This is a genomic window from Kitasatospora sp. NPDC058492 (genome assembly GCF_042720685.1).
GTDB lineage: Bacteria > Actinomycetota > Actinomycetes > Streptomycetales > Streptomycetaceae > Kitasatospora.
In genome coordinates, this window is the sequence record NZ_JBHXMU010000015.1 from 67,645 (window position 1) to 121,382 (window position 53,738).

Genomic DNA, 53,738 nt, shown 5'->3' on the forward strand with positions numbered 1-53,738 from the left:
CTCGACCCCGCGCGGGGCCGTGTGGCGCCGGTGTCGGGGGTGGGGGGGGGGGGGCGGGCCGGGGGGGCCCCCCCCCCTCCCCGCGTCCCCCTCCTCAACTCCCGGACGGGTGCTCCCGGTTGTCGGGCAGGGCGGGGAAGGCGCGGACCGCGGGGGTGACGGCCACGCCGAGTGCGATCAGCAGGAACGCCGCCGCACAGCTCAGGACGGTGGGCACGGCGTGCACCGTCTCCAGCAGCAGCCCGCACAGCAGCGGGCCGAGCGCCGCGCCGGCGCCCATCGAGACCCCGATCAGGCCGGCCAGCCGGCCGCGCATCTCATCGGGGGTGACCATCATCTGATGACCCGCCACCAGGGCGGTGGCGGTGGGGGCGAGGAACGCGGCCGCGCCCAGCACCAGCCCGGACGGCCAGCCGGTCGGCACCACCGCGAGCAGCGGCACCAGCACGGCGGTGGCCCAGGTCAGCACCATGAGCGCCGTGAACGGCGAGAGCGAGCGGCGCAGCCGCCCGGCCGCCAGCGCACCCGACACGCCGCCCGCGCCGACCAGGGCGCCGATGGCGCCGATCTCGGCACCGGACCGCCCGTCCTGCTGGGCCATCACCACCACGGCGATCAGCAGGCCGCTGAACACCAGGTTGAAGGCGGTGCCGAACAGCACGGTGGCCCGCACCGCCGGGTTGCCGCGCAGCCAGCGCAGCCCCGACGCCATCGCCTGCAACGTCCCCTCGGGCCGGTCCGCACCCTCGCCCTCGCCCTCGGGCGACGACGCCGGTGCGGGCGGCGGCGCCGGCAGCCGCAGGAACAGCAGCGTGACGAAGGCGATCGCCGAGGTCACCGCCTGGGCGACGAACGGCAGCAACCGCTGGACGCCGTACAGGAATCCGCCGATCCCCGGGCCCACGATGGTCGCGAGGTAGTAGCGGGCGGTGTTGCGGGTCACGGCGTCGGCGAGTTGCGAGGACGGCACGACGCTCGGCAGCAGCGCCTGGTCGGCGGTGCCGAACAGCGAGGTGCACACCCCTTCGACCACCGCCACCACCACGATGGCCGCCAGCGGCGCGTGCCCGATCGCCACCAGCAGCGCGAGCACGCCCAGCGCCGCGGCCCGCCCGAACTCCGAGACCAGCATCAGCGTCTTGCGGCTGACCCGGTCGGCCAGCGCCCCCGAGGGCAGCGCCGCGAGCGCCCGCGACCCGGCGATCGCGAACTCGGCCAGCGAGGCCTCGAAGGCGGAGCCGCCGAGCCCGAGCACCAGCAGCGGGTACGCGATCAGCGTGCCCTGCGCCCCCAGCTGGGAGACCATGTTCGCGGTCCACAGCACGTTGTACTCGCGGTTGCGGGACAGCGGCGGAGGGCCCGGCTCCGCGGCCACGGCGGCATCGGCCGTCGTACTGCCCGAGGTCACTGCGGCGGGGTCGGCAGCGCCACCGCGGGCGCCGACGTCCGCTCCACCGGGCGGAGTTCGGACCACGCGTGCGCCCCGGCCATGCTGACGAACAGGTCACGCGGCGGCACGAAGGGGGCCCGCCCGTGCGCCACGCTGATGTTGTCCACGATCAGGACCTCACCGGTGTGCACGTTGACGTCGATCTGCTGCGCCCGGTACGCGGCCTGGAGCTGCCGGACGACCTCGTCCGGGATCTCGCTGCCGTCCGCGTAGAAGGTGTTGGTGGGCATCCCCCACGGGCCGTACTCCTCCAGCAGGAAGTCGGCGACGTCCTCGCGCAGGGTGCGGGCGTGGAAGAAGGTCAGGTGGTTGAACCAGGAGCGGACACCGGTCTCCGGGTGGGTGGCGACGGCCCAGCGGAGCTGACGCGTCCTCAGGTGGTTGCGCTCCAGCCACTCCAGCTCGATGCTGTTGGCGTCGCAGTAGGCCTTGACCTCGTCCGGGTCGCTGGTGCCGAACGCCTCCTGCCAGGAAAGGCCCAGGCCGGGGCGGAAGTTGCGGACGAGCAGGTAGCCCTCGCGCTCGAACCGCTCGGCGGTCTCCCGGGGCAGCCCGGCGTGCAGGGCGCGGCAGTCGGCCAGCAGGCTGGCGCCGCCGTCCGGCGACTCCTGGCGGCAGAAGAAGAACAGGTAGCGCGGGACGTTCAGGTTGTACGACTGCTCGGTGTGGAGGAAGATCTCCTCGGTCGCCGGGTGGTCGGTGGCCGTGAACACCCCGGGGTGCAGCTCGGTGCGCGGCGAGGAGCGCTCGGTGTAGTCGAGCGGCCGGCCGACGACGGCGTTGACGAAGGTGTCCAGCTCCGGCCACTCCTGCCAGTCGAAGCCGCTGAGCACGACCGCGCCGTGCTCGGTGATCCGCCGGCGGATGAACTCCCCCTGCTCCTTGCCGAGGTCGACCAGCCGGTTCCCCGCGGTCTCGGCGGTGATCCCGAGGACCAGTCCGTCGTGCCGCGCTTCGGTCGAGATGCTGATGGCGGTTGTCACGGAGTGACTCCCTTCTGCGGGCTGCGGGCGCGAAGCCGCTCGGCAGCGGTGTCGAGGGTCTGGAGTGGACGGTTGAAGGCGATCCGGACGTAGCGCTCGCCATCGGCCGGATCGACGAAGAACGAGGTGCCCGGCGCCACCAGCACACCGGTCTCGGCGAGCAGCGTGCGGACGAAGCGCGGACTGGGCTCGTCGGTCAGCCCGTCGATCCGGGCCAGCACGTAGCAGCCGCCGGCCGGGGGCGTGAAGTCGAAGCCGGCGTCCCGCAGCAGGGCCACCGTCCGGTCGCGCCGCTCGCGCATCCCCGCCGCGTGGTCCCAGCGCTCCGGCAGCAGCAGGTCCGCGTTGGCGGCGGCGTGCTGGAGCGCGGCCGCCGCGCCGCCGGTGGTGGCCACGTGCACCTTGCGCAGCAGGGCGGTGAGCTCCGGCGCCGCGCGCAGGAAGCCGAGCCGCCAGCCGCTGATCGCATGGCTCTTGGAGAGGCTGCCGACCACCACGGACCGGTCGGCCAGGCCCTCGATCTCGGCGACCGAGCGGTAGCCGGCCGACTCGTAGACGTACCCGGCGTACACCTCGTCCGAGATCACCACGGTGCCCCAGCGCCGGCACAGTTCGGCGAGCAGGTCGAGGGTGCCGCGCTCCAGGACGACGCCGGTCGGGTTGGCCGGGCTGTTCACGATGACGGCGCGGGTGCGCGGTCCGAAGGCCGCGGCCAGCTCGTCCGGGTCGACGCTCCAGTCGGGCTCCCGCAGCCGGACCGGGCGCGGGCGGGCGCCGGTGAGGGCGATGGCGCTGAGGAAGTTCTCGTAGAAGGGCTCGAACACGATCACCTCGTCGCCGGGGTCGACGAACGAGAGCAGGGCGACGGCCAGCCCCTCGCTGCCGCCGACGGTGACGGTGATCTCGGAGCCCGGGTCCGGGGCGCCGGGCAGGGCCGCGGCGATCCGCTCGCGCAGCAGCGCCAGCCCGGCCGGGTCCTGGTACTGGTGGACGCCGGCCCGCAGCGCGGCCACCGCCGCCTCGACCAGCCCGGGCGGCGTGTCGGGGTAGGCCGGGGTGCCGACGGCGAGGTCGACGGTGTCCGGCGGCAGCCCCTCCAGCAGCAGCGCGGCCAGCCCCCCGCCGGGCAGTCCGGCGACCCGCTCGGCGCCCAGGGCGCGGCGGGCCGGGGTGTCATGGTGCGTGGTGGCGCTCATCGGCTCACTCCCGCGGCGTCGGTCCGCAGCCGCTGTTCGGTCTGGAGCGGCGCTTCGCCCTGGAGCCGCTGTTCGGCCAGGTCGAAGGCGCCGCGCGGGATCTCGGGCAGCCAGGACGGGCGGCCCGCCTCGTACGCCTCGATGTCCCCGGTCCTGAGCAGGGTCTCCGCGATCACGTCCTGCCCTTCGAGCAGCCGGGCCCGGGCCCGCGCGTCGACCGTGAACGGGTGCTCGCCGCCCGGCCGGCGCAGCAGGCCGGCCCGCAGGTCCACGGTGAGCCGCAGGCCCTCGGCGGACTCCGCGAGGTCCATCAGCTCCTCGACCACGGGCGTCGGCAGGTCGACCGGGACGAGCCCGTTGTTGAGGGCGTTGCGGCGGAAGATGTCGCCGAAGCCGGTGGCGACGACGGCGCGGAACCCCCAGTCGCGCAGCGCCCAGACGGCGTGCTCGCGGGAGCTGCCGATGCCGAAGTCCCGGCCGGCCAGCAGGACCGTCGCGCCCGCGTGGCGCGGCTGCTCCAGGACGAAGCCGTCCTCGGCGCGCCAGCGGGCGAACAGCGCGTCCTCGTAGCCGCTCTTGGTGACCCGCTTGCAGAACTCCGCGGGCAGGATCTGGTCGGTGTCGACGTCGTCGCGGCGCAGGGCGACCGCGCGACCGTGGTGTTCGACGAAGGGTTCCATACTCAGCTGTCCTCTCTCCGGCCGGGCCGGCGCTGTCAGGCCAGGTCGGCCGGGGCCGCGAGCCGCCCGGCCACCGCCGTCGCGGCGGCGACCGCGGGCGACACCAGGTGGGTGCGGGCCCGCGCCCCTTGGCGGCCTTCGAAGTTACGGTTCGAGGTGGAGGCGCAGCGCTCGACACCCTCAAGACGGTCGGTGTTCATCCCCAGGCACATCGAGCAGCCGGGTAGCCGCCACTCGGCGCCGGCGGCCGCGAAGACCTCGTGCAGCCCCTCCGCCTCGGCCTCGGCCCGCACCTGCATCGAGCCGGGGACGACCAGCATCCGGGTGCCGGCGGCGACGGTGCGCCCGCGCAGCACCCCGGCCGCGGAGCGGAGGTCCTCGATCCGGCCGTTGGTGCAGGAGCCGACGAAGACGACGTCGATCGCGAGGTCCCGCATCGAGGTTCCGGGCCGCAGGCCCATGTAGGCCAACGCCTTCTGCGCGGAGGCGCGTTCGAGCGGGTCGGCGAAGGTCTGCGGGTCGGGCACGGCGGCGGCGAGCGGCACGGTCTGGGCGGGGTTGGTGCCCCAGGTGACGAGCGGGGTGAGCCCGCCCACGTCGAGCACGACCGTCCGGTCGAACACGGCGCCGGGGTCGGTGGCCAGGGTCGACCAGTCGGCGACGGCGGCGTCCCAGTCCGCCCCGGCGGGGGCGTGCGGACGGCCGCGCAGGTACTCCAGGGTGGTCTCGTCGGGTGCGACGATCCCGGCCCGGGCGCCGGCCTCGATGCTCATGTTGCAGAGCGTCATCCGGGCCTCCATGGAGAGCCCGCGCACCGCGTCGCCCCGGTACTCGATGAGGTGGCCCTGCGCCCCGTTGGCCCCGATCCGGGCGATCAGCGCGAGGATCATCTCCTTCGCCCCGACCTCCGGGGGGAGTTGGCCGGTGAACTCGACGGCCAGGGTGCGCGGCCGGCCGATCTCCAGGCACTGGGTGGCCAGGACGTGCTCCACGTCGCTGGTGCCGATGCCGAAGGCGAGCGCGCCGAACGCGCCGTGCGTGGCGGTGTGGCTGTCCCCGCAGACGATCGTCATGCCGGGCTGCACCAGGCCGAGTTCGGGCCCGACGACGTGCACGATCCCTTGCCGCCGGTGGCCGACCGAGTAGAGCTCGACGCCCTGTTCGGCGCAGTTGCGGCGCAGCGTGTCCAGTTGGACCAGGCTGACCGGGTCGAGCACCGCGGTCGCCGTGGTGGCGACGTTGTGGTCCTCCAGCGCCAGGGTCAGCCCCGGCCGCCGGACGCTGCGGCCGGCCAGCCGCAGCCCGTCGAAGGCCTGCGGGGAGGTGGCCTCGTGGGTGAGGTGGAGGTCGATGTAGAGGAGGTCCGGTCCGCCGGGCCGGGACGCCACGACGTGGCGCTCCCACAGCTTCTCCGCGAGTGTCCGTGCTGGGCCCATCGTCGTCCCTCTCTCCCCTGCGCTGTCCGTGCACTACGGCCTCGGGGCGGAACCCCGGCCACCGCATGCCGTCCCGGCCGTACGGACCTCAGCCTCCATGGCGCCACCCGCCGCCCACCACGTCTTTAAGCCGGTGCGAAAACGCCCAGCACAGGCGATCACGTGCACGAAGAAAGGTGCAGAGAACTGCACCTCGGATCGGAAGTAAGCCCCCATGAAATCGGCGGCGCCCGGGTTCAGGATGGAGTCATCGAAGGCGGAACCAACGCCGGGACGACGGGCAGAAGATCATCGGATCCCACGGGACCCAGGGAGGAAGCATGCACCCGATGCGCAGGAGCCACGGGGCCGAACCCGGACACCGGCGGAGCAGGACGGTCGTGCTGACCCTGGCCGCCGTCCTCCTGGTCGGCGCCGGAACGTCCGCCTGCCAGGTCAGTACCAAGGCCGCCGACCGGATCGAGCTGTGCGCGAAGATCTTCGGCAAGACCTTCACCGATCCGTTCCCGGACAACGTGGAGGAGGCCCGCAAGAAGATGCGGGCACGGGCCGACGAGCTCGACGGGCTGGCCAAGCAGGCCGGGGACGACAAGCTCCGCAATGCGATCCAGTCGACCGCCGACAAGATGCGCAACGCCGACATCCGCGAGAAGGGTGCGGTGCGCACCGTGGTCGGATACATCGGTGAGCAGAACGACCGCATCAAGGAACTGCGCCAGACCTGCCTCGACCACCACGACTACCCGTGATGACTGGGCTTCCGAACCAGCGTCACCGTTGAGGCTCCCAGCGAGCGCACGGTGACCACAGACCGGAATCGGTGAACAGGGCACTAACAGTTCCCCCCACCGATTCCCTTGGCCGGGCCCCTCGTTGGGTCCCCCGTCTTCCGGGGGGCCCGGCCGTAAATCTCCCCGTACCAATACAAGCCAGGAGCAGTCATGCCCGATTCGAGCGGCTGGAAGCCCACTAAGGAACGCCCGATGTGGCCCTGGGTCGTCCTCGCGGTGGTCGCCGTTGGTGTTCTGATCAACGTGCTTATCACGATCTGACGAGCAGATCGAATCCGCGCCTGAGGAACTTCCGCGCTCTTGGCAGGTAGGCCGAGAGCGCGGACCCACGTCCGGCGCGACTCCGGCCCCACAGACCCCTCTCACCCCACCCGCCCCACGGGTCACACGACCCGTCAGGGGGCGGCCGAACCGAGTCGAGTCCGCTATCCGGATCAGGTGCAGAGAACTGCACCTTCGAACTGGCGAAGACTCGACTGTCACCCCCCTAAAGCGCCACGTAGCGTAGTCGGTACGGGAACGGGCATGGCCATGTCGAACTTGCGGTCACGCACGATCGACCATCCACCTCACCGTGGATCCCGGCTCCCGACCCGCCTACATCAACGGCATTCATGGGGGACTCGTGCCACGTCTGCACTTCACGTCGGCAAGCCTGTTGAGAACGCGTATCATGCCGACCCCGGACTGGGTCAGCGAATCACTCTTCGCCTTGGATCTGCTCTCTTCCCGGCACCGCCAGGCGAAACGCCGGCTCCGATGGCATAAAACCCGTCCCGTCGGACCGGCCCGCCGGCTGGGTCCCACCCACCGGCTCGGCTCCACCCAGCGGCTCGTCGAACTCGCCCGGACCATCCGCCCGTTCCCCGACATGGACACCATGGTCCGGCGCGCCCGGCACTCCGGGAACGGCGCCGACCTGCGCCTGCTCCGGGACCTGGAGTCCTTCTACCGCATCATGGTCGCCCCGCACTGGGACGTGATCTCCCTCACCGTTCAGAGCGACCGGAAGAAGCGGCTGGAAATCCTCCAGGACTGCGGCGCCCGCAGCCTGCTGAGCACTCTTCACCCGACCGTCCGGCTCTCCACCTGCTCGCTGGAGATACCCGGACAGAACGAGGACGTGCAACTGGAGGAGGTCGGGCTGACCATTGCGCCGTCCTACTTCCTGGCACCCGATTCCCCGGTCCTGGTGGACGACCACACCATTGCCGACGGACCGACGCTCTTCTACCCCATTCTCCCCGACGGACCGAACTGTGCGACCGAGGGCGTGATCGAAGCGGCAGCGATGCCGGCCTGAGACCGATGACCTCCGATCGCGACAGCATCGGAACTTCAAGGGGGAAAACAGCAATGCGACGCATATTCTTCAGTCCGGCGAGCCTGGCCAAAGTATCGTCGGCCGCCCATCTGGATCCGATGAGAGAGGCGCTGTGCGCCCTCGAAACCTTCGCGACGGGCGGCGGAGGCCCCGTCTTCCATTCCTGGCGACGCCGGGTCGCGGGTGAACGGGACGGCCGGGCGCTGGCCGAACTCGCCCGCACCGTCCGCCCTTTCCCGGATCTCTACCGAATTCTCGAAAACTCCTCCACGGCCGGATCCGGGAACGAATTCCGACCGCGGGTCCTGCGCGATCTGGAGACATTCCACCGGATCGCCGTGGAGCCGTACTGGAACCAGGTGTCGACCCTGCTCGAAGTCGACCGGAACGCCCGGGCCCAGATCATGATGAGCGGCGGCGTCGACCAGTTGCTCAGCACCCTGCACCCGGCGATCCGCTGGCGCCCCCCGGTGCTGGAGGTCCCCGGGACGGGGCACGACATCAAACTGGAGTCGACCGGCCTGGAGATAGCGCCGTCGCTGTTCCTGTTCTCCCGGTCGCCGATCCTGGTCGAACAGCAGGGCGACCGGCCCCTGCTGCTGCTCTACCCGATCCCCGTCCCGCGCGACCGGGAGAACCTGTGGGACCCGGCGCCCGACGGCGACCAGGCCCTGGGCGCCCTGCTGGGGCGCACCCGGGCGGCCGTCCTCCAGGTGCTGACGACCACCTGCACCACCACCGAGGTCGGCGAGCTGGTGGGCATCTCCACCGCCGCCGCGAGCCAGCACACCGCCGTCCTGCGGGCGGCCGGCCTTATCACCACCCTGCGCTCGCTCAACAAAGTGCACCACACCCTGACCCCCCTGGGCGGGGCGCTTCTTCGTGGGGATCCACTCGTCTGACAATTCGCCCTATACCGACGATTCCCGAAGTAACGAACCCGCAACACGCCCCGAGGAGCGATCTGGATCCGACACGGATGGTCTAGGAAAGTGCACCATACATACGGATGCGGGCAGCATGGCCTAAACCCATTACGAGCGAGTAGGTTCTGGGCATGCACGCACGATGCCTTGTCGCCGCACGCATCATTTACGGAAGCCTGGGAGCGGATTCATGATGGGAGGTGGACCAGCTGAGCGGGAAGCCGCCCCAGACTGTGCCGTCACGCTGGAAAACGTGTCGAAAATCCACCCGGGCACGAACGGTCCCACAGCGGTCCTGCGCGAGTTCTCACTCGGCGTACGAAAAGGCCGCTTCTGTGCCGTCATGGGAGACGAACGCGCCAGCACCACAGCACTCCTGGAGTGCATGGCCGGCGTCACCACCCCGTCCACCGGAACGGTCCACTGGGCCGACGGTGGACGGGGTTCCGTCGGTGCGCTCTGGGGCCAACACGAGCCAGTCCACCCGAATGTGACGGTTCGTGAATTCGTCGACCCGGGTGTTTCCGCACTCGGCCGCCGCCAGGCCTGGCAGATCAGCCGGGTCACCCGACTGTGGCTCTGGCGGCGGCCGCTCCGGAGGCTGGGCCGGGTCCAGCAGCACAACGCCATGCTGGCCCGGCTGCTGGCCGGCTCACCGCGCCTGCTGTTGGTCGACACCCCCGGCCACGACGACTCGCCCGAACTCGCCCGCGCCATCGGCGCCTCACTCCGCCGCGCGGTCCGCGCCCTCGACCTCACGGCGGTCCTCGTCACCACCGACCCGGAAGCCGCCGCGTGCGCGGACAGCGTCGTCTTCCTCCACCACGGCCGCCTCGCCGACGCCCTCGGCCCCTCCACCCCCGCCGAGATCGCCGACTGCCTCCAGCACCTCCGAAGAGGCTCGACCACCTGATCCGCCCCGCCTTCCCCGGCGCCCCTCTCCCAGGGCGCCCCCGGCGCCCCTTCCCCGGCGCCCCTCGCCCTCCCCGGCGCCCCCCGGTCAAGCGGTGCACAGCGCTTCCCCAGTCGCGGCTCCCGCGCCCCGTGCGCCCTCCCGCGCACCGCGCCGGCGCATCCCGGACCGCCGCCCGCCGCACCCGCCGCCGCGGGGCAGTGCGGCGGCAACGTCGCCGACTCCACCACCTCCGGCACGTGGGAGCCGCACGACCCCGACGGGCCGAACCCCGCGAAGATCGGCGTGGTGACCTTCTGCACCACCGCCTCCCCCGCCGTCACCGGCGACGGCGTGGCCGCCATCCACCACCACGTCGGCCGGCCCGCCTGCGACCCCACGGCCGCCGACCCGGCCGAGAGGCTCTTCCAGATCGTCGGCGACGTCCGGCTCCAACCGGTCTGCGCGGACGGCGGCTTCGGCGCCCTGAGCACCCTGAGCGCCCTGAGCGTCATCAACGGCTTCTCCGCCGACCGCTGAGGACCGGCCACCGCGCACCGATCACCGCGTACCGATCGCCGATCGCCGAGGACGGACCGCCCGACCGCCGAGGACCGACGCCGAAAGATCCCCGAGCCCCTTCCGGAAGAAGGGACTCGGGGATCCTCGGACCGGCCGGCCCGACACCGGCGGTCGGTTCGGGGCACCGCCTGCGCGGTCAGGCCGGCTCGACCGGCTCCGGGTTCCGGGAGGCCGCCAGGGTGCGGCTGAACGCGGCGAGGGTGGCGGCGACGGCCAGCAGGCCGACCACGACCGCGAGGTTGCGCCCGAGGTCGGCGAGGTCGCGCGGCAGCGCCCAGTAGTAGGGCGCGGGGAGCATGACCGCCCAGGGGAGGGCGGCCAGCGCCACTCCGACGGCGCGCGGCCGGTCGGGCCGGCGGGCGGCGAAGTGGACGAAGAAGGCGATCGCCATCACCACGGCGGGCCAGGCCGACGACGCGTCGAGCAGCATCTGGGTGCTGCGCGGGAAGATGACCTCGGAGTAGTCCTCCAACTCGCGCCAGGGCCAGGCGAGGACGAGCGCGCTCATCGGCAGCACGATGGCACCCGCCGCGACGACCGTCCCGACCCGGGCGCGGACGCGCTGGTCGACGCCGTCGGGCGGGGCGATGAGCAGCGGCACCCCGAGCAGGAGCCAAAGGGGCAGCTGGTAGAGGGACAGGAAGAGCACCCCGGCCGGGTGGACGAAATAGCCGACCGCGGCGCCGATCCGGGCGAGGACGCCGACCAGCACCAGGACGCGGGCGGCGCCCCAGTGCCCGAGGCCGGCGCCGAGCAGCGCGAGGAGCCAGGGGACGGTCTGCACCACGCCCACCGCGGACGCGGCCGTGGTGTGCAGGCCCATCAGTTCGGAGTGCGGCTCCCTGATGAAGAGGCCCATCAGCAGCTGGACGAAGGCCAGCGCCGCCCCGCCGGCCAGCAGGTACGGCGCGGCGCCGGCGAGCGCCCGGCCCGCGGGGTCTCCGGAGCTGAGCCGGGTCCGCAGCCTGGCGGCGTGCGCGGCCAGGGTGACCCACTCGCGCAGCACGGTGCGCCGGTCGGCGCCCTCGACGGACTCGGCGAAGACGGCGGCGATCTCCTCGCCGTGCGAGGCCCGGTAGGCGGCGGGGTAGATGCCGATCAGCGGGAGCCTGCCGGGCAGCGCCCCGGCCTGCTGCGCGGTCATGCCGCACCGCCGCTCAGCCGGAGCGCCCCGAGGCGCGGACCCCGCCCGAGCGCGAGCCTGCGCTCGGCCTCGACGACTCCGGCCCGCAGCCGCGCCGTCTCCGCGCCCAGGACGTCCCGGCCGTCCTCGGTGAGGGCGAAGGTGCGCCGCATCCGGCCACCGACGACCTCCTCGTGGTCGATCCGGATCAGCCCCTGCTGGAGGAGCCGGTCCAGCGCGGTGTAGAGCGTGCCGGTGAGCAGCTTGGTCCGGCCGTCGGAGATGGCCAGGACTTCCTGGACGATCGCGTAGCCGTGCCGCGGGGCATCGGCGAGCGCGGTGAGCACGAGCCGGGTCGGCTCCTGTAGTTGACGGTTAGCCATGACCGTGAGCATAGATCAATGGCAAACATATGTCGATGATTTAGCTATCGGCCCGCTCAGCCCCCGTACCCGGCGGCCGCCGGAGCCGGCAGGCGCACGGTGAACACCGACCCCGCGCCGGGGCTGCTGGCCGCGTGGACGCCGCCGCCGTGGAGCTCGGCGAGCTTGCGGACGATGGCGAGGCCCAGACCGCTGCCGCCGCTCTGCCGGTTGCGGGACTTGTCGGCCCGCCAGAAGCGTTCGAACACCAACGGCAGGTCCGCCTCGGCGATGCCGCCGCCGGTGTCGGCGACCTCGATCAGCAGGGCGTCGGCCTCCGGGCGGGTCCGCAGGGTGACCGTGCCGCCCGCCGGGGTGTGCCGGACGGCGTTGGCGACCAGGTTGCCCACCAACTGCCGCAGGCGCACCGGGTCGGCGGACACCTCGTACCCGGCCGTGGTCGTCGAGGCGGTGTCGACGACCAGGGCCACGCCCGACGCCTGTGCCCGGGCGCCGTGCGCGGTGGCGACCTGGGCCAGCAGGTCCTCGACGTCCACGGGCTCGCGGTGCAGGGCCAGTTCGCCGGCGTCGGCGTCGGCGAGGTCCCGCAGGTCGTCGATCAGGTGCTGGAGTTGCAGGGCCTCCTCCAGCAGCGAACTCGTCAGGGCGCCGTCGGCGGTGACGACGCCGTCCTCGACGGCCTCCAGCCAGCCGCGGATGTTGCTGAGCGGGGTGCGCAGCTCGTGCGCGATGTCCCCGACCATCGCCCGGCGCAGTTCCTCCAGCTGCTCGCGGCGCTGCGCCATGGCGTTGAAGGCGGCGGCGAGTCCGGCGATCTCGTCGCGGCCGGTCGCGGACACCCGGGCGGAGAGGTCCCCGTCGGCCATCCGCCGGGCGGCGCGGGTGAGCGCGTTCAGCGGCCGGGAGAGCCGCAGGCCGACGATCGTGGTGATCGCCACGGTGACCACCAGCACCAGCGCGGCGACCTCGGCGACCCGCCCGCGGTGCGGGGCCGACAGCGCGGGGGCCTGGTCCGCCGCGCCGGCGGGCGCGCCGACGAACAGCAGCACGGGCGGCGCCACGTACCGGACGAGCTGCTGCCGGCGGGAGTTGGCGAGGCAGGCGGAGATCACCTGCTCCTGCTCCCGGTCGCGGGCCGGGGCCCACTGCAGCCCCAGGGACAGCGTCACGGGCCGGATCTGCTGGCGCTCCAGGCAGGCGTTGACGAGCGCGGTGAGGTCGGCGAGGGCGGCGCTCTCGGTGCGGGTCGGGGCGTCCAGCACCAGCGGGGGCGCGCAGCGCACGCCGAGCGGCCGGCCACCGGGGACGCTCACCACGGGGCGGCCGGCGGCGTCGTCGGTGACGGTCGCCTCGACGCCCAGTTCCGACCGCAGGCAGCCGGCCCGGTTCCGCGCGGCCTCCTCCATGGCCGCGCGCTCGGCGGTCGTCAGCCGGAACGGGCCCACGGCGCGGGCGTCGATCCGGTCGGCCGGGGCGTCGGGCAGCATGGCGAGGTCGACGGAGAGCGGGTCGACGGTGGTGGTGGGCGTCCGGGGCAGCACCGTCCGGTCGGCGGCGCCCGGGGGCGGCGCCGACGGCGTGGCGGCCGACGGTGTGGCGCCCGGTGACCCGAGTGCGGTGGCGGCCGGTGACCCGAGTGCGGTGGCGGCCGGCGGCCCGGGTGCGGCGGCCGCGGAGTCGACGACCGGCTCGAAGCGCGGAGTGGTCAGCAGGATGCGCTGCCCGGTGTCGGCGGCGAGCCGCCGCACGGTGCTCTCCGCGCCCGTCCAGTCGGGGTGGGTCGCGGCGTAGCCGAGCAGTTCGTGGTAGATCCGGGCCTGGTCCGCGAGGACCTGGCGCTGCTCCTGCCTGATCGCGCCCGTCGTGGTGCGGGCGGTCAGCCAGGCCGTCGCGGCGATCGAACAGAGCGAGACCAGGGCGGAGAGGGCGAGCAGCCGGATCAGCAGGCTGCGGCGCGGCGGGGCGTCACGACGCACCGCGCGGCCCCTCCGCGAGCTTGTAGCCGATGCCGTAGACCGTCAGCAGGCGGGTGGGGCGCCGCGGTTGGGGCTCGATCTTGCGGCGCAGGTTCATCACGTGGGTGTCGACGGTCCGGGTGGTGATGTACCGGTCGATGCCGTGCAGGTGCTCCAGCAGCTGGGCCCGGGTGAAGACCCGACCGGGCTGGGCGGCCAACACCTGCAACAGCCGGAACTCGCCGGGCGTGCAGCTGACGGGCCGTCCATCGGCGGTGACCTCGTGGCGCAGGGGGTCGATGGTGAGGGCCCCGGCGGTCAGCACGGCCGGCGGCGCGGCGGCGGGCGGCGGGAGCGGTGCCATGGTGGGCGGCGCGGCCGGCGGCGCGGGAGCGCCCGGGGTCAGCGGCCGGGACCCGCGGCGCAGCAGGGCCCGGACCCGGGCGACGAGCTCGCGCGGGCTGTACGGCTTGGTGAGGTAGTCGTCGGCGCCGAGGTCGAGGCCGAGCAGCAGGTCCTCCTCGGCGGTGCGGGCCGTCAGCATCAGTACCGGCAGGGCGGATTCGGCGCGCAGGGCTCGGCAGACGTCGAGCCCGTCCATGACGGGCATCATCACGTCGAGGACCAGGAGGTCCGCCGGGCCGCGCCGGGCCTGTTCCAGCGCGGCCCGGCCGTCGTGGACGACGACCACGCGGTGCCCTTCCCGCTCCAGGTACAGGCGGGCCAGGTCGGCCTGCTTGGGATCGTCCTCGGCGACCACGACATGTGCGCACATGAGGATGATCGTAAGTCGCCCTCCGGAAGCACCCCTACCGGTTCCCGACAGCCTCTCGACAAGTTCCTGACATCGACGGACCAGGGTGGGTCGAGTCCGCCGGGGGAAGCCCCCCGGCCCCGCCTCCGAAAGGCTCCCGCGTGATGCCCTCCCGCCGTCTGGTGTCCCTCGCCGCCCACGTCCTCGGGGCCGCCCTGCTGCTGTCCACCGTCCCCGCCGTCGCGGCGACGGCCGCCGAGCGCAGGCCCGCCCCCGCCGCGCCCACCGTCGAGGCGGCCGAGGTGATGCCGCACCTCCAGGCCCTGCAGCGGATCGCGGACCGCAACGGCGGCAACCGCGCGCACGGCACCAAGGGGTACGCGGAGTCGGTGGCCTACATGAAGCACGCGCTGGACCGGGCCGGCTTCCAGACGCAGCTGCGCCGCTTCTCCCACGACGGCAAGGACGGCTACAACCTGATCGCCGACTGGCAGGGCGGCGACCCCGACCACGTGCTGCTCACCGGCGCCCACCTGGACAGCGTCACGATGGGCCCGGGGATCAACGACAACGGCTCCGGCTCGGCGGCCGTCCTGACCACCGCCCTCCAGGTGGCCAAGGCCAAGCTGAAGCCCGAGCGGCACCTGCGCTTCGCCTGGTGGGGGGCGGAGGAGCTGGGGATGGTCGGTTCGGCGGACTACGTCAAGAACCTGTCCGCCGGTGACCGCAAGGCCATCGACCTGTACCTCAACCTCGACCAGGCGGGCAGCAAGAACCTCCAGCAGTACCTGCTGGTGAAGGACGCGAAGAACAACGAGACCGCGGCCTTCCAGGCCTTCGAGAAGTGGTTCACCGACCGCGGCCTGGCCACCTTCGACATCCCGCTGGACAGCTCCGACAGCCAGCCGTTCGGGGACGCGGGCATCCCGTCGTCCGGCTTCAGCAGCGGCGTCTCGGACTGCATCCACAGCGCGTGCGACAACCTCGCCAACGTCGACCCCGCGACGCAGGCGACCAGCACCAACGCCATGATCGGCGTGGTCTGGCAGTTCGCCACCACCAAGCCCGCCCCCGCCAAGCCCGCCGCCCCCACCGCTCCTGCCACCACCGCCCCGGCCACCGTCCCCGCCGCCCCCCGGTCCTGACCGCCCGCCCCCAGGAGCCACAGATGCGCACACCGCTGAGTCGCCACCGCCGCAAGGCCGTCACCCTGGTGGCCGCCGCCACCGCCCTCGGCGTCGCCCTGACCGCCGCCCCCGCGGGAGCGGCCGGCATCGGGGACCCGTACTTCCCCGAGGACGGCAACACCGGCTACGACGTGGCGAACTACGACGTCCGGATCGCCTACGACCCGGCGCACCCCGACCAGTTGAACGGCGACACGACCGTCACCGCCCGGGCCCTGCAGTCGCTGGACCGCCTCTCCCTGGACCTCAAGGGCTTCCAGGTCACCTCGGTCACCGTGAACGGCACCCCGGCCAAGTCGTTCTCCCGCTCCGGCACGCACAAGCTGGACATCGTGCCCGCCCGCCGGGTGACCGGCGGCGCCACCTTCGCGGTGCGGGTGGTGTACGCAGGCAAGCCCGACCCCGAGGGCTGGCACCAGCTGGTGTCCGGCGGCGTCAACGCGATGGGCGAGCCGCACTCGGCGACCTCCTGGTTCCCGTCCAACGACCACCCGTCCGACAAGGCCACCTTCTCGCTCGCCGCGACCGTCCCCGACGGCTGGACCGCCATCGGCAACGGCCGGCCCGGCCAGACCACCAGCAAGGACGGCTCGACGACCTTCCGCTGGCGCGAGGACAAGCCGATGGCGACCTACCTCAGCACCGTCGCCATCGACAAGTTCACCGTCCACCGCTCGGCGCTGCCCGACGGGACGCCGGTCATCACCGCCTACGGCCCGGACGTGCCGATCGACGACATGGCCAAGGCGACCGAGGCCCAGCAGCCCGAGATCATCGCCTTCCTGGCCTCCAAGTTCGGCCCGTACCCGTTCTCCTCCGCGGGCGCCATCGTCCGCAGCTGGACCAAGGAGACGGGCACCGGCGCACCGGACCTGGAGACCCAGAGCCGGCCCACCTACACCAACTACTTCTGGGACTCCGCGGCGGTCCACGAGATCACCCACCAGTGGTTCGGCGACAGCGTCTCGTTCACCGACTGGCGCGACGGCTGCATCGCCGAATGCGTCGCCCAGTACGCCAACCAGCTGTGGGACGAACACCAGGGCAGCAACCTCGACACCGGCTTCTACGCCCCCGGCGTCGAGGAGAACCGGAACAAGCCGGAGTACTGGTCCACCAAGCTCTACGACCCCGGGCAGGGCAAGGAACTCGCCCCGGCCCTCTACTTCAAGGGCTCCCTGATGATGCACGCCCTGCGGCGCACCGTCGGAGACGACACGTTCTTCGCCACCCTCAAGCGCTGGACCTCCGACCACGCCTACGGCAACGCCTCCTTCCCCCAGTTCGAGGCCCTCGCCGCCAAGGTCTCCGGCAAGGACCTCAAGGGCTTCTTCGACGCCTGGGCCCACGGCACCACGATCCCGGCGAAGGAATACCTCTACCCCGGCCCCCTGGCCCCCCTCGCCCCGGCAGGCAGCCGGTAACACCCCCGTCCCCGCGCCGACGCCAGCCCTCCTGATGCTCCATCAGGAGGGCTGGCGCACGCCCGGGCTGAGCTCCTCCAGGACGATGTCGGAGACGGTCCTCGGCTGCGGGCGGTGTGGAACCGAGGTGCCGCCGTGCGTCGGCCTGAAGTCGCCGACGGGGGCCGGGAAGTGGCCCATCTCGTGGAACAGGCCCGAGAGGTCCGTGTCCTGCGGCGGCAGCGGCGGCAGCTCATGGGGCAGGTCCCCGACCGGGACGAGCTCGATCTCCGACGGGCCGCCCCCTGGCGTGCCGTCCCCCGTCGTACCGCCGCGCGGTGGGCGCGGGCCCTCCAGCCGGCCGTTCAGCCAGCCCTCGATGTGGTCGCCCGGCGAGATGGAGAACTTGTTCCCGGGGTTCATCACCCCGTGCCGCCACCCCCACGCCCCGGCGAACGCGCCGTTGGCCGCGCCGGAGACGTAGTCGCCCGACAACCCGAACACCGCATCCTGCGCCGCGCCTTCGGCCATCCCGGTCAGCGCCCCGTAGCCGGTGTTCCAGACCAGCCCGGCCGCGCCCTTGGCGAACGCGCCGGCCTCCTTGCCGGTCAGCGAGGTGAAGCCCTTCCCGAGCCCCTTGCCCAAGCCCTTGCCCAGCCCCTTGCCGAGCCACCCGGCACCGACACCGACCGCGCCGCCCACCGCCCCGTTGATGGCGGCCGTGCCCAGCTCGCCGCCGTCGATCGACGTGCGGTGGCCCTGGCCCAGCTCGATCACCTGGGCCAGCAGGTCGAAGCCCACCTGGGCCAGCACCGACTCGGCGACCCGGGTCACCGCACTGATCAGCGCCTTGCGCAGGAAGGCCCACACCAGGGCCCTGGTGAAGGCGATCTCCACGGGCGCCGCCTCGGCCCCGCCGAAAAGGAACAACGCGGCGTCGATGGCCAGTTGAACGGCCAGGACCACCAGCGCACCGATGATCTCGATGCGCAGGGTCTCGATCTGGTTCGCCAGGTTGTGCAGCGCGTCGGCGGCGGCGTCGCAGCACTGGGCGATGAGCAGCAGCGCGGCGTCGTCGGCGACGGCGAGCCTGGCCAGATAGGCGTCGAACGCGTCCCTGGTGGCACCGCTCAGACCCTGGTCGAGCTGGGACTTGGCGTCCGCCAGGTCCAGGACACAGGCACGGATCGACTTCGCCGCCTCGGTCCAGGCATCCGCCTCGGCCCGCAGCGCACTCTCGTTCCCCGTGGGCCACTTGTTCCCCACCAGGATCATCAGCAGGTTCTGCAACCCGTCCGGCAGCGAGGCGTTGGGGGCGTCGACCGCCATCACGCGCCGCCGCTACCGGGCACCGGGAACGTCCAGGCGAGTTCCGTGGCGTGCTCGTCGGCCTTCTCGAACGTGCTACGAGTGGCACCGAGGGCATCGGCCAGCTTGCGCAAGGTGTCCGGCAGCGCCTGCACCGCCTTCAGCAGATCGTCCCGCGGCTGGGCGAAGACCTGGTCGAAGCCCTGCCCGAGCGCCGGATCATCCCCCCAGGGCGCCGCGCCGGACAGGGCCGCGGAACTCAGCGCCGTCCAGGCGGCAGCCATGCCGTCGGCCGCCCGCCCCGCATCCGCCCCGGCCTTGCCCACCAACGCGAAGTCGACCACCAGCGTCCCGTCCAGAGCCGGCAGCTGCGGCACCGCCGGCCCGCCGTACGGCGGCACCCCGGTAGGCGCATTGCGGTAACCACCAGTGGGACCAGGCACATCAGGCAACGGAGGACTCGGCACCCACCCACCTCACCCGACCCCACCCCGGACCTCGACCACTCTTGACGACATCCCAACGATCACCGCCCCACTCCTGACACCCCCCTGACGCCCCCGGACCCCGCGTCGCCCATGCTCCATCGCGAGAGCCGCCCCATCCGATACATCGGATGGGGCGGCTCTCGAAACGGACCTACTGCCGAAGGAACGCGGCGAACGGCACGCCACCGTCGTCCACACCGGTCAGTCCCAACCGCTCCTCACCTTGGCGCTTGACGTACTGAAAGAACCGCTCGCACCTCAGATCGCCGTCGACGGAGACCAATTGGGCGACCGCACCAGGTCCGGCGTCGGAAAGCGTCCCGTACTTCCAGGTGCCGGTGAACTTCACCACGGTCGAGGACTTCTTTCCACGACACATGGCGGGGAGCAGGCTCACCTCGCCGAGCTTGCCGCCCTCCAGGAACTGAATCGAAGCAACGGGCGCCTTCCAGGACCCAATAACAGCCGGGACAGGATCCTTCGCCACCGTGCACGAAACCGCCAGCGGCAGAGCCGATGCCACACAGACAGCCAGAACAGGCAGCCTCCCACGTCCACGCACCCGGCTCGGCCTCTGCATCCCGATCACTCCCACCCCGTTCCATACCGCCAGGAATCGAATCCCCCGCGACATCTCAGTCCTTCTTCATGACGAACCCCTGATCGACCAGCACCCACAGGTCCTTCCCGTTCTCCTCGGCCGTCAGCCAGAACCGACAACTACCGCTCCCGTCCTTCCGGGTCGCGTCCACGTAGACCCCCGGCCCCACGTCATCGAGAACCGACTTCTTCCAGCGCCCCTCAATCTCCGTCGGCTGTTCCCGGTCCACCAAGGCAGCGCTGCACACGCGGGCCGGCACTTGTGCCGATCCGACCCGCCCATCCGGAAGAAGCTCGACAGCCGCCGCTCCTCCGGCCCACCGTCCGACCGGATCCGGCACATCAGGCCCGGAAGGTCGGACCGTCACCCACACGGCCCAACCCAACCCGAGGACACCCAGCAACCCGCCGACCACACTCCACAGGACAATTCGCTGCCCCTTCACGCACCCTCCATCAAAGGATCTGGCGGCGAGGCCGTCCCGAAGACCGCCCCACCGCCTCAGAAGTCACGCGCCACCACCTGCGACAGTCCGAACAGGTCAGCGCAGGATCGCCTTGACGGCCATGCCGAGGACAGCCACCCCAGGAACCACAATGAAGAACCAGCCGACAATCAACGCGATCACCGGGATCGACTTCTTCTCAGCGCCCTCCACGAAGAAGTCGCGGATTCCACGAAAATTTGCGACCAAGGCTAATCCCAGGACAACCGGTATCAGCATTCCAAGGACAACCATCAAAGCCCCCGACCTCACAGGACAAGGACCGCATACGGTAGCACCGCCCAGCCAGAACTGACAATCCATCAGTTCATTCTGGATCCCGGCCACCCTGCCCTGCAACGAAAGCCTTCCCCGTCCACTTATTATCCTCCACGCAACAGCTCCACGAGCTAACCCCTCAACAGCTGAGCGCCCCATCCGGCAACCGGATGGGGCGCTCATGGCACAGACCTACTGGCTATCCACAGCCGACGGACTACTGTCGGGCGAACGACTCTTGACCAGCGTCCACGTCGCAAAATCAGGATCTAGGCGAAGGCGCGGGCATCACTACCATTGCGTAGATCACACCGAGTGCGCTCATCAGCAGGAAGGGCCAAGCACCCGCAAGGAGATAGAGCAGTGGGGGCAGAGCAAACAACACGGCAGCCACCCCCCGAACATTCCTCCCCCTGGCCGCCCAAAAAGAGACCAGGAAGAGAAAGAACAGTGTGGGGACAGTTATTGTGAGCGAGATAAGCGCCAGCAGCTTGAGGCTATCCAGGGAGTCGGCTCGAGAGAATCCATTGGCGTCATTCCCTCCGGGCGCAAATGCTGAAAGAACGAGCATAAAAACGCACACGGGAGCCACGCACACCGCAAGATATCTCAGCAGCGCCCGACTGAACCACCGGCCGACTCGATTAAATCTGTTAATCAGCACCCTGATACACACCCGCCATTCCGGTAGGTACGGCCCGAAGGCGGGAAGAGGGATGACGAAAACGGAACTGCAAGCAGACCAGGATCTCCCTCTCTTTCGCTGGAACTATCTGCGGCGGCACCCAGACATTCCTCGTAGTCGGATGGCGCGACGTACCGCCAATTACCGTATCGTGATGCCCCGCCACAGTTGACGGCATCACGGTAAACGTTGCGCCACCGGTATCGGTATCCCAGAAAACGGTCATGCGCGCGCTATCGGCTGGCGAATTCGACCAAGATCGATTATCCCCCAGCAAACTCCCAAAGGCGACACTCTTCATATGGATGAATAACCTCGCCATGATGATAGCGTTACCACCGCCATTGCTGGGACCCGACTTAGCGAACCTCTGTGAATATGCGGGCGTCGGCCCAAACCCCACCTCGCGAGCAGTGTCGTAGTAGTCGCGGTTGTTCTGTTCAACGATCTTCTGGCAGTTCGGCCCCTCGCTCTCCACCTTGGTGCCCATGTTGGAGCACTTGGCCATCCCGCCATCGCCGCCGCGATCGCCGTGGTCGTGCCGCTCCTCGGCGTCGGCGTGACCCTGCTGGCGATGCGCCGGGTCACCGTCGACCCGCTCGGCGTGGTCCGCCGGTCCGGTCCCGGCCGGCGCCGGATCGGGTGGCGGCTGGCGCTGCCGCTGGCCGGTCTCGCCCTGACGGCGCTCGCGCTGGCGCTGCCCACGCAGTACAACCCGTCCGGGATGGGGCGCACCGCCGTCTTCAACTCCGTTCAGGACACTCGCGGTTCACTGCTGGTCGCGGTCGGCGTGCTGCTGATGCTGGTGGGCGTCTGCACCCTGCTGCCCTGGCTGGTGGAGGCCGCCACCCGGCGCTCCGGCGGCGGCGTGTCCTGGCAACTCGCCATTCGAAGGCTCCAGTTGAGCTCGGGACCCGCCTCGGCCGCGGTCAGCGGCGTGGTCGTCGCCGTCGCCGGGGCGATCGCCCTGCAGACGCTCTTCCTCGGCGTCAGCGCGAGCTACGAGGACCGCCCCGGCCCCCGCGCCGCGGTCGGGCCGTACCAGCAGTCGGTGTCCTTCCCCGGCGGCGGACCGCAGGCCGACCTGCTCGCCGAGCGGCTGGCGCACTCCCCCGGGGTGCAGGCCACCGCCGCCTACACCGAGTTCGCCCTGGAGACCCCCACCGCCAAGTCCTGGGAGCTGCCCGGCGTCCGGATCGCCGGCTGCGCCGTGCTGCGCGGCTTCGCCACCCTGCCCGACTGCAAGGACGGTGACGCCTTCGCCGTCCAGGGCCGGACCATCCGACCGGGCGGCGGCACGAGCACCGGAGCGAACACCGGAACGAACGACGGAACGAACCGCGGCACGGACGCCGCCGCCGAGACCAGGCCCGGCACGCCCGTCCACGCCGCCTACTTCCACGGTGCCGGCGAGCCGCCGTCCTGGCCGCTGCCCGCGGTGACGGCCACCGTCGAGCCCGTCGAAGGCGCCGACCCCAACGGGCGGCTCGGCTCCGGCCTGCTGCTCCTCACCCCGGCCGCCGCCCCGGCCGCCGCCCCGGCCGCCGCACTGCGCGGCCAGCCCGCGACCGTCCTGGTCGCGATGGCCCCCGGCCTGCCGGACCCGAAGGAGCAACTCGCGACCGCCGTCATGGCGATCGACCCGCAGGGCTTCGCCGGGTCCCCCCTCGACCGCGCCGTCGACCCGACCTACCTCGCCGTCAAACGCCTGCTCACCGCCGGCTCCGCCGTCACCCTGCTGCTGGTCGCCCTCAGCCTGCTGGTCGGCCAGCTGGAGCGGTTCCGGGAGCAGCGCCGCATCCTCGGCGTGCTGAACGCCGTCGGCACCCGCCGCCGGATCCTGGGCCTGTCGGTGCTGTGGCAGACCCTCGTCCCGATGGCCCTGGGCATGCTGCTGGCCACTGTCGGCGGCCTGCTGATGGGAGCCGTCCTGCAGTACACGGCGGGCCTGCCCTTCGCCCTCGACTGGGGCTCCATGCTGGCCATGTCCGCGATCGCCGCCGGCGCCGTCCTCCTCACGACCGCGCTCGGCCTGCCGCAGCTCCTGCGCCTGATGCGGCCCGGCGAACTGCGCTACGAGTAGCACCGGCCACCGGGGGCCGTCCCACCAGGCGACGGCGACGGCAACGGCCCCCGGTGTCGGTCACAGGTCGTCGAGGGGTTCGTCCAGGACGCCCTCGCGGGCGATGATGTAGCCGAGGTGGCCGCGGCTGCGGCTGCCGAGGAGTTCGCTGGCCTTCTGGATGTGGCTGGAGACCGTACGGGTGCTCATGCCGAGGCGGGAGGCGATGGCCTCGTCGGTGTAGCCGTTGACCATCAGGCGCAGGACGTTCTGGCGGGTGCGGTCGGTGAGCAGTTGGGGGCGGTGGCGACCCTCCAGGTAGGTGACCGGTTCGGCGCGCTCCCACATCAACTCGTAGATCTTGAGCAGGTACTCGACCAGCGGTGGGAACTGGATGAGCATCGCGGCGGCCTCGCGGTCGGCCGCGGCCGGGACGAAGGCGGTGGAGCGGTCGCAGATGATCACCCGGTCGAACACCTCGTTCAGGGTGCGTATCCGGGCGCCCTGGGCGGTGACCTGCTCGATGTAGGCCAGCGTCGGGCCGTGCGCGCGCACGGTGTGCTGGTAGAGGGTGCGCTGGCGCACGCCGCGCCCGGCGAGGGCGAGGTCGCGCGGGAGGGCGTCCGCGAGGTGCTCGGGGCTGCGGCCGCCGCCGGGCTGGGCGGTGCGCAGTTCCTCGGTGCAGGCGGCGACGGCCTTCTCCAGCGCGGGGTTGATCTCCTCGCCCGTCAGGAGGCGGACCGGCAGCTGGGCCCGGCGCATGACGTCCTGGTAGGCGCGGTCGGCGGCGGTGAAGGCGGTGCGCAGCTCGGCGAGCCGCTCCTGGTGGCCCAGCACGGCGAGTTCGAGCGGCCGGGTCAGGCCGGTGGCCGCGATGTCGGGCGGGACGGGGGTCAGCCGCTCGCCGGAGCCGGGTACGGAGCGCAGCAGGCCCATCGCGAGCAGGCACTCGGGGGCGTCTCCGGCGGCGCAGCCCTCGGCCAGCGCCACCCGGTAGAACTCGATCCCCCGGTCACAGAGCTGCGGTGTCCCCATTCCCGCGCTGTTGTCCTGGGATAGGCACATCTGGGCATCCTTCCGGCTTCGGCATTGCGGTTTCACGAATGCCCGTACCGGCCACCGCCAGGCGTCTGAAATGGCAGGATGGAAATCACCTGTCGGTCGGAAGCCGTCCCCCCGGGCTCTGACTGCCGTGAGTGTACGCCCAAGTGGCGCGGAAATCAGCGGCCGACGGCGAAGCCGAGCGCGCCCGGAGGCGGGGGAGCCGACCGCGGCAGTGGCGGACCCGACCGTACCCGGCCGCGGTGACAGGCGGATGGCCGCCGTGTCGCGCCTGTCGCCCCGTCAGGGCGGCCGGGGCGGACGGTCGGCGGACGGAACGGCCGACAGACGGAGGGCACCCCTTGTTGCGAGCTGATCCCGGCCCGGCGGTCCCGCCCGTGGACCTGGCCGAGCTGGTGGACCAGCGGCTGGTGCGGCAGCTGGCGGAGGCCGCCGCCGAGCAGGTCGGCTCCGGCGCGATCCGGCTGCTGGGCGACGGCGGGCTGTTCCAGACGCTCGCCAAGCAGCTGATCGAGCACGCCCTGGAACTCGAACTCCAGGAGCACCTGCGCGGGGCCGAACCCGGCACCGACCCCGGCGCCAACGTCCGCAACGGCGCCCGGGCCAGACGGCTGCTCACCGAGGTCGGCCCGGTCGAGGTGCGGGTGCCCCGGGACCGCCAGGGCAGCTTCACCCCCCGGGCCGTCCGCCCCCGGGCCCGCCGACTGCCCGGCCTCGACCGGCTGGTCATCTCGCTCACCGCGCGCGGCCTCAGCTCGGGCGAGCTGGTGGCGCACCTGGCCGAGGTGTACGGCGTGGAGCTCAGCCGGGAGACCGTCTCCGCCATCACCGACCAGGTGCTCGACGAGCTCGACGAGCGGCGCCGGTGCCCGCTCGACCCCGTCTACCCGGTGGTCTTCCTCGACGCGGTGCGCAGCGGCCGCTCGGGCGGCCCGCTGGTGCACCTGGCGCTCGGGATCTCCACCGACGGCCGGCGCGAGGTCCTGGGCCTGTGGCCGGCCACGGACGGGGAGCACTGGCCGCAGGTGCTGGCCGAGCTCGCCGAGCGCGGGGTGCGCGAGGTCTGGGTACTGGTCGGCGACACCGGCGGGGGCCTGGCCGAGGCGGTGGCCGCGCGGTGGCCGCGCACCGTGGTGCACGGCTCGATGGCCCACCTGTTGCACGCCGCGCTGCGGCACGCGCCCGGCGAGGACTGGGGTGCGCTCGCGCGGACGCTGCGCGAGATCTGTGCCGCGCCCACCGAGCGGGCGGCGATGGCGCGGCTGTCCCGGGCCGAGCGGGAGTGGGGTCCGGGCCACCGCGAGGTGTTCCGGGTGTGGCGGTCGGCCTGGCCGCTGCTCGCCGCCGGCTTCCGCTTCGGCCCCGAGGCGCGGCGCCTGCTCGCGGGCGGGGGCGCGCTGGAGCGGCTGCACGCCCGGCTGCGCCGGATCGAGCAGGCCTCGGGCCGGGTGCAGGACGAGCGGGCCGCGCTCAAGCGCGCCTACCTGGCGACGATCGCCCTGGAGTCGCCCGCCTCGGCGGGGCGGACGTGGACCGACGACTGGCCCGCCGTCCGCGAGGAACTGCGCCGGGGATCGCACTGCTGACGCTCCATCACCTTCCGCACTGACGCTCCGCAACCCCCGCCCCCGCGGCAGCTTCGGCAGCTTCCGGGGGCCGGGGCCGGGGCCTCCCTCGCCGACGCGCCGGGGGAGTGGTTTGACCGAAACCCTCGCCAGTGACCGGTTCCCACCACTGATCTGACAGTGCCAGGCGCTCTTTGGATCAGATCTGTCTGTTTTTGACATGGTCTGTTCGGGCTTCCGGTTCCCGCAATGCGTGTTCCCGATCATGGCCAGAGCTTCCACCCCCGTTTGAGCCTCGGCAGGATGAATTTCCGAGCGAAGAGGGCCGACCGCCCCCTCGGAAAAAGGAATTAACGATGAAGAATCTTGCCGTTCGCATTCACCATATGCTCGGGATTCTCGCCGTTCTGCTGGTCGCCGGACTGGGCGTCCAGAGCAGCGCCGACCCGCACTCGCCCCTGGCCGCCGCCGCCCTCGTCTCGGCGCCCAACGCCGACTCCGGCTGGGGTCCGTGAGCCGCGCTCCGGCGTAATTCCCCCCTCCCCGAAATTTCTCCGAACAAAGAGGAAACCGACGATGGCGAACCCGTTCGAGGACCCCGACGCCAGCTACCTCGTCCTGGTGAACGACGAGGGCCAGCACTCGCTGTGGCCGGCCTTCGGCCCGGTGCCCGACGGCTGGCAGCAGGCCTTCGGCGCCGCCGGCCGGCAGGACTGCCTCGACTACGTCGAACAGCACTGGCAGGACCTGCGGCCGAAGAGCCTGCTCGCCCAGCAGTCCGGCCACTGACCGCAGCAGCCCAGCGCCGAAACCGCACCACCGCACCACCGCACCACCAGAACAGCCAGAACAGCCAGAACAGCCAGAACCACGCCACCACGCCACCGCACCGCCGCTCCATCGACCGCCCGGGCCGACCGCCCCGAAGGTCACCGAGCAAGCCGTTCCCGCCACCGCGGGGGCCAGCCGTACGAGGGAGAGAGCCACATGTCCGGGGTCCAGCAGACGCACAGAGCCGACCAGCGGCCGACCCTGACCGCGCTGGTCGACGCCCAGACGTCCCGCACCCCGCAGGCCCCCGCCCTGTACGCCGAGGGCACCACCCTCACGTACGCCGAGCTGGACGCCCGCGCCAACCGGCTGGCCCGGGTGCTCGCCGCCCGCGGCCTGGGCACCGAGGACATCGTCGCGCTCGCCCTGCCGAAGTCCCCCGAGGCCGTCGCCGCGATCCTCGCCGTGGCCAAGACCGGCGCCGCCTGGCTGCCCGCCGACCCGGCCTACCCCGCCGAGCGGCTGCGCCACATGCTGACCGACTCCCGCGCCGCCCTGGTGCTCACCACCGCCGAGGCCGCCGCCCAGCTGCCCGAGACCGCCGCCCCCCGGCTGCTGCTCGACGACCCCGGGCACCTCGCCGAGCTGGCCGCCCAGGCCGGCACCCCCTTCACCGCCGCCGAGCGGGTGCGGCCGCTGAGCGCCGGGAACACCGCGTACGTGATCTACACCTCCGGCTCCACCGGTGTGCCCAAGGGTGTGGCCGTCACCCACACCGGGCTGCCCAGCATGATCGACACGCAGGTCGCCGCCACCGGGGTCGGCCCCGGCAGCCGGGTGCTCCAGGCCGCCTCGCTCAGCTTCGACGTCTCCGTCTCCGACCTGGCCGTGGCGCTCTCCACCGGCGCCGCCCTGGTGCTCCCCCGCGAGCAGAGCCAGCTGGTCGGCGAGCCGCTGGCCGCGCTGATCGAGCAGTACGGCGTCACCCACGCCGACATCGCCACCGCGATGGCGGCCACCCTGCCGGACGTACCGCTGCCCTCCCTGCGCACCCTGATCGGCGGCGGCGAGGCCATCCCGCGCGAACTGGCCGCCCGCTGCGGCCGCGACCGCCTGATGCTCAACAGCTACGGGCCGACCGAGACCACCGTCATCGTCACCATGAGCGAGCCGCTCACCGGCGAGGAGCAGCCCCCGATCGGCCACCCCTGCCAGGACGTGCGCATCCACGTGCTGGACGAGCGGCTGCGCCCGGTCGAGCCGGGCACCGTGGGCGAGCTGTACGTCTCCGGCCCGCACCTGGCCCGGGGCTACCTCGGACGCCCCGGCCTGACCGCCGAGCGCTTCGTCGCCTGCCCCTTCGGCGAGCCCGGCGACCGGATGTACCGCACCGGCGACCTCGGCAGCCAACGGCCGGACGGGCAGCTGGACTTCGTCGGCCGGGCCGACGACCAGGTGAAGATCCGCGGCTTCCGGGTGGAGCTCGGCGAGGTCGAGCAGGCCCTCTCCGCCCACCCCGAGGTGCGCCAGGCCGTGGTGCTGGTCCGCGAGGACCGCCCGGGCGAGCGCCGCCTGGTCGGCTACACCGTCGGCGCCGCCGACCCGGCCGAACTGCGCGCGTACTGCGCCGAGCGGCTGCCCGACCACATGGTGCCCACCGTCGTGGTGCTCGACCGGCTGCCGCTCACGCCCAACGGCAAGGTGGACAAGCGCGCCCTGCCGGCGCCGGTCTTCGCCGCCGCCGAGGAGGGCGGCCGGGCCCCCGCCGGGGAGCTGGAGCACACCCTCGCCCGGCTCTTCGCCGAGGTGCTGGGCCTGCCCGCGGTGGGCGTCACGGACTCCTTCTTCGAGCTCGGCGGCGACTCCATCGTGGCCATCCGGCTCGTCTCCCGGGCCCGGCACGCCGGGCTGCAGCTCACCCCCCGCGAGGTGTTCCTCTCGCCGACCGTCGAGGCGCTGGCCCGGATCGCCCGACCGCTGGAGGGGCCGGTCGTCGCCGAACCCGCCGGGGCCGGCCTCGGCGAGGTGCCGCCGACGCCCATCGTGCACTGGCTGGCCGCGCAGCACGGCGCCGTCGAGAGCTTCTACCAGTCCACCCTGCTCACCCTCCCCGCCGGGAGCGGGCCCGAGCACGTGGCCACGGCCCTCCAGGCGCTGCTCGACCACCACGACGTCTTCCGCGCCCGCACCTCCCCGCTCGCCGAGCGCCCCTGGACGCTGCACGTCCCCGCCCCCGGCGCCGTCCCCGCCGGGGCCGCGCTGCGGCACGTCGCGGGGCCGGCCACCCAGGAGGCGCTGCGCGCCGAGACCGAGGCCGCCCGCGGGCGCCTCTCGCCCGAGGACGGCCGGATGCTCCAGGCCGTCCGGTTCGACGCCGGGCCGGGCCTGCCCCCGCAGCTCCTGCTCGTGATCCACCACCTGGCGGTGGACGGCGTCACCTGGCGCATCGTCGAGGAGGACCTGCTCGCCGCGCTCGCCGCCGTCCGCGAGGGCCGGGCCGTGGCGCTGGCGCCGGTGCCCACCTCCTTCCGCCGCTGGGCCCAGCGGCTCACCGCCGAGGCCGGGACCGACCGCCGGGCCGCCGAACTCCCGCTCTGGGAGGCCGCCCTGGCCACCCCGGACCCGCTGCTCGGCGCGCGCCCGCTCGACCCGGCCCGGGACACCTACGCCACCGAGGGCGTCCTGCGGCTCGTACTGCCCGCCGAGACCACCCAGGCGCTGCTGACCCGGGTCACGGCCGCCTACCACGCGCAGGTCAACGACGTGCTGCTGACCGCGCTGGCGCTCGCCCTCGGCCACTGGCGCGGCGCGGCGACCACCGGTCCGGACGGCGCCGTGCTGGTGACCGCCGAGGGCCACGGCCGCGAGGAGGTCGTCGACGGTGTCGACCTGCACCGCACCGCCGGCTGGTTCACCTCCCTCTACCCCGTCCGGCTCGCCCCCGGGGCGCTGCCCTGGTCCGAGGTCACCGCGGCCGGCCCCGGGCTCGGCCGGGCCCTCGGCCGGGTCAAGGAGCAGCTGCGCGCCGTCCCGGACAACGGCATCGGCTACGGCCTGCTGCGCCACCTCAACCCGGCCACCGCCGCCGTGCTGGAGGGGTACGCCGATCCGCAGGTCGAGTTCAACTACCTGGGCCGCTTCGCGCCGGAGGGCGTCACCGCCGAGGACGTGCTCGCCGGCACCGAGGCGATGAGCGAGGGCGCCGCGACCGGCCTCGCGCTCGGCCGGGTGCTCGGCCTGGACGCCACCACCGTCGACACCCCGCAGGGCCCGCTGCTGGTCGCCCAGTGGTCCTACGCCACCGGGCTGCTCGCCGAGGAGCGCGTGGCCGCGCTCGCCGAGGCGTGGTTCACCGCGCTGCGCGCGCTCGCCGAGCACGCCGACCGGCCGGACGCTGGCGGACACACCCCCTCCGACTTCCCGCTCGTCACGCTCGGCCAGTCCGAACTGGACCAGCTCGCCCAACACCACGCCCCCGCCCGCCTGGTGGACGTCTGGCCCACCTCGCCGCTCCAGCAGGGCATGGCCTTCCACGCGGCGTACGACACCGACGGCGCCGACGTCTACACCTCCGTCTGCACCTTCGACCTCACCGGCCCGGTGGACGCCGACCGGCTGCGCGCCGCCGCCGAGGCGCTGCTGCTGCGCCACCCCAACCTCAAGGCCGGCTTCCACCAGCGCCCCGACGGCCCGCCCGTGCAGGCCGTACCGGACGGCGTCGAACTGCCCTTCACCGTCCTCGACCTGACGGCGCACGCCGACCCGCAGGCCGAGGCCGCGCGGATCGCCGCCGCCGAGTACGGCCGCCGCTTCGACCTCGCCCGGCCGCCGCTGCTGCGCTACACCCTGCTCACCCTCGCCCCCGGGCGCCACCAGCTGATCGCCGCCGCGCACCACATCCTGCTGGACGGCTGGTCCACCCCGCTGTTCGCCGAGGAGCTGTGGGGCCTGTACTTCCAGCAGCCGATGCCCCCGGCCGCCCCCTACCGCGAGTACCTGCGCTGGCTCACCCGGCGCGACGGCGCCGCCGCCCGCGCCGCCTGGGCCCAGGCCCTGGCGGGCGCCGACGAGCCCACCCTGCTGGCCCCCGGCCGCTCCGCAGCCGCCCCGCAGCTGCCGCTGCGCCTGCACACCGGCCTCACCCCGGCGGCCACCGAGGCGCTGGCCCGCACCGCCCGCCGCTACGGCGTCACCCTCAACACCCTCGTCCAGGCCGCCTGGGGCGTGCTGCTGGCCCGGCTCACCGGGCGCGAGGACGTGCTCTTCGGCACCACCGTCTCCGGCCGGCCGCACGACCTGCCGGGCGTGGAGCGGATGGTGGGCCTGCTCATCAACACCGTGCCGGTGCGCGTCACCCTCGACCCGGCCGAGAGCTGGGGGCAGCTGCTGCTGCGCCTCCAGCACGAGCAGTCCGCGCTGCTGGACCACCAGCACCTCAGCCTCACCGAGATCCAGCAACTCGCCGGAGTGGGCAGCCTGTTCGACACCGTCACGGTGTACGGCAACTACCCGGACCCGTCCGCCCTGGGCGAGGCCGACCCGAGCGGCGCCACCCACGTCACCCTGGTCGAGGACGTCGACAGCGCGCACTACCCGCTGCTGCTGGCCCTCACCCCGGGCGACGGCCTCCAACTGCGCCTGGACCACCGGCCCGACGCCTTCACCCCCGCCGAGGCGCGCGCCCTGCTGGACCGCTTCCTCGGCCTGCTCGACCGGATCGTCGCCGACCCGGCCGAACTCGTCGGTAGCGTCCAGGTGTTGACCGAGGAGGAGCGCGAGCGGCTGCTGACCGGCGGGACCGGCGCCACCGCGCCGCTGCCGGAGGCCGCACTGCCCGAGCTGTTCGAGGCGCGGGCCGCCGCGACGCCCGACGCGGTCGCGCTCACCGCCGCCGACGTCGAGCTGACCTACGCCGAACTCAACGCGCGGGCCAACCGGTTGGCCGTTCGGCTGGTCGAGGCCGGGGTCCGCCCGGAGACCCCCGTCGCGCTGCTGATGGAGCGCTCGGCCGCCCTGGTGGTGGCGATCCTGGCCGTGCTCAAGGCCGGCGGCGCCTTCGTGCCGCTGGACGGCGCGCAGCCGGCCGAGCGCCTGCGGGCCGTCCTCGCGGACTCCGGGGCCCGGCTGGTGCTGGCCGACACCGCCCACCGGGCGCACCCCGCGCTGACCGGACTGGACGTGCTGGACGTGCTGGACGTGCTGGACCCCGAGGGTCACGGGACCGCCGGGAACCTCGGACTCCCCCTGAGCGCCGACCAGTTGGCGTACGTGATGCACACCTCCGGCTCGACCGGCGCGCCCAAGGGCATCGGCGTCACCCACCGGTCCGTGGTGGACCTCGCGCTCGGCGGGGCGTTCGCGGGCGGCGGCCACGAGCGCGTCCTGCTGCACTCCCCCGTCGCCTTCGACGCCTCCACCTACGAGCTCTGGGTGCCGCTGCTCTCGGGCGGCCGCGTGGTGGTCGCCCCCGCCGGGCGGCTCGGCGTCGCCGAGCTGGCGACCGCGATCGGCCGGGGGCGGGTCGGCGCCGCCTGGATGACGGTCGGGCTCTTCAACGTGCTGGCCGCCGAGGCCCCGGAGACCTTCGCCGGGCTGCGCGAGGTGTGGACGGGCGGGGACATCGTCTCGCCGGCCGCCATCCGGCGGGTGCTGGAGCACTGCCCCGGCCTGCGGGTGGTGAACGGCTACGGACCGACGGAGACCACGACCTTCGCGACCCGCCACCCGATGGCCACCGCCGCCGAGGTCCCGGCCGCCGTACCGATCGGGCGGCCGCTGCCCAACACCCGGGTGTACGCGCTGGACGCCGGGCTGCGCCCGGTCCCCGTCGGCGTCGCCGGTGAGCTGTACGTCGCGGGCGCCGGGCTGGCCCGGGGCTACGTCGGCCGCGCCGGCCTGACCGCCGAGCGCTTCGTGGCCTGCCCCTTCGGCGAGCCCGGCGGCCGGATGTACCGCACCGGCGACGTGGTGCGCTGGACCACCACGGGCGAACTGGAGTTCGTCGGCCGCGCCGACGACCAGGTCAAGCTGCGCGGCTTCCGGATCGAACTCGGCGAGGTGGAGGCCGCGTTCACCGCCCACCCGGCCGTCGGCCAGGCCGTCGCCGTGGTCCGCCAGGACCAGCCGGGCGACAAACGCCTGGTCGCCTACGTCACGGGCCCCGTCCGGCCCGACGAGCTGCGCGCCTTCGTCACCGACCGCCTGCCCGGCTACATGGTGCCCGCCGCGATCGTCACCCTCGACGCGCTGCCCGTCACCCCCAACGGCAAGGTCGACCGCCGCGCCCTGCCCGCCCCCGACTACAGCGGCGCCGCCGCCGGCCGGGCCCCGCGCACCGAAACCGAGCAGGCGCTCTGCGAACTCTTCGCCGAGGTCCTCGGGTTGGCCTCGGTCGGCATCGACGACAGCTTCTTCGACCTGGGCGGCCACTCGCTGCTCGCCACCAAGCTGGTCAGCCGCGTCCGCACCGCCCTCGGCACGGAGCTGCCGATCCGCGCGCTCTTCGACCACCCGACGGTGGCCGCCCTGGCCGCCGCCCTGCCCGCCTCCGGCGCGGCCCGCCCGGCCCTGCGGCCCGCCGCCCGACCGGAGCGCGTCCCGCTGTCCTCCGCGCAGCAACGCCTGTGGTTCATCGAGCAGTTCGAGGGCCCGAGCGCGCTCTACAACACGCCCGTCGCCCTCCGGCTGACCGGCGCCCTCGACCGCCCCGCGCTGGAAGGCGCGCTGCGGGACGTGGTGGCCCGGCACGAAGTGCTGCGCACCGTCTTCCCGACCACCGACGGCCAGCCGCACCAACTGGTCGCCGAGGCCCCCGAGTCGATCCTGCGGACCATACCCGTGGCCACCGAGGCGGCGCTCCGGGACGCCCTGGCCGAGGCCGGCGGGGCGGTCTTCGACCTCGCCCACGACCTGCCCGTCCGCGCGACGCTGCTCTCCCTCCCGCACGACGAACACGTCCTGCTCGTCCTCATGCACCACATCGCCACCGACGGCTGGTCCGTCGCCCCCCTCCTGCGCGACCTCTCCACCGCCTACGACGCCCGCCTCGCCAACACCGCACCGCAGTGGCAGCCACTCCCCGTGCAGTACGCCGACTACGCCCTCTGGCAGCACGAACTCCTCGGCACCCCGCACCAGCCCACCACCCTGCTCACCGAACAACTCGCCCACTGGCAGCAGACGCTGTCCGGCCTCCCCGAAGAGCTGGCACTCCCCTACGACCGCCCCCGCCCGACCGCGCCCAGCCACCGGGGCGGCGCCGCCGAGTTCGAGGTCGACGCCGAACTGCACACCGCCCTGGCCGAGTTGGCCGCCGCGCAGAACGCCAGCCTCTTCATGGCCCTGCAAGCCGCCGTCGCCGCCCTCTACACCCGCCTCGGCGCGGGCACCGACCTGCCGATCGGCACCGTCGTCGCCGGACGCACCGACGAAGCCCTCGACGACCTGGTCGGCTTCTTCGTCAACACCCTGCTGCTGCGCACCGACACCACCGGCAACCCCACCTTCCGGGAACTGCTGGACCGCGTCCGCCGCACCGACCTCGACGCCTACGACCACCAGGACATCCCCTTCGAGCGCCTGGTCGAACACCTCAACCCCACCCGCACCACCCGCCACCCCCTCTTCCAGTCACTGATCGCCCTGGAGAGCGGCCCGGCAGTGCCCGCCGCCTTCGGCGACCTGGCCTGCGCGGACCACCCCTTCGAGCTGGACGTGGCCAAGTTCGACCTGTCCTTCCGCTTCACCGAACAGGGCTCCCAGGCGGGCCTGTCGGTGGCGGTCGAGTACGCGGCCGACCTCTTCGACCACGCCACCGTCACCGCCCTCGCCGAGCGGCTGCTCCGCGTCCTGCGCGCCGTCGCCGCCGACCCGGACGCCCCGATCGGCAGCATCGAGATCCTCGACCCGGCCGAACGCGAGCACCTGCTCACCGGCTGGAACGGACCGGCGGCACCGGTTCCCGAGGCCACCCTGCCGCAGCTGTTCGAGGCCCAGGCCGCCGCCACCCCCGACGCCCCCGCCCTGATCACCGGCGCCGAACAGCTCAGCTACGCCGAACTCGACTCCCGGGCCGAACACTTGGCGGCCCACCTCGCCGAGGCGGGCGTCGGCGCCGACACCCCGGTGATCCTCCTGATGGACCGCTCCGCCGACCTGGTGACGGCGATCCTGGCGGTGGCCAAGGCCGGCGGCACCTACGTCCCGCTGGACGACCGGCACCCGGCCGAGCGGCTGCGGCAGATCACCGCCGAGACGCGGGCGGCGCTCGTCCTGGTCGATCCCGCGCACCAGGGCCACCCGCTGGCCACCGACGCCCCCTGCCCCGTCCTGCCGCTCACCGAGGGCTGGTTCGACGGCCCGCGCAGGCGGCGCGCCCAGCCCGCCGGGCTCCACCCGGAGCAGCTCGCGTACGTGATGTTCACCTCCGGATCCACCGGGGTGCCCAAGGGCATCGCCATCACCCACCGGGACGTGGTGCAGCTCGCGACGGACCCGTGCTGGCACCACCCCGACGGGCTGCGGGTGCTCTTCCACGCGCCGCACGCCTTCGACGCCTCGACCTACGAACTGTGGGTGCCGCTGCTCTCCGGCGGCCAGGTGGTCGTCGCGCCGCAGGGCGACCTGGACGCCTCCGCCATCCGCGAGCTGGTCCGGGCGCACGGGCTCACCCACGTGCACGTCACCGCCGGGCTGTTCCGCGTCATCGCGGAGGAGGACCCGGGCATCTTCACCGGCGTGCGCGAGGTGCTGACCGGTGGGGACGTCGTCTCCGCCCCGGCCGTCCGCCGGGTGTTGGAGGCCGTCCCGGGCATCGCGGTGCGAGCACTTTACGGGCCGACCGAGACGACCCTGTGCGCGACCCAGTTCCCGATGCCGACCGCCTCGGCGGTCCCGAACGTGGTGCCGATCGGCCGTCCGCTGGCCAACACCCGGACGTACGTGCTCGACACCGCGCTGCAGCCCGTACCCGCCGGCGTGGCAGGCGAGCTGTACATCGCCGGCGCCGGACTCGCCCGCGGCTACACCGGCCGCCCCTCCCTCACCGCCGAACGCTTCGTCGCCTGCCCCTACGGCCAGCCCGGCGAGCGGATGTACCGCACCGGCGACCTCGCCCGCTGGACCACCGACGGCATCCTGGAATTCCTCGGCCGCGCCGACGACCAGGTCAAGATCCGCGGCTTCCGCATCGAACTCGGCGAAGTCGAAACCGCGTTCACCACCCACCCCGCCGTCGGCCAAGCCCTCGCCCACGTCCGCGAAGACCAGCCCGGCGACAAACGCCTCGTCGTCTACACCACCCTCGCCAGCACAGGCGCGGACACCGTCACCGCCGGCGAACTGCGCGCAGCCGTCACCGACACCCTCCCCAGCTACATGCTCCCCGCCGCCGTCGTCATCCTCGACACCCTCCCCGTCACCGCCAACGGCAAAGTCGACCGCCGCGCCCTCCCCGCCCCCGACTACACCGGCACCACCGAAGGCCGCGCCCCCCGCAACACCACCGAACAAACCCTCTGCGCACTCTTCGCCGACGTCCTCGGACTCACCACCGTCACCATCGACGACCGCTTCTTCGACCTCGGCGGCCACTCCCTCCTCGCCACCAAACTGGTCAGCCGCATCCGCACCGCCCTCGGTACGGAGCTGCCGATCCGCACCCTGTTCGACTCCCCCACGGTCGCCGCCCTGGCCGCCGTCCTGCCCGAGCGCGAACAGAAGGCCACGCCGAAGAAGGCCCGCCCGGCCCTGCGGCCGATGCGCCGCCCAGGCGGTCCGGCCTGACCTGCCGCCCACCTCGCGGCCCCGTCCACAGCAGGATGCGCGCCCGCCGCCGGCCCGGCCGGCGGCGAGGCCCGCCGCGTCCCGCGACCGCCGAACCCCACCAGCCACACCAGCCCCAGCAGTCACAGCACCCGTAAGTCGCCAGTCGGAGGCAGACCTTGATCCCGTTGTCGTTCGCCCAGCAGCGGCTCTGGTTCATCGAGCAGTTCGAGGGCCCGAGCGCCCTCTACAACACGCCGTTCGCCCTCCGGCTGACCGGCGAGCTCGACGCCGCCGCCCTCGAAGGCGCGCTGTGGGACGTGGTGGCCCGGCACGAGGTGCTGCGCACCGTCTTCCCGACCACCGACGGCCAGCCCCACCAGCACATCCTCGACCAGGGGCGCCCGCCGCTGCACCGGGTGCCGGTGGCCGACGAGGCCGAACTGTCCGAGCGGCTGCGCGAGGACGCCGGGCAGGTCTTCGACCTCGCCGCCGATCTCCCCGTCCGCGCCTGGCTGTACGCCCTCCCCTCGCCGGGCGAGCACGTCCTGCTGCTGCTGACGCACCACATCGCCAGCGACGGCTGGTCCGTCGCCCCGCTCTTCGGCGACCTCGCCACCGCCTACGAGGCCCGGCTCGCCGGCACCGAGCCGCAGTGGGAGCCGCTGCCGGTGCAGTACGCCGACTACACCCTCTGGCAGCGCGAGCTGCTCGGCGAGGAGGACGACCCGGAGAGCGTCGTCTCCCTGCAACTCGCCTACTGGCAGCAGGCGTTGTCCGGCCTCCCCGAGGAGCTTGCGCTCCCCTACGACCGCCCCCGCCCGACCGCGCCCACCCGCCGGGGCGGCGCCGCGGAGCTGGAACTCGACGTCGAACTGCACACCGCGCTGGCCGAGTTGGCCGGCACGCAGAACGCCAGCCTCTTCATGGCCCTGCAAGCCGCCGTCGCCGCCCTCTACACCCGCCTCGGTACGGGCACCGACCTGCCGATCGGCACCGTCGTCGCCGGACGCACCGACGAAGCCCTCGACGACCTGGTCGGCTTCTTCGTCAACACCCTGCTGCTGCGCACCGACACCAGCGGCAACCCGAGCTTCCGGGAACTGCTGGACCGCGTCCGCCGCACCGACCTCGACGCCTACGACCACCAGGACATCCCCTTCGAGCGCCTGGTCGAACACCTCAACCCCACCCGCACCGCCGGCCACCCCCTCTTCCAGTCGCTCGTCACCCTGAACACGGAGCGGGCCGGCGATCTCGCCTTCGGCCCGGTGACGGCCCGGCCGGTCGAGGCCGGCGAGGCCCAGGCCCAGTTCGACCTGAACTTCAACTTCGTCGAGCACCTCACGGCGGACGGCGACTGCCTCGGCGTCCGCGGCGCCGTCGACTACGCGGCCGACCTCTTCGACCACGCCACCGCGACCGCCCTCGCCGAGCGGCTGCTGCGCATCCTGCGCGCCGTCGCCGCCGACCCGGACGCCCCGATCGGCAGCATCGAGATCCTCGACCCGGCCGAACGCGAGCACCTGCTCACCGGCTGGAACGGACCGACGGCCCCGGTGCCCGACACCAGCCTGCCCCGCCTGTTCGAGGCCCAGGCCGCCGCCACCCCCGACGCCCCCGCCCTGATCACCGACGCCGAACAGCTCAGCTACGCCGAGCTGAACGGCCGCGCCAACCGCCTCGCCGCCCTGCTGCTGGCGCGCGGCCTGACCACCGAACAGCCGGTGGCGGTGCTGATGGAGCGCTCCGCCGGGCTGCTCACGGCCGTCCTCGCGATCGCCAAGGCGGGCGGCACGTACGTCCCGCTGGACGACCGCTACCCGCTGGACCGGCTCCAGCACATCCTCACCGACACCCGCACCGGCCTACTGCTCACCGACCCGGCCCACCACGGGCATCCGGTCCTCGCCACCGGCGGCTTCGCCACCGTCGAGGTCACCGACGCGCTGCTCGCCACGGCCCCCGAGGCGGGCGACCCGGCCGTGCCCGTGCACCCCGGCCAGCTGGTCTACGTGATGTACACCTCGGGCTCGACCGGCCTGCCCAAGGGCGTCGCCGTCACCCACCGCAACGTGGTGGACCTGCTGGGCAACCAGCACTTCCGCACGGGCCACCACGAGCGCGTCCTGCTGCACTCGCCCACCGCCTTCGACGCCTCCACCACCGAGATCTGGGCACCGCTCGTCACCGGCGGGGCGATCGTGCTGGCCGAGCCCGGCGAGCTGGACATCCGGCGCCTCGCCGAGACCATCACCACCCACCGGGTGACCCTGGTCCAGGCGCCCTCGGGCCTGCTGCGACTGATGGCCGAGGAGACGCCGGAGGCCTTCCGGGCCGTCCGGCAGGTGTGGACCGGCGGCGACGTCGTCCCGCCCGAGGCCGTCCGCCGGCTGTTCCAGGCGTGCCCGGACACCTCCGTCGTCGCGGTCTACGCGCCCACCGAGACGACGGCCATCAAGACCACCTTCACCATGACCCCCTCCTCGGCGGTCCCGAACGTGGTGCCGATCGGCCGCCCGCTGGCCAACACCCGGACGTACGTGCTCGACACCGCGCTGCAGCCCGTACCCGCCGGCGTGGCAGGCGAGCTGTACATCGCCGGCGCCGGACTCGCCCGCGGCTACACCGGCCGCCCCTCCCTCACCGCCGAACGCTTCGTCGCCTGCCCGTTCATTTCCGGTGAGCGGATGTACCGCACCGGCGACCTCGCCCGCTGGACCACCGACGGCGTCCTGGAATTCCTCGGCCGCGCCGACGACCAGGTCAAGATCCGCGGCTTCCGCATCGAACTCGGCGAAGTCGAAACCGCGTTCACCGCCCACCCCGCCGTCGGCCAAGCCCTCGCCCACGTCCGCGAAGACCAGCCCGGCGACAAACGCCTCGTCGTCTACACCACCCTCACCACCACCAACAGCGCTACTCCCGGCGAACTGCGCGCAGCCGTCACCGACACCCTCCCCAGCTACATGCTCCCCGCCGCCGTCGTCATCCTCGACACCCTCCCCGTCACCGCCAACGGCAAAGTCGACCGCCGCGCCCTCCCCGCCCCCGACTACACCGGCACCACCGAAGGCCGCGCCCCTCGCAACGACACCGAACAAACCCTCTGCGCACTCTTCGCCGACGTCCTCGGACTCACCACCGTCACCATCGACGACCGCTTCTTCGACCTCGGCGGCCACTCCCTCCTCGCCACCAAGCTGGTCAGCCGCATCCGCGCCGCCCTCAGCACCGAACTGCCCATCCGGGCCCTGTTCGACGCTCCCACGGTCGCCGCCCTGGCCGCCGTCCTGCCCGCCTCCGGCACGGCCCGCCCGGCCCTGCGGCCCGTCGACCGGCCCGAGCGCATCCCGCTCTCCCCGGCGCAGCAACGCCTGTGGTTCATCGACCAGTTCGAGGGCCCGAGCGCGCTCTACAACACCCCGTGCTCGGTGCGCCTGACCGGCCGGGTCGACGCCCCCGCCCTCCAGGCGGCGCTGACGGACGTCCTCGACCGCCACGAGGTGCTGCGCACCGTCTACCCGGCCACCGACGGCCAGCCGCACCAGCTGATCGTCGAGCGCCCCGAACTCCCGCTGCACACCGTGTCGGTGGCCACCGAGACCGAGCTCCAGTCCGCCCTGGCCGAGGCCGGCGGGGCGGTCTTCGACCTCGCCCACGACCTGCCCGTCCGCGCGACGCTGCTCTCCCTCCCGCACGACGAACACGTCCTGCTCGTCCTGATGCACCACATCGCCACCGACGGCTGGTCCGTCGCCCCCCTCCTGCGCGACCTCTCCACCGCCTACGACGCCCGCCTCGCCAACACCGCACCGCAGTGGCAGCCACTCCCCGTGCAGTACGCCGACTACGCCCTCTGGCAGCACGAACTCCTCGGCACCCCCCAGCAGCCCACCACCCTGCTCACCGAACAACTCGCCCACTGGCAGCAGACGCTGTCCGGCCTCCCCGAAGAGCTTGCGCTCCCCTACGACCGCCCCCGCCCGACCGCACCGACCCGCCGGGGCGCAGCGGTGGAACTGCATCTGGACAGCGAACTCCACGGCGCCCTGGTCGAGTTGGCGCAGCAGAGCCGGGCCAGCGTGTTCATGGTGATGCAGGCGGCACTCGCCACCACGCTGGGCCGCCTGGGCGCGGGCACCGACCTGCCGATCGGCACCGTCGTCGCCGGGCGCACCGACGAAGCCCTCGACGACCTGGTCGGCTTCTTCGTCAACACCCTGGTACTGCGCACCGACACCTCCGGCGACCCGAGCTTCCTGGAGCTGCTGGAGCGCGTCCGGATCGGCACCCTGGACGCCTTCGGGCACCAGGACGTGCCCTTCGAGCGCCTGGTCGAGCTGCTCAACCCGGCGCGCTCGACGGCCCGGCACCCGCTCTGCCAGGTGATGCTGACCTCGGGCGGCGACGCCGGACAGATCCGCCTCGGCGGCCTGCCGGGCCGGGTCGAGGCACTGGATTCGGACCTCGCCAAGTTCGACCTGACCTTCGCCTTCGGCGAGACCTTCGACCGCGACGGCGCCCCCGCCGGGCTGGAGCTGTCGGTCGAGTACGCCGTCGACCTGTTCGACCGGGCCACGGCGGCGGCGACGGCCGCGCGGTTCGAGCGCGCCCTGCGCGCGGTGCTGGCCGACCCGGACCAGCGGGTGGGCCAGGTGGAGATCCTGGCGCCGGAGGAGCGCCGGCAGCTGATCACGGCCTGGAACGACACCGACCACCCCGTCGCCCCCGCCACCTTCCCGGCGCTCTTCCAGGCCCAGGCCGCCGCCCGCCCCGACGCCGTCGCCCTCGCCTTCGGCGCCGAGCAGCTCACCTACGCCGAGCTGAACGGACGCGCCAACCGCCTCGCCCGGCTGCTCACCGCACACGGCGCGGGCCCCGAGCGGTTCGTCGCGATCGCCCTGGACCGCTCGACCGAGCTCATCGTCGCCCAGCTCGCCGTCCTCAAGGCCGGCGCGGCCTTCCTCCCGCTCGACCCGCGCTACCCGGCCGACCGCATCGCCTACATGCTCGCCGACGCCGCGCCCGTCCTGGTCCTCACCACCGGTACGGTGGCCGCCGGCCTGCCGGCCGACAGCGCCGTCCCGCGCCTGCTGGTCGAGGACCTCGACACCTCCGGCCACCCGGCGCACAACCTCACCGACGCCGAAACCGCCACCGAGATCGGCACCGAACCCGGCACCGCCCCCGACGCCGCCGCGTACGTCATCTACACCTCCGGCTCCACCGGCCGCCCCAAGGGCGTCGTCGTCCCCCACACCGGCCTCGCCTCCCTGATCGAGAGCCAGCGCGAGAGTCTCGCGCCCACCCCCGACAGCCGCGTCCTGCTGTTCGCCTCCCCCTCCTTCGACGCCGCCGTCGCCGAGCTCAGCATGGCCCTGCTCACCGGTGCCCGCGCCGTCCTCGGCACCGCCGACCAACTGCTGCCCGGCCCGGCCCTGGCCGAACTGATCGCCGAGCAGGGCGTCACCCACGTCACCCTGCCGCCGACCGCCCTGGCCGTCCTGCCCCCCGACGCGCTCGCGCACGTCGAGACCCTGGCCGTCGCCGGGGAGGCCTGCCCGCCCGACCTCGTCGAGCACTGGTCCGCCCGCCTGCGGATGGTCAACGCCTACGGGCCGACGGAGTCCACCGTCTGCGCCAGCATGACCACCCCGCTGTCCGGCCGGATCGCACCGCCGCTGGGCCGGCCCATCCTGAACACCCGGCTGCACGTCCTCGACGCCGCCCTGCGGCCCGTCCCCGCCGGGGTCGTCGGCGAGCTCTACCTCGCGGGCGCCGGCCTGGCCAGGGGCTACCTCAACCGGCCCGGCCTGACCGCCGAGCGCTTCGTCGCCAACCCGTACGACGCCCCCGGCAGCCGGATGTACCGCACCGGTGACCTCGCCCGCCGCCGGGCCGACGGCTCCCTGGAGTACCTCGGCCGCACCGACCACCAGGTCAAGGTCCGCGGGTTCCGCATCGAACCCGGCGAGATCGAGGCCGCCCTCGTCCGGCACCCCTCCCTCGCCCAGGCCTTCGTCCTGGTCCGCGAGGACCGCCCCGGCGACCGGCGCCTGGTCGGCTACGCCGTGGCCCGGCCCGGGCAGACGGTCGACCAGGCCCTCCTGCGGGCCCACGTCGGCGCGACCCTGCCCGACTACATGGTGCCCTCCGCCGTCGTGGCCCTGGACGCCCTCCCCCTCACCGCCAACGGCAAGGTCGACCGCCGCGCCCTCCCCGCCCCCGACACCGCCGCCTGGCCCGGCGCCGGGCGGGCGCCCGGCACGCCGCAGGAGGAGGTGCTCTGCGGGCTGTTCGCCGACGTGCTCGGACTCGAACGGGTCGGCGTGGACGACAACTTCTTCGAGCTGGGCGGGCACTCGCTGCTGGCCGCCCGGCTGGTCGCAGGGCTGCGGGAGCTGGTCGGCGCGGGCGAGGGGATCGGGGTCCGCACCGTGTTCGAGGCGCCGACCGTCGCCGGGCTCGCCGAGCGGCTCGCCCGGGGGCCGGGCGCCGAGAGCTTCCCCGTCCTGCTGCCGATCCGCACCCGGGGCTCGCGCCCGCCGCTGTTCTGCGTCCACCCGGCCGCGGGCATCAGCTGGGTGTACACGGGGCTGCTGCGCCACCTCGACGCCGAGCAGCCGATCTACGGCCTCCAGGCCCCGGGCCTGGCCGATCCGAGCCACCGCCCTTCCTCCGTCGCGGAGTTGGCGCGCGACTACCTCGCGCAGATCCGCGCCGTCCGCCCCGAGGGCCCGTACGCCCTGCTCGGCTGGTCCTTCGGCGGGGCCGTCGCCCACGCGATCGCCGCGCTGCTGCGCGACCAGGGCGAGGAGGTGCGGCTGCTGGCCCTGCTGGACGCCTACCCGGGCGCCGGCGAGGCCGGGCCCGAGCAGTGGCGGGACGACCCGGCGCAGCTGGCGGTGATCCTCGACTCGCTCGGCCACCCGGCCGGGGAGATCGGCGCCTGGCCCGAGGACGAGGACGGCTACGCCGAGCTGGTCCGGCACGGCGAGGGCCCGCTCGCGGGCCTCAGCGGCGCCGCGGTGGCCCGGGTGGTCGCGGTCTTCCAGACCAACGCCGAGCTGGCGCACGCGCTCCCGCTGCCCGGCTACGACGGCGACGCGGTGGTCTTCACCGCCGCCAAGGACCGCCCGGCCGACGCCCCCGACCCGGACGGCTGGCGCCCCCACGTGGGCGGCCGGATCGACGTCCACGAGGTGCCGAGCACCCACGGCGCCATGACGGGCCCCGAGGCGCTCGCCGTCATCGGCCCGGTGCTCGCCGCCCGTCTGACCGCCCGACCGGCCTCCTGACCGACCGGCCTCTGACCGGCCTCCCGACCGGCCTCCCGACCCGCCGACTTTCGCATCCCTTCCGACCGCAGGCCACCGACCTGCACCCACCGCGCGGGCCGCGCCCGGCCCGCCCACCGAGAAACGGACACCACCATGACCACTGCCGCCATCCCCGACACCTGGCGCGGCGTCACCCCGTCGCCGATCACGTCGACCGACGCCTACAACGGCTTCATCGCCGCCAACGTGATCTTCGCGCTGGACCGGATCGGCGTGCTGGAGAAGCTCGGGCGCGGCGAGCCGCTCTCCGCCGTCGAGGCCACCGCCCAGGGCGGCGACACCGCCCGGACCGAGGCCGTCCTGCGCGCCGCCGCCGACTGCGGCTACGTCAAGGCCGACGGCGCCGCCTACGTGCCCACCGAGGTGGGTCTCGAAGTCGCCGCCGCACGCGGCTACTTCACCTGGGCCGTCGGCGGGTACCACGACGTGTTCGGCCGCGCCGGGCACCTGAGCGCGGGGACGCACCGCTACAGCGAGGACGTCCTGCGCGACGAGGCGATGGTCGCCCTCGGCTCCGCCCAGTGCGACCAGTCGCTGTTCGCCGCGCAGCTGACCGACGTGCTCTCCGGCATCGACTTCCGCACCATCGCCGACCTGGGCAGCGGCACCTCCGCCCGGGTGCGCCGGGTGGTCGGGCAGCGCGAGGGCACCCGGGGCCTGGGCATCGACATCAGCCGCCCGGCCACCGACATCGCCCGCCGCGACATCGTCACGGCCGGGATGCAGGACCGCGTCACCGCCGTCCGGGCCGACGTCCTGGGCCTGCTCGGCACCCAGATCGACAACGACGCCGAGGCCGCCGAGGTGGCCGAGGTCGACACCGTGATGAGCTTCTTCCTGCTGCACGACCTGCTGGCCGACCCGGCCACCCGCTCCTCGATCTTCACCCGGATGCGGGAGGCCTTCCCGAAGGCCCGCACCTTCGTGCTCGGCGACACCATGCTGCGCGGCCCGGGCGAGTCCCAGAGCGCCCTGCCGGTCTTCTCGGTCGGCTTCGAGCTGGCGCACGCGATGATGGGCGTGCCGCTGCACACCAAGGAGACGTACGAGGAGCTGTTCACCGACGCCGGGCTGCGGATCGACCGCGTCGAGGCGCTGGCCACCCCGCACTCCTGGCTCTACGTCCTCCAGGCCGACTGATGGCCGCCGCCCCCGCCGCCAGACACCTGCTGGCGCAGAACGAGCACCCGGGCCCGCCGCTGCCGTCCGTCGTGGCCGCCCTGGCCGCGGCCGCCGGCGACCTGCACCGGTACCCGGACTTCCGCCCGCAGCGGATCGAGGGGATCATCGCCGACTGGCAGGGCGTCCCGGCCGGCCAGGTCGTGGTCGGCCACGGCTCGGCGGGCGTGGCGCTGGACCTCTTCCACGCCGTCGTCGAGCCCGGCGACAACGTGGTGCACTCGGCGCCCTGCTTCGACGCGTACCCGCTGTTCTGCGAGATCGCCCGGGCCGAGGCCCGGGCCGTCCCGCTCGGTCCCGACGCCCGGCACGACCTGGCCGCGATGGCCGAGCGGCTGGACGAGCGCACCCGGATCGTCGTGCTGTGCAACCCGCACAACCCGACCGGCACGGTCTACTCCTGGGCGGAGCTGACGGACTTCTTCCGCCTGGTCCCGGCCACGGCGCTGATCCTGCTGGACGAGGCGTACGTCGACTTCGCCCGGGACTGGGCGGCCCCGGCCGTCCCGGACCGGATCGCCGAGTGGCCGAACCTGGTGGTGCTGCGCACCCTCTCCAAGTCGCACGGCATCGCCGCCCTGCGGATCGGCTACGCGCTCGCGGAGGAGTCCGTGGCCCAGCGGGTGCGGGACCACCAGGTCCCGTACGCGGTGAACCGGCTCCAGGAGGCGGGCCTGCTGGCCGCCGTCTCGGCCCAGGACGAGGTGGACCGGCGGATCGCCGAGATCGCCGCCGAGCGGGAGCGCCTGCGGGCCGAACTGCTGGGGCTGGGCTGGACGGTGGCGCCCAGCCTGACCAACTTCCTCTGGGTCGTCGCACCGGGTGACCAGCTCCCCCTGCGGACGGAGCTGGAGCGCCGGGGGGTGGCCGTCCGCTACTACGCCGGGCAGGGCATCCGGATCGCCGTCGGCGAGAAGGACGCCAACGACGCGGTGATCGAGGGCTTCGGCGCCACCGCGCCCGCCGCTCCCTGACCGCACCCCGCGTCCGCGGATCCCCGCGCATCCCTGCACCTCCCCGCACGTCCCGCACATCCCGCACGTCCCCGCGCACGGCGCGTGAGGGCGCACCGTCCGCGCCCCACGCGCCGAGCAGCCCAGCAACTCGGCACACACGGCACACACAGCACGTCCAGCACGTCCAGCACCCCGAAGCGCCGTCGGCGCAGCGAAGGAACCGCGATGCACCCGCTGTTGGCCCGCCCGGAGTTCCGGCGCTACCTCGCCGGGCAGACCCTGTCCGTCCTCGGCGACAGCGCCCTCTCCATCGCCCTCGGCATCTGGGCCAAGGTGCTGACCGGCAGCAACTCCGCCGCCGGGCTGGTGCTGTTCTGCTTCGCCGCGCCGCTGCTGCTCCTGCCGCTGGGCGGCCTGCTCGCCGACCGGGTCCGGCGCAGACCGCTGCTGGTCGGGGTCAACCTGGTGGTGGCGGTGGGGTTGACGCCCCTGCTGCTCGTCGACGGTCCGGACCGGGTCTGGATCATCTACTGCACCGCCTCGCTCTGCGGTCTCGCCGGGGCCGTGCTGGCCCCGGCGCAGAGCGCCCTGCTGCGCACGATCCTGACGGACCGTCAGGACTTCGGCGCAGCAGCCGGGTTCACCCAGAGCGCCCGGGCCGGCACCACGCTCGTCGCGCCGCTGCTCGGCTCGGGCCTCTACAGCTGGCTGGGCGGGCGCGCCGTGGCCCTGACCGACCTCGGCGTGCTGCTGCTGGCGGCCCTGGCCTTCCTCGGCCTGCGGGCGGACGAGCCCAGGCCGGAGCCCTCGGGCCGCCGGTGGCGCACCGAGGTACTGGCGGGCTTCGCCCACCTGCGCGGCGCGACCGGGCTGCGCCCGCTGGTGGCGGCCACCGCCGTCACGGGCTTCGTGCTGAGCCTGCTCCAGCCGGTGCTGTTCGCACTGACCCAGCACGGGCTGCACCGCCCGCCGCAGTTCCTCGGCGTGCTGGAGACGATCGAGGCGGTCGGGGCGCTGGGCGGCTCGGTGGTCGGCGGTCTGCTGATCGGCCGGCTCGGGCCGCGCCGGACGGTCATGGCGGGGTCGGTGGTGTTCGGCCTCGGCACGGTCCTGCTGCTCGCGCCGTCCCTCCCCGTGGTGGCGGCCGGCCTGGTGATCGCCGGGGCGGGCATCCCGGCCGCCATGGTCGGCCTCGCCACGGCCGCCCAGGCGGCCACGCCGCCCCAGCTGATGGGCCGCGCCCAGGCGGCCGTCAACCTCTCGCTCACCGCCCCGCAGGCCCTCGCGGTCGGCGTCGGCTCCGGGCTGGTGGCCGCCCTGGACTTCCGGGTCGTGCTGGCCGTGATGGTGCTCGGCGCCCTGCTCGCGGCCGCCCACCTGCTCGGCAAGCCCGAGGCCCCGACCGAGCCCGAGGCCCCCGCCGGGACCGAGGCCCCCGAAGAGCCCGAGAGCTCCACCGAGCCCCCGGCCGACTCCGCGAGCCCCACCGAGCCCGGGAGCGCCCCGGACCTCCAGCGCACCTGATCGCCCGATCACCCCCGACACCTCCTCTCCTCCTCACCAGAAAGCTCCTCAGATGACCGACCGCTCCTCACCCACCGCCGCCCCGCTCCCCGTCGAACTGGACCACGTCGAGTTCTACCTGTCCGACCTCACCGCCGAGACCGCCCGGCTGACCACCGAGTACGGCTTCGAGCTGCTCGTCCCGCCCACCGAGCGCGGCGAGGCCGCCGAGCGCTGCCTCTCGGCGCTGGTCGGGCAGGGCACCGTCCGGCTGCTGCTCACCCAGCCGCTGGCCGGCGGCCACCCGGCCACCGACTACCTGGCCCGGCACGGCGACGGCGTGGGCGCACTGGCCCTGCGGGTGCCGGACGCCGCCGACGCCTACCGGACACTGACCGGCCGGGGCGCCGACGGGCTGCGCCCGCCGCAGGCCGCGCACGGCTGCGTCACGGCGGTGGTCGGCGCCTTCGGCGACGTGGTGCACACCCTGATCGAACGCGGCCCCGAGGCCCCCGCCGACCGGATCCCCGGCCTGCCGGACGCCGCCCCCGTGACCGGTGCCGGTACGACGGGGCTGCGCTCCGTCGACCACTTCGCGGTCTGCGTCCCCTCCGGTGAGCTGCGCGAGACCGTCCGCCGGTACTGCGAGGTCTTCGGCTTCCGGATGATCTTCGAGGAGCGGATCGAGGTCGGCGCGCTCGGCATGGACTCGGCGGTCGTGCAGAGCACCGACCACAGCGTCACGCTCACCCTGATCGAGCCGCTCAGCCCGGACGCGGGCGGCCAGATCGCCTCCTTCCTCGCCGACCACGGCGGCGCCGGGGTGCAGCACGTGGCCTTCTCCTCCGCCGACGCCGTGCACTCCGTCTCCGCGATGGCGGAGCGCGGCGTGCCGTTCCTGCGCACCCCGGGCGCGTACTTCGACGCGCTGCCCGCCCGCCTGACGCCGCTGCGGCACTCCCTCGACCAGCTGCGCGCCCTGCACCTGCTGGTCGACCAGGACCACGACGGCCAGCTGTTCCAGATCTTCACCCGCTCCCAGCACCCGCGCGGCACCTTCTTCTTCGAGGTGATCGAGCGCATCCGGGCCCGCACCTTCGGCAGCAACAACGTCCGCGCCCTCTACGAGGCCGTCGAACTCCAGCGCAGCGCCAGCGAAGTGGCCGGATGAACGCGCCGGCCCTGACCGGGCACCAGCCCTCCCCCGCCCCGTCGCCCCCCGCCCCGTCGCCCTCCACCCAGCCGCTCCCCTCCCAGCCACCCTCCACCCAGCCGCTCTCCGTCGCCGAGTACGCGGAGCCGGCCCGGGCCGCGCTCGCGCCCGAGGTCTGGGACTGGCTGGAGGGCGGCGCGGAGCGCGAGCGCACCCTCGCCGGCAACCGGGCGGCCTTCGACCAACTGGCCCTGGTGCCCCGGGTGCTGGCCGACGTCTCCGCCTGCGACACCGCCGCCACCCTGGTGCGCAGCCGCGCGAGCCTGCCGGTGGCGGTGGCGCCCGTCGCGTACCACCGGCTGTTCCACCCCGAGGGCGAGCTGGCCTCGGCCCGGGCGGCGGCCGCGGCGGGGGTGCCGTTCACCGTCGGCACGCTCAGCAGCGTCGGCTTCGAGGACCTGGCCGCGACGGGAGCCACGCTCTGGTTCCAGCTGTACTGGCTGCGCGACCGGGGGCGGCTGCTCGACCTGGTCGCGGCGGCCGAGGCGGCGGGCAGCGAGTGCCTGGTCGTCACCGCCGACGTGCCGTTCATGGGCCGCCGCCTGCGCGACGCCAAGAACGCCTTCGCGCTGCCCGCGGACGTCCGCGCGGTCCTGCTCGAAGACGGCGCCGCCGGGCGGGCCCACCAGGCCACCACCGCCGTCTCGGCCGTGGCCGCGCACACCGCCGAGCTGCTCTCCCCCGCCGTCACCTGGGCGGATCTCGCCTGGCTGCGCGAGCACACCAGCCTGCCGCTGATGGTCAAGGGGGTGCTCGACCCGGCGGACGCGGTGCGGGCCGCCGAACTCGGCGCCGAGGCCGTGGTGGTGTCCAACCACGGCGGCCGCCAGCTCGACCGGGCCGTCCCCTCGATCACCGCGCTGCCCGCCGTCGCCGAGGCGCTGGCCGGCCGCGACTGCCAGGTGCTGCTGGACAGCGGGGTACGCGGCGGCTCGGACGTGCTCACCGCCCTGGCCCTCGGGGCGTCCGGGGTGCTGCTCGGACGCCCGATGATCTGGGGCCTGGCGGCCCGGGGCGAGGCCGGCTGCGCCCACGTGCTCGACCTGCTGGCCGCGGAGCTGCGGCACGCGCTCGGCCTCGCGGGCTGCGCCGACCTGAGCGCGGCCGCCGCGCTGCGCACCACCCCCATGCCCTGCCCCACCTGGAGTGCCCCGTGACCACCACCGCCCCACCCCGCGGCCTGCTGCGGGCCGACCTGCACCCCTCCCTCGCCGACCCGGCGATGACCTCGATGAACCTGCTCAACGAGATCTCCATCCGCTACCCGGAGGCGGTCTCCTTCGCCGCGGGCCGCCCGGCGGAGCAGTTCTTCGAACTCGACGCCGTCCACCGCCACCTGGACCGCTACGTCGCCCACCTGCGCGCCGAGCGCGGGCTCTCCGAGGAGGCGGCCCGGCGGCAGGTGCTCCAGTACGGGCGGACCAAGGGGATCATCCACGAGCTGATCGCCACCCACCTCGCGGTGGACGAGGGCATCGAGGTGCCCGCCGAGTCGATCGTGGTGACGGTGGGCTGCCAGGAGGCGATGTTCCTGGTGCTGCGGGCACTGCGCCGCGGCCCCGAGGACGTGGTGCTCGCCGTCTCGCCCACGTACGTGGGGCTGACCGGCGCGGCGCTGCTCGCCGACCTCCCGGTACGGCCGGTGGCCGACGGCCCGGACGGCGTGGACCTCGCCGACCTGCGCCGCCAACTGGCCGCCGCCCGGGCCGAGGGGCTGCGCCCGCGCGCCCTCTACCTGGTACCGGACGTCGCCAACCCGAGCGGGGCCAGCCTGCCGCTGGAGCTGCGGCGGGAGCTGCTCGCCCTGTCCGCCGAGGAGGACTTCCTCCTGCTGGAGGACAACCCGTACTGCGTCTTCGCCGGCGAGGAGCGGCTGCCCTCGCTCAAGGCCCTGGACACCGAACGGCGGGTCGTCCACCTCGGCTCCTTCGCCAAGACGGCCCTCCCGGGCGCCCGGGTCGGGTACGTGGTGGCGGACCAGCCGGTGGCCGACGGCGCGGGCGGCACCGACCTGCTGGCCGACCTGCTCGGCATGATCAAGAGCATGACCACGGTGAACACCTCACCGATCGCCCAGGCCGTGATCGGCGGGGCACTGCTCGAACACGGCTACAGCCTGCGGGCCGCCAACACCGAGGTCGCCGCGCTCTACCGGCGCAACCTCGCGCTCGTCCTGGCGGGCCTGGCCCGGCGATTCCCGCCCGGCAGCGGGGTGAGCTGGAACGAGCCGCGCGGCGGGTTCTTCCTGGTGGTCACGGTGCCGTTCGCGGTGGACGACGCACTGCTCGAACTCTCGGCCTCGGAGTACGGGGTGATCTGGACCCCGATGTCGCACTTCTACCCGGGCGCGGGCGGGGAGCGGCAACTGCGGCTCTCCGTCAGCCAGGTCGACCCGGACACCGTCGACCGCGGGCTGGACGGGCTGGCCGCCCTGATCGCCGCACGGTCCTGATCGCCGTACGGTCCTGATCGCCACACGGTCCTGACCTCGGAGGGGGCGCCCGCTCCGGCGCCCCCTCCCTTGCCGGGCCCTCGCGTCAGGGGCAGTGGGACGAGCCCGAGTCGACGCCCCCGACGCCCCCGACCGCCCGGTCCGCCGGCGTGGCGTCCTCGGACAGCATCTTGATCCGGACCTGCCGCACGTACCGGTCCACCAAGTGGCGCAGCACGCTGACCGTGGCGGCGACGTCCGGTGCCGGAATGCCGTCCAGCGCATTGGCCAGACCGGCGATGTTGGCCTGTTTCAGACGGTTGAGCATCGCCCGCCCCTCGGCCGTGAGCGCCACCTGGCGGGCCCGGCGGTCCAGCGCGTCCGGGGTGCGTTCCACCAGTTGCTGGGTCTGCAGCCGGTCGATCTGCCGGGTGACGTGGGAGGGCTTGACCATCAACCGGGCGGCCAGGTCGCCCACCCGGCTGACCTCCTCGGCCTCGGCGAGCGCGCGCAGCAGGTAGACGTCCGAGCGCGCCGCCGTGATGCCGGCCCGCGCCGTCTGGCGCTCGTGCTCCTGCGAGCGGGTCAGCAGGTAGGCCAGCGAGGCCAGCACCTCCTCCAGTTCGGAGGTGGCGGTCGGATTGTCTGTTGCGTCCGGCATGGGGGAACTGTAGCGACCCCGTTCGAGGAGTGGCTCCCCTCTCGACCACTGACCGGTTTCCGGACAGATTCGTTCGCCACCGGATGGACCCTTTCGCCACCACTGACCGCGAGTTAGCGTGACGGTGAGTTAGTTGCTTAGGGCATGCAATGGTCCCGGGCGCTACCCCACGGCACCGCAGGCCCATCCGCTCGGCGCCACCGGCAAATCCGCTCCGTGAAGGGAGCCCATGATGGCCACCGCCGCTCACCACCCCCAGTTCACCCACCCCGCCGCCCGTGGCGGCTGCCCGTTCGACCCGCCGCCGGCCTACCAGCAGGCCCAGCAGGACGAACCGATCAGCCGGATCGCCCTCTGGGACGGCGCCCCCAGCTGGCTGGTCACCCGCCACGACGACATCAAGGCCGTCCTCAGCGACGCCCGCTTCAGCTCGGACGCCGCCCGACCCGGCTTCCCGTTCATCAGCGCCGGCGCCCGACAGCTGAGCACCGGCCAGCGGACCTTCATCCGGATGGACGACCCGGAGCACGCCCAGCTGCGCCGGATGCTCACCAGCGAATTCATGATCAAGAAGGTCGAGGCACTGCGCCCCGAGGTCCAGCGCATCGCCGACGACCTGCTCGACGAGCTGACCGCCGGCCGCAACTCCGGCGACCTGGTCCACGAGTTCGCGCTGCCGCTGCCGTCCCTGGTCATCTGCCTGCTGCTCGGCGTCCCCTACCAGGACCACGACTTCTTCCAGGAGTGCAGCCGGGTCCTGCTGCGCCGCGACTCCTCGGTCGAAGAGGTGCAGATCGCCCAGAAGAACCTGGCCGACTACCTGGTCAAGCTCACCGACTCCAAGCGCACCGAGCCCGACGACGGCATCCTCAGCCGCCTGGTCGCCCGCGGCGAGCTGAGCACCGAGGAGATCGGCGCCATGGGCCGGCTGCTGCTCGTCGCCGGACACGAGACCACGGCGAACATGACCGCACTCTCCATCCTGGCCCTGCTGCAGAACCCCACCCAGCTCGCCCACCTGCGCGAGCACCCGGAGTCGGTCGCCGGCGCCGTCGAGGAACTGCTGCGCTACCTCACCATCGTGCACTCCGGCCTGACCCGGGTCGCCACCGAGGACGTCACCATCGGCGACGTCCGGATCCGGGCGGGCGAGGGCGTGATCTGCATGATCAGCACCGCGAACCGGGACGAGCAGAAGTTCCCCGACGGCGACGAACTCGACCTCTCCCGCGACGCGCGCCTCCACCTGGCCTTCGGCTTCGGCGTCCACCAGTGCCTCGGACAGCCCCTGGCCCGGCTGGAACTGCAGATCGCGCTGAACACCATCCTGCAGCGACTGCCCGAACTGCGCCTGGCCGTACCGTTCGAGGAGATCCGCTTCCGGGGCGACATGCTCATCTACGGCGTCCACGAGCTCCCCCTCGCCTGGTAACGGCCCCCCGCGTCCGAACCGATCCTCCGAAGGGAAAGCCATGCTCATCCACATCGACCAGGAAAAGTGCTGCGGCGCCGGCCACTGCGTACTCGCCGCCCCCGAGGTCTTCGACCAGCGCGACGAGGACGGCATCGTCGTCCTCCTCGACGCCGCACCCCCCGCCGACCTCCACCAGGCCGTCCAGGACGCCGCCGCGGTCTGCCCGGCCGCAGCCATCCGGCTCGACCAGCCGTAACCACCCCCCACCCCACCAACCCGCCGCCGAGCGGCGCCCCTGACCGCGCGTCGGGCCCGGCCGAACCGACCGGACCCCGACCGAGGCCGATCCTCGACATCCACGCCGTGGAACAATGGACGGGCCTCGCGCGGGGGAGGCGGCGAGCATCGAAGGAGCGGCGGGTTGGCAGGGCTGGTGACCGACTGGATCCGGGTTCCGGTGGGCGAGGACGCTTCGAGGTGGACCACCCGCGGTGGCTGCCGCCGCGTTCTCCTCGTCGTCCACAACGTGACCTCCGCGACCCGGCTCCTGGACGTCGTTCCACTGTTCCGCGACGACCTCAGGATCCAGTTACTGGCCTCCTGCACGGGATCGTCCCCCTTCAGCGCAGGAGTCGCCGAGCTGCTGAGCTCCCTCGGGGTTCCGGTACTTCCGTGGGAGCAGGCCAAGCAGACCCCCGTCGACCTCGCCCTGTCGGCCAGCTTCGGCGGTGAACTATCGGGCTTCCAAGGGAAGTTGGTCGTCCTCTCACACGGAGTCGGATACAATAAAAAGCTCGCAACACCGAACACCGAACACCGAACACCGAACACCGAACACCGAACACCGAACACCGAACACCGAACACCGAACACCGAACACCGAACACCGAACACCGAACACCGTAC

General features: G+C 73.3%; 38 protein-coding genes and 1 pseudogene. 22 read left to right on the forward strand and 17 right to left on the reverse strand.

The annotated features are described in order from the left end of the window. Positions 1-94: 94 nt before the first annotated feature. The 5 genes from ACFWPI_RS12670 to leuC are packed head-to-tail and all read right to left on the reverse strand — an operon-like array spanning position 95 to position 5,745. On the reverse strand, positions 95-1,408 hold the full coding sequence (locus ACFWPI_RS12670) for an MFS transporter (RefSeq protein ID WP_380373317.1): 1,314 nt from the start codon (positions 1,406-1,408) through the stop codon (positions 95-97). Then, positions 1,405-2,433, reverse strand: a complete 1,029-nt coding sequence (locus tag ACFWPI_RS12675; protein WP_063349705.1) for a TauD/TfdA family dioxygenase — start codon at positions 2,431-2,433, stop codon at positions 1,405-1,407. Before ACFWPI_RS12675 ends, ACFWPI_RS12670 begins: the two co-directional genes overlap by 4 nt. Next, positions 2,430-3,629, reverse strand: coding sequence for a pyridoxal phosphate-dependent aminotransferase (locus ACFWPI_RS12680; protein ID WP_380373313.1), 1,200 nt, complete (start codon positions 3,627-3,629; stop codon positions 2,430-2,432). The genes ACFWPI_RS12675 and ACFWPI_RS12680 overlap by 4 nt, the downstream gene beginning before the upstream one ends. Then, the gene (gene leuD / locus ACFWPI_RS12685) at positions 3,626-4,309 is read right to left on the reverse strand and encodes a 3-isopropylmalate dehydratase small subunit (protein ID WP_363375500.1); all 684 of its coding nucleotides are present in this window, start codon (positions 4,307-4,309) and stop codon (positions 3,626-3,628) included. The genes ACFWPI_RS12680 and leuD overlap by 4 nt, the downstream gene beginning before the upstream one ends. 35 nt (positions 4,310-4,344) lie before the next feature. After that, the gene (gene leuC, locus ACFWPI_RS12690; protein WP_380338220.1) at positions 4,345-5,745 is read right to left on the reverse strand and encodes a 3-isopropylmalate dehydratase large subunit; all 1,401 of its coding nucleotides are present in this window, start codon (positions 5,743-5,745) and stop codon (positions 4,345-4,347) included. A gap of 329 nt (positions 5,746-6,074) precedes the next feature. Here leuC and ACFWPI_RS12695 point away from each other — a divergent pair, with 329 nt between their 5' ends. The 5 genes from ACFWPI_RS12695 to ACFWPI_RS12715 all read left to right on the forward strand — a co-directional run bounded on the left by ACFWPI_RS12695 (position 6,075) and on the right by ACFWPI_RS12715 (position 10,218). Further along, positions 6,075-6,494: a hypothetical protein gene (locus ACFWPI_RS12695; protein WP_159398537.1), complete on the forward strand. Its 420-nt coding sequence runs from the start codon at positions 6,075-6,077 to the stop codon at positions 6,492-6,494. A 715-nt stretch (positions 6,495-7,209) separates the two neighbouring features. Next, positions 7,210-7,839, forward strand: a complete 630-nt coding sequence (locus tag ACFWPI_RS12700) for a hypothetical protein (protein ID WP_063349701.1) — start codon at positions 7,210-7,212, stop codon at positions 7,837-7,839. A gap of 119 nt (positions 7,840-7,958) precedes the next feature. Further along, positions 7,959-8,762 carry a helix-turn-helix transcriptional regulator gene (locus ACFWPI_RS12705; protein WP_159398536.1) on the forward strand — a complete coding sequence of 268 codons (804 nt, stop codon included), beginning with the start codon at positions 7,959-7,961 and terminating at the stop codon, positions 8,760-8,762. A gap of 217 nt (positions 8,763-8,979) precedes the next feature. Beyond that, positions 8,980-9,699: an ATP-binding cassette domain-containing protein gene (locus ACFWPI_RS12710; protein ID WP_363375544.1), complete on the forward strand. Its 720-nt coding sequence runs from the start codon at positions 8,980-8,982 to the stop codon at positions 9,697-9,699. Between the two features lie 288 nt (positions 9,700-9,987). After that, positions 9,988-10,218, forward strand: coding sequence for a hypothetical protein (locus ACFWPI_RS12715; protein WP_380374117.1), 231 nt, complete (start codon positions 9,988-9,990; stop codon positions 10,216-10,218). Positions 10,219-10,396: 178 nt separating this feature from the next. On the opposite strand, the gene ACFWPI_RS12720 is transcribed toward ACFWPI_RS12715, so the two are convergent. From ACFWPI_RS12720 to ACFWPI_RS12735, 4 genes are read right to left on the reverse strand one after another with little or no spacing between them, the layout of a single operon-like run. After that, positions 10,397-11,404, reverse strand: coding sequence for a hypothetical protein (locus tag ACFWPI_RS12720; protein ID WP_063349697.1), 1,008 nt, complete (start codon positions 11,402-11,404; stop codon positions 10,397-10,399). Beyond that, positions 11,401-11,766: a PadR family transcriptional regulator gene (locus ACFWPI_RS12725; protein ID WP_063351477.1), complete on the reverse strand. Its 366-nt coding sequence runs from the start codon at positions 11,764-11,766 to the stop codon at positions 11,401-11,403. Before ACFWPI_RS12725 ends, ACFWPI_RS12720 begins: the two co-directional genes overlap by 4 nt. 56 nt (positions 11,767-11,822) lie before the next feature. Further along, positions 11,823-13,742 (reverse strand): sensor histidine kinase, encoded by a 1,920-nt coding sequence (locus ACFWPI_RS12730; protein WP_380374120.1) that lies wholly within the window; start codon positions 13,740-13,742, stop codon positions 11,823-11,825. Further along, positions 13,732-14,496: a response regulator transcription factor gene (locus ACFWPI_RS12735; RefSeq protein WP_380374122.1), complete on the reverse strand. Its 765-nt coding sequence runs from the start codon at positions 14,494-14,496 to the stop codon at positions 13,732-13,734. The genes ACFWPI_RS12730 and ACFWPI_RS12735 overlap by 11 nt, the downstream gene beginning before the upstream one ends. A 143-nt stretch (positions 14,497-14,639) precedes the next feature. Between ACFWPI_RS12735 and ACFWPI_RS12740 the strand changes: the two genes are divergently transcribed. Together ACFWPI_RS12740 and ACFWPI_RS12745 are read left to right on the forward strand one after the other, a co-directional pair. Continuing rightward, a complete protein-coding gene (locus tag ACFWPI_RS12740; protein ID WP_380374125.1) occupies positions 14,640-15,620 on the forward strand; it encodes a M20/M25/M40 family metallo-hydrolase in 981 nt (326 codons plus the stop codon). A gap of 23 nt (positions 15,621-15,643) precedes the next feature. Then, positions 15,644-17,086, forward strand: coding sequence for a M1 family metallopeptidase (locus ACFWPI_RS12745; protein ID WP_380374127.1), 1,443 nt, complete (start codon positions 15,644-15,646; stop codon positions 17,084-17,086). 42 nt (positions 17,087-17,128) lie between these two features. Here the strand turns inward: ACFWPI_RS12745 and ACFWPI_RS12750 are convergent, their stop codons facing one another. From ACFWPI_RS12750 to ACFWPI_RS12775, 6 genes are all read right to left on the reverse strand, one after another. After that, on the reverse strand, positions 17,129-18,397 hold the full coding sequence (locus ACFWPI_RS12750) for a hypothetical protein (protein WP_380374130.1): 1,269 nt from the start codon (positions 18,395-18,397) through the stop codon (positions 17,129-17,131). Continuing rightward, positions 18,394-18,750, reverse strand: a complete 357-nt coding sequence (locus ACFWPI_RS12755) for a type VII secretion target (protein WP_159398533.1) — start codon at positions 18,748-18,750, stop codon at positions 18,394-18,396. The genes ACFWPI_RS12750 and ACFWPI_RS12755 overlap by 4 nt, the downstream gene beginning before the upstream one ends. A gap of 262 nt (positions 18,751-19,012) precedes the next feature. Then, positions 19,013-19,384, reverse strand: coding sequence for a hypothetical protein (locus ACFWPI_RS12760; RefSeq protein ID WP_380374133.1), 372 nt, complete (start codon positions 19,382-19,384; stop codon positions 19,013-19,015). A gap of 112 nt (positions 19,385-19,496) precedes the next feature. Beyond that, positions 19,497-19,907: a hypothetical protein gene (locus ACFWPI_RS12765; RefSeq protein ID WP_380374135.1), complete on the reverse strand. Its 411-nt coding sequence runs from the start codon at positions 19,905-19,907 to the stop codon at positions 19,497-19,499. A 96-nt stretch (positions 19,908-20,003) separates the two neighbouring features. Continuing rightward, positions 20,004-20,201: a hypothetical protein gene (locus ACFWPI_RS12770; RefSeq protein WP_363375533.1), complete on the reverse strand. Its 198-nt coding sequence runs from the start codon at positions 20,199-20,201 to the stop codon at positions 20,004-20,006. Positions 20,202-20,878: 677 nt separating this feature from the next. Then, positions 20,879-21,400: a hypothetical protein gene (locus ACFWPI_RS12775; protein WP_380374137.1), complete on the reverse strand. Its 522-nt coding sequence runs from the start codon at positions 21,398-21,400 to the stop codon at positions 20,879-20,881. A 48-nt stretch (positions 21,401-21,448) separates the two neighbouring features. Here ACFWPI_RS12775 and ACFWPI_RS12780 point away from each other — a divergent pair, with 48 nt between their 5' ends. After that, the gene (locus ACFWPI_RS12780) at positions 21,449-22,993 is read left to right on the forward strand and encodes an ABC transporter permease (protein ID WP_380374140.1); all 1,545 of its coding nucleotides are present in this window, start codon (positions 21,449-21,451) and stop codon (positions 22,991-22,993) included. A gap of 60 nt (positions 22,994-23,053) precedes the next feature. Here the strand turns inward: ACFWPI_RS12780 and ACFWPI_RS12785 are convergent, their stop codons facing one another. After that, positions 23,054-24,037 carry a LuxR C-terminal-related transcriptional regulator gene (locus ACFWPI_RS12785; protein WP_380374142.1) on the reverse strand — a complete coding sequence of 328 codons (984 nt, stop codon included), beginning with the start codon at positions 24,035-24,037 and terminating at the stop codon, positions 23,054-23,056. A 338-nt stretch (positions 24,038-24,375) separates the two neighbouring features. Between ACFWPI_RS12785 and ACFWPI_RS12790 the strand changes: the two genes are divergently transcribed. The 11 genes from ACFWPI_RS12790 (at position 24,376) to ACFWPI_RS12840 (ending at position 50,778) form a co-directional block, all read left to right on the forward strand. Continuing rightward, the gene (locus ACFWPI_RS12790; protein WP_380374144.1) at positions 24,376-25,620 is read left to right on the forward strand and encodes an IS256 family transposase; all 1,245 of its coding nucleotides are present in this window, start codon (positions 24,376-24,378) and stop codon (positions 25,618-25,620) included. A 365-nt stretch (positions 25,621-25,985) separates the two neighbouring features. After that, complete coding sequence (locus ACFWPI_RS12795) at positions 25,986-26,114, forward strand: hypothetical protein (protein ID WP_380374146.1); 129 nt, start codon at positions 25,986-25,988, stop codon at positions 26,112-26,114. Positions 26,115-26,175: 61 nt separating this feature from the next. Continuing rightward, entirely contained in the window at positions 26,176-26,388 is a 213-nt protein-coding gene (locus ACFWPI_RS12800) for an MbtH family protein (RefSeq protein WP_380374148.1), read from the forward strand. A gap of 198 nt (positions 26,389-26,586) precedes the next feature. Next, positions 26,587-36,153 carry an amino acid adenylation domain-containing protein gene (locus ACFWPI_RS12805; RefSeq protein ID WP_380374151.1) on the forward strand — a complete coding sequence of 3,189 codons (9,567 nt, stop codon included), beginning with the start codon at positions 26,587-26,589 and terminating at the stop codon, positions 36,151-36,153. 158 nt (positions 36,154-36,311) lie between these two features. Continuing rightward, positions 36,312-43,433, forward strand: a complete 7,122-nt coding sequence (locus ACFWPI_RS12810; RefSeq protein WP_380374154.1) for an amino acid adenylation domain-containing protein — start codon at positions 36,312-36,314, stop codon at positions 43,431-43,433. Positions 43,434-43,568: 135 nt separating this feature from the next. After that, positions 43,569-44,615: a class I SAM-dependent methyltransferase gene (locus tag ACFWPI_RS12815; RefSeq protein ID WP_363374052.1), complete on the forward strand. Its 1,047-nt coding sequence runs from the start codon at positions 43,569-43,571 to the stop codon at positions 44,613-44,615. After that, positions 44,615-45,628 (forward strand): pyridoxal phosphate-dependent aminotransferase, encoded by a 1,014-nt coding sequence (locus tag ACFWPI_RS12820; protein ID WP_380374157.1) that lies wholly within the window; start codon positions 44,615-44,617, stop codon positions 45,626-45,628. The genes ACFWPI_RS12815 and ACFWPI_RS12820 overlap by 1 nt, the downstream gene beginning before the upstream one ends. A 207-nt stretch (positions 45,629-45,835) precedes the next feature. Beyond that, positions 45,836-47,134 carry an MFS transporter gene (locus ACFWPI_RS12825; RefSeq protein ID WP_380374160.1) on the forward strand — a complete coding sequence of 433 codons (1,299 nt, stop codon included), beginning with the start codon at positions 45,836-45,838 and terminating at the stop codon, positions 47,132-47,134. Between the two features lie 52 nt (positions 47,135-47,186). Next, complete coding sequence (gene hppD / locus ACFWPI_RS12830) at positions 47,187-48,284, forward strand: 4-hydroxyphenylpyruvate dioxygenase (RefSeq protein ID WP_363374059.1); 1,098 nt, start codon at positions 47,187-47,189, stop codon at positions 48,282-48,284. Further along, a complete protein-coding gene (locus ACFWPI_RS12835; RefSeq protein ID WP_380374163.1) occupies positions 48,281-49,483 on the forward strand; it encodes an alpha-hydroxy acid oxidase in 1,203 nt (400 codons plus the stop codon). Before hppD ends, ACFWPI_RS12835 begins: the two co-directional genes overlap by 4 nt. Before the next feature lie 65 nt (positions 49,484-49,548). Continuing rightward, entirely contained in the window at positions 49,549-50,778 is a 1,230-nt protein-coding gene (locus tag ACFWPI_RS12840) for a PLP-dependent aminotransferase family protein (protein WP_380374234.1), read from the forward strand. An 85-nt stretch (positions 50,779-50,863) separates the two neighbouring features. Here ACFWPI_RS12840 and ACFWPI_RS12845 read toward each other — a convergent pair whose 3' ends face one another. Beyond that, on the reverse strand, positions 50,864-51,418 hold the full coding sequence (locus ACFWPI_RS12845; protein WP_063349676.1) for a MarR family winged helix-turn-helix transcriptional regulator: 555 nt from the start codon (positions 51,416-51,418) through the stop codon (positions 50,864-50,866). A 232-nt stretch (positions 51,419-51,650) separates the two neighbouring features. Between ACFWPI_RS12845 and ACFWPI_RS12850 the strand changes: the two genes are divergently transcribed. From ACFWPI_RS12850 to ACFWPI_RS12860, 3 genes and pseudogenes are all read left to right on the forward strand, one after another. Then, positions 51,651-52,850, forward strand: a complete 1,200-nt coding sequence (locus tag ACFWPI_RS12850; RefSeq protein ID WP_380374167.1) for a cytochrome P450 — start codon at positions 51,651-51,653, stop codon at positions 52,848-52,850. 40 nt (positions 52,851-52,890) lie between these two features. Then, a complete protein-coding gene (locus ACFWPI_RS12855; protein ID WP_380374170.1) occupies positions 52,891-53,088 on the forward strand; it encodes a ferredoxin in 198 nt (65 codons plus the stop codon). A 165-nt stretch (positions 53,089-53,253) separates the two neighbouring features. After that, positions 53,254-53,738 (forward strand): annotated as a pseudogene (locus ACFWPI_RS12860) (hypothetical protein); the annotation flags it as partial.

Bases quoted from the DNA above. Each gene is read 5' to 3' on its own strand.
- ACFWPI_RS12745 (WP_380374127.1), top strand. From the start codon at position 15,644: ATGCGCACACCGCTGAGTCGCCACCGCCGCAAGGCCGTCACCCTGGTG.
- ACFWPI_RS12725 (WP_063351477.1), bottom strand. From the start codon at position 11,766: ATGGCTAACCGTCAACTACAGGAGCCGACCCGGCTCGTGCTCACCGCG.
- ACFWPI_RS12705 (WP_159398536.1), top strand. From the start codon at position 7,959: ATGAGAGAGGCGCTGTGCGCCCTCGAAACCTTCGCGACGGGCGGCGGA.
- ACFWPI_RS12800 (WP_380374148.1), top strand. From the start codon at position 26,176: ATGGCGAACCCGTTCGAGGACCCCGACGCCAGCTACCTCGTCCTGGTG.
- ACFWPI_RS12855 (WP_380374170.1), top strand. From the start codon at position 52,891: ATGCTCATCCACATCGACCAGGAAAAGTGCTGCGGCGCCGGCCACTGC.
- ACFWPI_RS12710 (WP_363375544.1), top strand. From the start codon at position 8,980: ATGGGAGGTGGACCAGCTGAGCGGGAAGCCGCCCCAGACTGTGCCGTC.
- ACFWPI_RS12840 (WP_380374234.1), top strand. From the start codon at position 49,549: ATGACCTCGATGAACCTGCTCAACGAGATCTCCATCCGCTACCCGGAG.
- hppD (WP_363374059.1), top strand. From the start codon at position 47,187: ATGACCGACCGCTCCTCACCCACCGCCGCCCCGCTCCCCGTCGAACTG.
- leuC (WP_380338220.1), bottom strand. From the start codon at position 5,745: ATGGGCCCAGCACGGACACTCGCGGAGAAGCTGTGGGAGCGCCACGTC.
- ACFWPI_RS12815 (WP_363374052.1), top strand. From the start codon at position 43,569: ATGACCACTGCCGCCATCCCCGACACCTGGCGCGGCGTCACCCCGTCG.
- ACFWPI_RS12720 (WP_063349697.1), bottom strand. From the start codon at position 11,404: ATGACCGCGCAGCAGGCCGGGGCGCTGCCCGGCAGGCTCCCGCTGATC.
- ACFWPI_RS12740 (WP_380374125.1), top strand. From the start codon at position 14,640: ATGCCCTCCCGCCGTCTGGTGTCCCTCGCCGCCCACGTCCTCGGGGCC.
- ACFWPI_RS12825 (WP_380374160.1), top strand. From the start codon at position 45,836: ATGCACCCGCTGTTGGCCCGCCCGGAGTTCCGGCGCTACCTCGCCGGG.
- ACFWPI_RS12820 (WP_380374157.1), top strand. From the start codon at position 44,615: ATGGCCGCCGCCCCCGCCGCCAGACACCTGCTGGCGCAGAACGAGCAC.
- leuD (WP_363375500.1), bottom strand. From the start codon at position 4,309: ATGGAACCCTTCGTCGAACACCACGGTCGCGCGGTCGCCCTGCGCCGC.
- ACFWPI_RS12850 (WP_380374167.1), top strand. From the start codon at position 51,651: ATGGCCACCGCCGCTCACCACCCCCAGTTCACCCACCCCGCCGCCCGT.
- ACFWPI_RS12770 (WP_363375533.1), bottom strand. From the start codon at position 20,201: ATGGTTGTCCTTGGAATGCTGATACCGGTTGTCCTGGGATTAGCCTTG.
- ACFWPI_RS12735 (WP_380374122.1), bottom strand. From the start codon at position 14,496: ATGTGCGCACATGTCGTGGTCGCCGAGGACGATCCCAAGCAGGCCGAC.
- ACFWPI_RS12785 (WP_380374142.1), bottom strand. From the start codon at position 24,037: ATGTGCCTATCCCAGGACAACAGCGCGGGAATGGGGACACCGCAGCTC.
- ACFWPI_RS12680 (WP_380373313.1), bottom strand. From the start codon at position 3,629: ATGAGCGCCACCACGCACCATGACACCCCGGCCCGCCGCGCCCTGGGC.
- ACFWPI_RS12835 (WP_380374163.1), top strand. From the start codon at position 48,281: ATGAACGCGCCGGCCCTGACCGGGCACCAGCCCTCCCCCGCCCCGTCG.
- ACFWPI_RS12805 (WP_380374151.1), top strand. From the start codon at position 26,587: ATGTCCGGGGTCCAGCAGACGCACAGAGCCGACCAGCGGCCGACCCTG.
- ACFWPI_RS12700 (WP_063349701.1), top strand. From the start codon at position 7,210: ATGCCGACCCCGGACTGGGTCAGCGAATCACTCTTCGCCTTGGATCTG.
- ACFWPI_RS12695 (WP_159398537.1), top strand. From the start codon at position 6,075: ATGCGCAGGAGCCACGGGGCCGAACCCGGACACCGGCGGAGCAGGACG.
- ACFWPI_RS12795 (WP_380374146.1), top strand. From the start codon at position 25,986: ATGCTCGGGATTCTCGCCGTTCTGCTGGTCGCCGGACTGGGCGTCCAG.
- ACFWPI_RS12845 (WP_063349676.1), bottom strand. From the start codon at position 51,418: ATGCCGGACGCAACAGACAATCCGACCGCCACCTCCGAACTGGAGGAG.
- ACFWPI_RS12775 (WP_380374137.1), bottom strand. From the start codon at position 21,400: ATGGGCACCAAGGTGGAGAGCGAGGGGCCGAACTGCCAGAAGATCGTT.